A 56,788-nucleotide genomic window follows, 5' to 3' on the forward strand; every position below is an offset into this window, starting at 1 on the left:
CCGATCAAGCTCCTCCACGAACTCCTCGGCGTTTGTGGTCTGAATAACGCGTCGCAAGTCCTGTTCCATCTTGGTTTCCGCCGCACCGCCAGTGTACCGGCCAGTGATCACGCACATGAAGAACCATCGAGCAATGACCAGCCTCAACGTGCTGCGTTCAATGCCGTAGTCCCGCCACCCGATGAGGAACATGACATAGCAGTACAAGACATTGAACCGTGATGTGATCATCGATCCGCTGCGATACCCGGCCTGCCGAAGCGCGCCGAGAAACTCGTGCCAATTATCGAGATCCAGCGCCTCCTTCTGCGCGTCTCGCAGAAGTTCGAACTGCCGCGTCCTGACCTCCTCGGACATACGACCGGTGTCGATCTCCTTGCCGCGCAACACGGGATAGACCGCTTGTAGCCGAGCGCGCCGCAAGCCCAGCCCCACCGTAGCTCGAAGCAACTCGTCAGGGCTCGGCGTCAAGAAGTGGTTGAACGGGCTCTTCGCTCCTTGAGCGGGGAACCGCGCGGCGCGACAGAAGCCCTCCAGCTCGCGGCGACCGGCGTCCCAGTAGACCGACATCAGCGTGAGGATGAAGTCCGCCTGCTTGAGCTCGACCCCCTCCGAGTTGATGCGCACGAAGATGTCCGCGACTTCTCGCTCGGTCGCCGCCGCCGAGAGCTCGAGCGCGGTAAACGGATAGTCACGCAGGTCGTAGAGCCGATCGATCGCCTCGACGATCTCGTCCTCTTCGTCGTGACTGACCTCGCGACCGGCACGTAGACGATCGATGAACTCCGTCTGAAAGCGGTGCCGCGACTTCGGGCCGGACCACAGCTCCGAGATGTTCTTGATGTACTCCGGATCCTTCTCGATGGCGGCATCCGGAACGGCGAACCGCTTGTCTCGCGGCCGAAACGCGATGGCCAGATGCGCCTGGCGATACTCATCGTCCACTACCGGACGGTTCTTGATGACCGAGTAGAGCGAGGTGAGCCGCTGCTGACCGTCCACGATCAATCGGCGAGCCACCTGCTGCTTCTCATTTGTACCGATCTGCTTCGTACCTTTCGGATTCGTCGGGTTCTCCCAAAACAGGAAGTATCCGACAGGAAAGCCGCGGTACATCGAGTCAAAAAGATCACGTACCTTGGTTCGGGACCACACGAAGGGACGCTGAATCTCGGGAAGCCCGATGTCGCCGTCCTCGATCTCAGCCAATAGTTTCGAGAGCTGATAGTTTACTTCGCGAAACAGCGCTTTCACCGTCACCCCAGTCGTCGTGCTCGTCGTTCGTGTACACAACCTCGTACATGTTGTCACAAGATCAGCTCCGTGCGTGACCGCACCTACGCCGTACCAAAGTGGAAGACTGCGGCGAACGGGATCGTCATGCGACGGCTACTGTCAGACCTTATGGAAAGAGGTGTTCGAGGTCCGTGGCTCGGTTGACCGGTCGGTGGCGGATCGTGGAAATGAGCGGGTGGGGCCACGACGCGGTCGACCTCGTCGAACCCGGTTTCATCGAGTTCGCCAAGGACGGGACCGGCCAGTTCGGTTTCATCGCCGTCCGCGGCTGGCTGGACTGCCGCACTGTCGAGCGGGACGGTCGAACCGGTGTCGAGTTCACCTGGGAGGGCCTCGACGAGGGTGACCAGGTCAGCGGACGTGGCTGGGCGATTCTCGCTGATGACGAGACGGTCGAGGGGCATCTGTTCTTCCACATGGGAGACGACTCGAGTTTCCGGGCAGAACCCTTCACCCCTACCGATTGAGTGGATGGGTAGTGAGCGAGTACCAGTACTACGAATTCCTGGCGATCGACCGGCCGTTGGACGATGACGAGCAGGCCGAGGTTCGGTCGCTGTCCACCCGAGCCAGGATCACCGCCACGAGTTTCGTGAACGAGTATCACTGGGGCGACTTCCGCGGTGATCCGAACCGGTTGATGGAGCGCTATTACGACGCACACCTGTATGTGGCCAACTGGGGCACTCACCGCGTGATGCTCCGCCTACCCTGTTGTCTGCTCGATCCCAACGTCGTCGAGGATTACGTCGTCGACGACCAGGCGAGTGCCTGGGTCACGGACGAGTTCATCGTGCTCGACGTCACCTGCGAAGACGAGGCCGGTGAGTTCGCCTTCGACGACGATGTCGAGGTGTTGCTGGCTGCGATCGTTGGAGTTCGTGCCGAACTCGCCGCCGGTGATCTCCGCCCGCTTTACCTCGCCTGGCTGGCCGCCTACGGCGCCTGGGAGCGCGACGAGGACGTCTTCGACCGCGAAGCCAACGACGATCTCGAACCACCCGTTCCACCCGGACTGGGCACGCTCACCACGGCACAGCGGGCGCTGGCCGACTTCCTCCGCGTCGACGACGACCTGCTCGCGACCGCGGCCCAGACTTCTCCACCACTCGAGCAGATCGCCGACGATCCCGGCGACCTCGCCGCGCAGGTGGCCGGCCTACCCCTCGTCGAGAAGGATCGGCTCCTGGCGCGGGTCGTCCAGGGTGAGGCCGCGCGAGTGCGGATGGAGTTGGTACACCGTTTCCGCAGCGACACCACCCCGACCATCCCCGCTCCAGCCCGCCGAACCGTGGCCGACCTGCTCGATGACGCGGCACGTCGACGCAATGATCGACATCGCCGCCTGATCGCCGAACGCGCCGAAGAAGAGGCACGCCAGGAGCAGGCACGCGCCCTGACCCGCGACCGACGACTCGATGAGTTGGCCGACGACGAGGACGCCGCGTGGTCACGGGTCGACACACTGATCGCGACCCGGAAACCGGCCGAGTACGACACCGCCGTCACGCTGCTTACAGATCTCCGAGCACTCGCCGAACGCGAGGCCCGCTATGACACATTCACCTTGCGCACCATGGAGATCCGTCAAACACACGCACGCAAACCCAGCCTCATCGAGCGCCTCACCCGGGCAGGCCTCTGAGCACGGGCGGGCCGGGAGTTCGCCCAACCTCCAACGTGCCCACGAACGCGCACGGCGCCGTTCATAGGCGCCAACGCTGGAAGATGCCCCGGTAGGAACCTGGGGGTCTGGGGGCTGGGCCCCAGAAATGACGACGGGCGACGTGGTCTGCGCGTTCCGCAGACACACGTCGCCCGAGACCGTGGAGGTGCCGGGAATCGAACCCGGGTCCTCTGTCGCATTGCCAGGACTTCTCCGTGCGCAGTTCACTGTGCCTCTACTCGGCCCCGCCGGTCACGTGAACAAGCCGGTGTGACGGGCCCAGCCGCTGTAAGTGTCCCGTCGCGAGTCCGCGGCCAACTCGCGACGGCAAGCCCCCTAGCTGATGCCGGCGACCGGGTCGGGGGCGACCCCGGGCCGACAGACTCGCGCTCGCCTCAGGCGGCGAGGGCGAAGTCGCGCTGACTATTAGTCTTGGCGCTTATTGGTTTGCGGCGACGCTTGAGGTGGCCATCCGCCTGCACCTGCACGCTTCCCCTGACTCAACGTCCAGAGTCGAAACCGTTCACCCCCTTCGTGGGTATCCCAGTAAGGATAACGTCTCGCGGCCGCGGGATCATTCCAGTTCCACCGGTGGGGCTAGCTCCACCGCCGAGACGGCGGGTATCCCCATGGATCTCCGGCACTCACCGAGAGGATGATCGAGGTCAGTCGCACGAACGGGGAGATCGTGATCATGGCCGATGTCGAATCGCGCACGTTGCAGCCGGGGCCCATCAGGGCGACGGGGTTCCTGTTGTCCAACATCGTGTTCGGGGTGATCGGCTTCGGGCTGGTCATGACGACGATCCCGTTCGGCCTGCTCACGCTGGTCTTCTGGGTCGGCATCCTGGTGCTGTGCACCGGCCTGTTGCTGCTGCGCGGCGCGGCTCAGGTGCACCGCACGTGGCTGCACACCTGGCTCGGCGTGTACATCGCGCGGCCGTACCGGGTGATGCCGACAGGTGCGGCCGCCCGGCTGCGCACGCTGCTCACCGACGGCGCGACCTGGAAGGACACGATCTACCTGCTGCTGATGTTCCCGATCGGCATGGCCGAGCTAATCGGCGTGAGCATGCTGTGGGGCATCGGGCTGGGCATGTCCACGATGCCGCTGTACTACGGCCTGTTCGACAAGGGCGACGAGCCGCAGATCTTCCACCCCGACTTCGTGGTGGACACCTTCGGCGAGGCGATGATCTGCTCGGCGGTGGGCCTGCTGATCCTCTGCATGGCGATCATCGTGGTGCCGGCCGTCGCGAAGGCACACGCCAAGTTCGCGGTGTGGATGCTCGGCCCGAGCCGCAAGATCATGAACGGCGACCGGGAGAGCACGCCGCGGGCCGCCGCACTCGTCTAGTCGATACCTTTCGCGGCACGTCCGGCGGCGCGCACCATCTCCCGCCGGGCGTCCCGCTTGGCCAGGTCCTGCCGCTTGTCGTAGGACTTCTTGCCCTTCGCGAGCGCGATCTCGACCTTGACCTTGCCGTCGGAGAAATACAGCGACAGCGGCACCAGCGACAGGCCGCTCTCCTTGGTCTTGCCGATCAGCCGCAGGATCTCCTGCTTGTGCAGCAACAGTTTCCGGTGCCGGCGCGGCTCGTGGTTGGTCCACGTGCCCTGGTCGTACTCCGGGATGTGCAGGTTGCGCAGCCACACCTCGCCGTCGTCCACGGTGGCGAACGCGTCGGCCATGGAGGCGCGGCCGGCGCGCAGGCTCTTCACCTCGGTGCCGACGAGCACGATCCCGGCCTCGTAGGTGTCCAGGATCGTGTAGTCGTGCCGCGCCTTGCGGTTCGACACGATCACCTTCTGTCCACGTTCCCTGGGCATGGCGACACCCTACGTGTTCGCCGGCGGTGGGTGCGACACGATTCCGCTAACGCCGGACATAGAGCCGCAGTGTCACGTATCCGGTGACCGCGGAGATCAATATCGCGGTCAGCACCAGCCACGGTGTCACCGCGACCACGTCCACGCCTCGGATCGGACTGATGATGTTCGGATCGATCAGCTTGCCGTTGCCGATCACTTCGTCGAAGAACCACGACTTGACGCCGACCAGCAGACCGATCGCGGCGATCGCGCCGATCACGCCGGCGACCACCGCCTCGAGCAGGAACGGGAGCTGGGTGTACCAGCGGGTCGCGCCCACCAGTCGCATGATGCCGACCTCGGTCCGTCTGGTGTACGCGGACACCTGGACGGTATTGGAGATCAACAACAGCGCGGCGATGGCCTGCACGATCGCGGCGACGAACGCCAGCGCCTGGATACCGCCGAGCGCGTCGAAGAACTTGTCGAGGAAGTCGCTCTGGTCGACCACCTTGTCCACACCGGGCTGGGTGGCGTAGGTCTGCGCGATCACCTCGGGCCGGTCCGGATTCTTCAGTTTGACCTGCAGTGACGCGGGCAGCGCCTCTGGTCTGGCGACCTGCACCAGCTCCGGCTGCCCCTCGAAGATCCGCCTGAACCGCTCGTAGGCCTGCTCACGGCTTTCGAACACCACCTCGTCGATGACGTCGGTGTTGCTCTCCAGCTCGGCCTTGAGGCGCTTGCACGGGTCCTGCGTGCAGGTCTTGTCCTTATCCCCGACGTCGTTGGTGAGGAAGATGTGCACCTGGAGCTTGTCCTGGTACAGCTCCTGGGTGTTGTCGATCATGCGGACCACGAGCATGCCGCTGCCGAGCAGGGTGAGCGAGATCGCGGTCGTGATGATCATCGCGATGGTCATCGTGACGTTCCGGCGCAGGCCGGTGACGACCTCGCTGAACACGAAACTTGCGCGCATCGGTGCGGTTGTCCTCGGGGATCGGGGGCGGGGGCGGGTTGGTCAGCGGCCGACGCCGTAGACGCCGCGTGCGTCGTCGCGGATGACCTTGCCGAGGCTCAGCTCGACCACACGCCGCCGCATCGAGTCCACGATCGAATGGTCGTGGGTGGCCATCAGCACCGTGGTGCCCGTGCGGTTGATCCGCTCGAGCAGCAGCATGATGTCCTGGCTGGTGTCCGGGTCCAGGTTTCCGGTCGGCTCGTCGGCCAGCAGCATCAGCGGCCGGTTGACGAACGCGCGCGCGATCGCGACACGCTGCTGCTCGCCGCCGGACAGCTCGTTCGGCATCCGGTCGGCTTTTCCTTCCAGGCCAACGAGTTCGAGCACCTCGGGCACGACCTTCTTGATCGTGTGCTTCGGCTTGCCGATCACCTCGAGCGCGAACGCCACGTTCTCGGCGACCGTCTTGTTGGTCAGCAGGCGGAAGTCCTGGAACACGCAGCCGATGGACTGGCGCAGGCGGGGGACCCTGCGCCGGGCCATGCGGGCGACGTCGAAGTTGGCCACGTAGACCCGGCCCTTGGTGGGCACTTCCTCGCGCAGCAACAGGCGCAGGAAGGTCGACTTGCCCGAGCCCGACGGACCGATCAGGAAGACGAACTCGCCCTTGTCGATCTCGACGGAAACCTCGGCAAGCGCGGGACGCGCCGAGGTCTTGTAGTTCTTGGACACCTGCTCCAGCCGGATCACGAGGCGCGAGTCTACCTGTGTTCGTTACTGGACCGTTGCAACGCCCTGCGTCGGTGTTTCCGCAGGTAGATCAATTGGTCCGGCGCCAGCGGATGCCCGCCTCGATGAATCCGTCGATGTCGCCGTCGAGCACCGACGACGGGTTTCCGACCTCGTGCTCGGTGCGCAGGTCCTTGACCATCTGATACGGGTGCAGCACGTAGGAGCGCATCTGGTTGCCCCAGCTCGACCCGCCGTCGCCCTTGAGCTCGTCCATCCTGGCGCGCTCCTCCTCCTGCCGTTTGGCGAGGAGCCTGGCCTGCAGCACGCGCAGGGCGGCGGCACGGTTCTGGATCTGCGACTTCTCGTTCTGGCAGGAGACCACGATGCCGGTCGGGATGTGCGTGATCCGCACGGCGGAGTCGGTGGTGTTGACGCTCTGGCCGCCGGGCCCGGAGGAGCGGAACACGTCGACCCGCATGTCGTTCTCCGGAATGTCGATGTGGTCGGTCTGCTCGGTCACGGGCAGCACCTCGACGCCGGCGAAGGAGGTCTGCCGGCGGCCCTGGTTGTCGAACGGCGAGATCCGCACCAGCCGGTGGGTGCCCTGTTCGATGGACAGGGTGCCGTAGGCGTAGGGCGCGCCGACCTTGAAGGTGGCCGACTTGATGCCGGCCTCCTCGGCATAGGAGGTGTCGTAGACCTCGGTCGGGTAGCCGTGCCGCTCGGCCCAGCGCAGGTACATGCGCATGAGCATCTCGGCGAAGTCGGCGGCGTCGACCCCGCCGGCCTCGGAGCGGATGGTCACGAGTGCCTCGCGCTCGTCGTACTCGCCGGACAGCAGCGTGCGCACCTCGAGCTGGTCGATCTCCTTGTGCAGCTTGTCCCGCTCGGTGTCGGCCTCGGCGCGCGCGTCGGCGCTCTCGCCCTCGGCTTCCTCGGCAAGCTCGTAGAGCACCTCGAGGTCGTCGAGCCGCTGACGAAGATCTTCGACCTTGCGCAGCTCACCCTGCTTGTGCGAGAGCTGGCTGGTGACCTTCTGCGCGTTGTCCTGGTCGTCCCACAGGTCGGGCTTGGAGGCCTGCTCCTCCAGGTCGGCGACCTTCGCGCGCAGCGCCTCGAGGTCCATCACCGCCTCGACGCTGGCGAGGGTGTCGGAGAGGTTCTTGAGATCGGCCGCGACGTCGGGGTTCACAACGAAACAGGTTACGTCCTCGGGACACGCCCGTGTCGCACGGGCCTCAGCGTTGGCGTGGCCCGTGCGACGTGAGGGTATTCAGTCGGTCGGCAGCGAATCGAGCAGCTTGACCATGGCCTTGGCGCGCGCGGCGCCGAAGTCGGCGATGGCCTTGGCGTACGGGTCGTCGGCTGCCTTGGCGGCGTTCTTGGCGGCTTCCTGCTCCGCGTTGTACGTCTCCTTGGCGGAGGCGAACAGGGCGGCGCGCTGCTTGCCGGACAGCGTGCTCGCGTGCGCGATGCGGAGGATCAGCGGGCTGCGAAGGTGATCAGGGCCGGGCTCGGTGGTGAGCCAGGACTTGAAAGCCTTCTTGCCGGCGGCCGTCACCTGATACTGCTGGCTGGACCGCGGCCCCTGCTTGCCCAACCGCACCAGCCCGGCGTCGGCCAATGCCGGAAGCTCCCGGTAGACCTGGCTCCGCGTCACACTGAAGAACGCCCCGAACCTCTCCCGCGCGGCGGAAACGAGCTCCCCGCCCGTCTGCGGCCCATCGTGGAGCAATCCGAGCAGTGCTGCGGCAGTCGCGTTCAGTTCAGACACATTCCCCACCGTGCCACGACTCAGCGCGTCTGTCCACAGTGGCCACAAAACTGTCCACAATGGCCAGTCCCCCTACGCAAGAATCCCCTTACCCCCCAACCCATTCGGCCCACTCATCCCCCACACAGACCAATCCCCCATTCCCCACCGCAACCATCCACAGTGGACTGTCCACCCGACCGTCCACAAGCGACAGAGGCCTCCAACGCACCCCGATAGGAACCTGGGGGTTTGGGGGCTGGGCCCCCAAAATAATGCGAAAGAGGCCCTCATCTGCGCTTTCCGCAGATAAGGGCCTCTCGACTCTGTAGCGGGGACAGGATTTGAACCTGCGACCTCTGGGTTATGAGCCCAGCGAGCTACCGAACTGCTCCACCCCGCGGTGACAGAGCAAAGACTACTGGAGTGGTGATCAGCTGTTCGCGGCGGGTCGTCCTAGTTTGGCGAGCAGTGCGGTGAACGGGCTCGCACCTGCGGAAACGGGGACGGCGGGGTCGAACATGCCGTCCATGCCCGCGCCGCTGTCCGCGTTGAACTCGGCGACCGCGGCGATCACATCGGCGTCCGGTTCGTAGCCGATCTCGGCGCCGGTGGCGATGTCCCAGCCGTGCACCAGCGCCTCCTGCATGCTGATCGTCGCGATCACCAGGCCGGGCGTCGGGCCGAACGGGAAGGCGAACTCGGTGGTGAGCACGCCGGGCCGACCGAACGCGGCGAGGCACCGGGCGGCGGCGGTGTCGAAGGCGCCGGCCGGGTCGTCGCCGAGGTGATCGCGCTCCTCCGCGTCGAAGTCGACCTCCTGCCCCTCGGCGACCCTGGCGAACACGTCCAGCGCGCTCACGAGGTGGTTGGCCACGTCGGCGACGGTCCACCCGTCGCAGGGGCTGGGTGCGGCGAGCGCGCCGAGCGGGGCGATGGCGAGCACCTTGGCGGTGCCGGCGTAGGCGCGTTCGAGCAGGTCGACGGTGGACGTGGTCATGGCTGGCTCCTCGAGTTCCGGGTACCGGTCACCCCACCGACGAACGGCGTCCGCGCGAACAGACACACCTATTCGAATCGGGTGGTGTCGCCGGCTCCCCGGCGCACGATCTCCGGCTCACCCTGGGAGAAGTCGATCACCGTGGTCGGCACGGTGCCACACTCGCCGGAGTCGATCACGGCGTCCACGACGTGGTCGAGCCGTTCCTTGATCTCCCAGCCCTGGGTGAGCGGCTCGTCGAGGTCGGGCAGCAGCAGCGTGCTGGACAGCAGCGGCTCGCCGAGTTCGTCGAGCAGTGCCTGCACGACGATGTCGTCCGGGATGCGCGCGCCGACCGTGCGCTTCTTCGGGTGCATCATGCGGCGCGGCACCTCGTTGGTGGCGGGCAGGATGAACGTGTAGCTGCCCGGGGTGGACGCCTTGATCGCGCGGAACACCGTGTTGTCCACGTGCACGAACTGGCCGAGTTGGGCGAAGTCGCGGCACATCAGGGTGAAGTGGTGGCGGTCGTCGAGCCGGCGAATCTCCTTGATCCGCTCCAGCCCGTCCTTGTTGCCGAGCTGGCAGCCGAGCGCGTAGCACGAGTCGGTCGGGTAGGCGATCAGGCCGTCCTCGCGCAGCAGCGCCACCGCCTGCCCGATCGCGCGCCGCTGCGGGTTGACCGGGTGCACATCGAAGTACCTCGCCATGGACGAGCAGCCTAGGTGATCACACGTTCGGGATCGGCTGTCCCACGATCGAGTCTCCTGATGCCCACCAGGTGTGACGGCTCGATACATGGTCGGGTGAATGCCGTTCTCCCAGGTCACTCGATACGGGCGTTCCCCGGCTCGCCTACTGCCGAGGCCCCGCCGGTCGTGCCAGCCTGTAGCCGCACAGCACTGTGTGTGCACATTCCGACACCCCTGGCACAACGAGGCGAGCCGCATGGCAGACGATCGGGCGCGACGAGGCACGGCGCTGACGCGCTGGTGCTCGCGCCTGCTGCTGGTGCTCGGCGGGGCGGTGATCACGACCGTCGCCGCGTGGATGCTGTCCGAGGTGCCGGCCAGCGCCACCCCGATCGTGATCCAGGCGCCGGCGGACCCGATCAAGGCGACGGCCGAGCACATGAAGTCCACAGTGGACACCGCTGGGGACACCGCTGGCCAGTACGCGGCGGCGACCACCAAGGCCGTGCACGACACAGTCGCCCCCGTGGCCGAGCGCGCCGTCGCCACGGTCGAGCGGGTGGTCGAGCGCACCGGCGTGAAGCGCCTGGTCACCGGCGCGGCGCAGAAGCTCGACGCGCTGCGCCCCGCCACGCCGCCGCTTCCCGTGTCGCAGCTGCTGCCGACGCCCACCGTCGCCGAGCCGCCGACGCTCCAGCCCGCACCCGTGCCGCCGGCGGCCGTTCACCCGGCGCCGCTGCCGGTCGGCACGCCCGATGACCGACCCGTCCAGTTGTCCTCCGCCGCGCTCACGACCGACGAGCAGCACGAGGTCGAGATCAACGCACGGCGCATCGAACCCCGCCAGGCCGACCCGGCCGAGAACGAGCCCGGCTCGCCGCAGCGCCGCGGTGAGCCGAGCACACTGCCGAACCCGCACGCCCCCGCGCCCCACAACGGGAACACCGGCGGCACGGATCACTCCCAGTTCGCCATCGCCACACCGCCGGCGGTCGCGAGCGCTCCGGCCAAGGCCGGCTGGGCCCGCACGGGCACGCCGACCCGGCTGACACGCACCAACGTCCGTCCTGGCGTCACGCCCGACTGACCGGGCGCACGCCCACACCTCGAGAACCATCGCGCGTTCCGGCGCGCTTCGAAGCTGGAAAACCCTGGAATATCAAGGAGAATCATGCACATCTGGGCAAGGCGCGGTCTGCAGACCGCACTGGTAACCGGCGGCCTGTTGATGCTCGGCACGGGGATCGCCTCCGCCGACGAGCGGGTCGACCCGGACCGTCCGGCGAGCCCGCTGGACGGCGGGATCACCATCCCGGTCGACATCGGCGACAACGCGCTGGGCACCCCGCTCGGGCAGCTCGACCTGCCCGGCTACCAGGGCGAGATCAGCACCAAGCAGGTCACCGCACCGCTGAGCCAGGCGCTGCAGAGCAACGCCCCGGTCACCAAGCCGACCCCGAAGCCGAGCACGAAGCCGGCGCCGAAGCCGGCCGCGCTGCTCAACGGGCTGCCCACCGGGATGCCCGACGGTCAGTGCGGGCTGCCCGCGGCCAAGGGCGCCAAGGCCCCGGTCTGCGAGACCACCCCGCCGGTGCCGCGTCCGGACAAGCCGGTCGCGACGGCCGACGACGCCTTCCTGGGCAACCGGGTGAACGCCGACCTCGTGGTGCCGCTGCAGATCACCGGCAACGCGATCGCCGCGCCGCTGTCCTCGGCGACCGTCGCCGGCTCGAGCCACAGCCAGACCTACGACGGCCGGCAGGACATCGAGACGGGCGGCAACGGCTCCGCGCTCGGAGGGAACGTGGTTGACCTGGACTGGGCGGTGCCCGTACAGCTGTCCAACAACGCGGTCGCCTGGGCCGGCTCGGCGCAGTCGATCGGCGGCAACGCCGAGCAGGACGTCGTCACCGGCGGTGACACGACCACCGACGGCCGCAACGGCAGCCTGGCCGGCAACGTGCTCGCCGGTCACTGGGCCACCCCGGTCCAGGCCACCGGGAACGCGGTGAGCTGGGGCGGCAACGCCCAGGTCACCGACTCCACGGCGACCAACTACACGGAGAGCGGCGGCGCGGTGGACACCGCCGGCCGGGACGGCACGCTGTCCGGCAACGCCGGCGCGGCCCCGCTGGCGCTGCCGGTCGAGGTCAACGGCAACGCCCCCACCTGGGGTGGACGATCCGACGTGCAGTCGTCCACCACCACGGTCGACGCGATCGCCGGTGGCACGAAGACCGGGATCAACGACATCCCGACCTACGTGCAGACCGACGGCGACCAGGGCGCTGGATCCGGCAACATCGTGCAGCCGCAGGGCGCCGGCATCGCCAACGTGGCCAGCGTCGCCGCGGCCTGGACCGGCATCGCCACCACGGGCGGGGCGACCGCGCCGTCCACCACCCCGGTGCCGATCCCCAGCCCGGAGCCGGTCGCGCCGATGAGCCCGAACGCGTCGAACAGCAGCTCGAGGACCGACGTGACCTCCGGCGGGTTCTCCAGCACCTCGTCGGAGGGCGGCGTGCTGTCCGGCAACCTGGCCGACGCGCCGGTCGCGGTGCCGGCCGAGGTGTTCGGCATCGGCGGCACGTGGGGCGGCATCGCCCACGCGCTGCACGACAACGAGTCCACCACGGTCGTCGGCGGCGGCACGTACACCAACGGCGACAAGGGAACCCTGGCCGGCAACACCGCGTCCACGCCGGTCGCCAGCAGCCCGGACGTGTTCGCGGTCGGCGGCTCCTGGATCGGCATGGCGTCCGGTCAGGCGACCAACGACAAGGTCGTGCAGGCCGGCGGCTACAACGGCACCCGAGGCAACGAGGGCACCGGCTCCGGCAACCTGATCACCGGCCCGGTCGCGCTGCCGGCCGAGCTGTTCGGCGTGGGCGGCTCGTGGGTCGGCTCCGGTACCGGCATCGGCGAGGAGACGAAGGTCGTCAAGGCCGGCGGCGGCGGGAACACCGAGGACCCGTGCGGCGTCGCGTCGTCCAACCTGGTGGCCGCTCCGCTGTCCACCCCGGCCCAGGTGTTCGGCATCGGCGGCGCCTGGATCGGCCGCGGCGTCGGCGAGGCCACCAACGACACCGAGTCCACGGCCGGCGGCGACTACAAGACCACCGGCGGGTTCGGCACCATCACCGGCAACCTGGTGCAGGCACCGGGATCGCTGCCGGCGCAGGTGCACGGCATCGGCGCCGCGTGGGGCGGCTTCGGCCAGGGCGTGTCGGACAACGAGACCGACTCCACCGCCGGCGGCCACAACCTGGCCGACGGTGAGGGCGGTCAGCTCGCCGGCAACGTGGTGCAGGCTCCGGTCGGCTCCACCGCCGGTGTGTTCGCGCTGGCCCCGGTGTGGGTCGGCCGGGTCACCGGTGACGCCACCAACGAGGTCACCTCGACCGCCGGTGGCGACACCGAGACCAACGGCGACGCCGGCCAGATCTCCGGCAACGTGATCAGCGGGCAGGCCCTGCCGGTCGCCCAGGTCTTCGGCAACGCGGCGAGCTTCATCGGCGCGTCCGACGGCAGCGCGATCAACGAGACCGTGGCCGAGTCGGGTGGCGACATCACCACCTCCGGCCTGGGCGGCTCGCTGTCCGGCAACATCGCCGACGTCCCGGCCGCGGCCGTGGCGCAGGTGTTCGGCAACTCGGCGGCCGTGGCGGGCACCTCCTACGCGTGGGCGGCCAACGACCTGACCGGTCAGTCCGGCGGCACGACCACCACGACCGGCGGCCAGGATCTGCAGATCCCGGTCGGCGCGGTGGCGCAGGTGTTCGAGTTCAGCCCCGCACTGGTCGGCGAGGCCGAGGCGATGGCCACCAACATCACGTCGGTGACCGTCGACGAGACCCCGGCACAGGTCAACGTGCCGGTCGACGGTTCGGGTTTCTCGCTCTAACTCGCGAGTGATTGTTCTGCCGAGGGGGCACGCACCGCGTGCCCCCTCGGCTTTTCCTTGCGCAGCTTGGGAAGCACGCCCTCGGCGAACGAGTACGCCTCCTCCAGGTGCGGCGTGCCGGACAGCAGGAACTCCTCGACGCCGTGATCGCGGTAGTCCTCGATCCGCCTGGCCACCTCGGCGTGGCCGCCGACCAGGGTCAGCACATCGCCGCGCGCGAGCAGGTTCGGGTACACCTCCAGCTTGGACGCCGTGGGTTCGGCGAACAGCCGGCGCGCTCGCGCCCACGCCTCGCCCGAGGTGTCCCGGCTGATCACGTGCAGCCGCACGGCCCGCCCGATGATCTCGGGTGGCGAGGCGCTCTCGATCGCCGTGGCCAGCACCAGCCGCTCGCCGGCGTAGTGCCGGAACGTGGCGACCGCCTCGGGTGCGACATCCGCCGGCACGGTGAACCGCAGCCGCTCGGTCGTCGTCGCCAGCAGGGCGGCGATCACCAGCGGATCGCCTTCTCCTTCTGGCAGAACGACTCCGTCGAATCCGAGGTGCTCGGCGGTACGCGCGGCGTGGGTGAGGTATTTCAGCGTCGCGGGACGGTCCGGCAGCACCCAGTGCACGGCGGTCACGGCGTGGCCCCCGCGAACGGGATCGCCGCGCGCACCGGTTCGGCGCCGGCGTCCACCGGATGCCGCCACACACCCCGGTCGCGCAGCAGCGGCAGCACGCCCTCGCCGAACCAGTACGCCTCCTCCAGGTGCGGGTGCCCGGACAGCACGAACTCCGAGATGCCCAGCGCCGCGTACTCCTCGATCCGCTCGGCCACCTCGACGTGACTGCCGACCAGCGCGGTACCCGCTCCCCCGCGCACCAGACCGACGCCGGCCCACAGGTTCGGGTACACCTCGAGCGAGCCGGTGCGGCCGCCGTGCAGCGCGCGCATCCGGGCCTGCCCCTCCGAGCCGCTCCTCGACAGTCCACTTTGGACAGACGCGATCACGTCCGGGTCGAGCGCGGCCAGCAGCCGGTCGGCCTCGGCCCACGCCTGCGCCGAGGTGTCCCGGCTGATCACGTGCAGCCGGATGCCGAAGCGCGGCGGCGTCCGGCCCGCCTCGGCCGCCTCCTTGCGGATCCAGGCGATCTTGTCGGCGACCGCGTCCGGCGGCTCGCCCCAGGTCAGGTACACGTCCACGTGCCGCGCGGCCACCCGGCCGGCCGCGGGCGAGGAGCCGCCGAAATACACGTCCGGCACCGGATCGGGCACCCGGTCCAGCCGCGCGTCGTCCACCTTCACGTGCTCGCCGTGCAGCGACACCCGCTCGCCCCGCCACAGCGCGCGCACCACGGTGAGGAACTCGTCGGTGCGCTGATACCGCGCCTGCTTGCCGAGGTGATCGCCGTAGGCGCGCTGCTCGTGGTCCTCGCCGCCGGTGACCACGTTCAGCAGCAGCCGCCCCTCGGAGTGCCGCTGGAACGTGGCGGCCATCTGCGCGGCCAGCGTCGGTGACACGAGCCCGGGCCGGAACGCCACCAGGAATTTCAGCCGCTCCGACTCGCGGGCGAGCATCGCGGTGGTGAGCCACGCGTCCTCGCACCACGCGCCGGTCGGGGTGAGCGCGCCCTCGAAGCCGAGTTGCTCGGCGGCGCGGGCGATCTGCGACAGGTACGCGATCGTGGCCGGACGGTCGCCACCCGCCGTGGTGACCGCCGTGCCGTGCCCGCCGCCGACCAGGTAGCGGCTGTCGCCGTAGGTCGGCAGGAACCAGTGGAACCGCAGTGTCATGGTCAACTCCTAGGCCACGGCCAGCGCGTGCCGGCCGCGCACGACCTCGGAGAACGCGTCGACGATCGGGTACAGGTCCTCGGCGGCCCGCTGGTCCAGCCGCGCGTCGCCGGGCAACGGCTCCACGTGCCGGTCGAGCACGAACCAGCCGGGCACGATGTGGTCCGCGCCGAGCGAGGACAGCACCGGCCGCAGCGCGTAGTCGATCGCCAGCACGTGCGCCGGGGTGCCGCCGGTGACCACCGGCAGCACGACCTTGCCGGCCAAGGCGAACTGGGGCAGCAGGTCGAGCAGCAGCTTGAGCACCCCGCTGTAGGCCGCCTTGTACACCGGCGAGGCGACCACCACGCCGTGCGCGCCGGCGATCGCGTCGGCCACCTCGGCGATCTTCGGATGCGTCGAATCGGCGTGCAGCAGCGGCTCGGCCGGCAGGTCGCGCACCCGCACGACGCTCGCGGTGTGGCCGTCGCCGCGCAGACGCGTGGCGAGGTGATCGGACAGCGCGCCGGTGCGCGAGGTGACCGACGGGCTGCCGGACAGGATGATCAAGCTGGTCATGGGTGATCTCCTCAGATCAGGCCGTGCCGGGGCGGCGGCGAACCGGTCAGCGCGTATCGCCCGATGTGCTGGACCTTCCAGCGCACCGGGTCGTGCAGCGTGTGCGTGCGGGCGTTGCGCCAGTGCCGGTGCAGGTTCAGCGAGTCGAGCGCGGACCGGGTGCCGGACACCTCGAACAGCGCGTTGGTCACCTCGACGGCGGCCCGGTCGGCGAACGCCTTCGCGGCGGCCACGGCGATCGACGCGCTCGCCACGCCCGGCTCGTCGAGGGTCGCGCCGTCCACCGCCCGCCCCGCCTCGGCGAGCAGTGCCTCGGCCGCGCGCACGGTGATCTCCAGCTCGCCGAACCGCTGCACGGTCAACGGATCCTGGTCGGCGCGCTCGACTCCCGCCTCGAACCACGGCCGGCTGCGGGTGCGCACGAACTCGGCCGCCTCGGCCAGCGCGCCGCGCGCGATGCCGGCGTCGATCGCGGCGTGCAGGATCTGCGCCCGCGCGCCGTAGAGCTGCGGGCCGGTGAACGTGAGGTGGTGCGGCAACACGCGATCGGCCGGCACCCGCACGCCGTCCAGCCGCACGCTGCCGCTGGCCGTGGTGCGCTGGCCCATGCCGTCCCAGTCGTCGGTGACCGTCACACCGTCGGCGTCGGCCGGCACGTAGGCGACCACGATCTTGTCCTCGTCGTCCTTGGCCAGCACCGGAATCCAGTGCGCGAACAACGCGCCGGTCGAGTAGTGCTTCACGCCGTCCAGCACGTAGCCGTCAGCTGCCGCGCGCAGCCGGGTGCGGTAGTCCTGCACGTGCTTGGTGCCGGCCTCGGACTGCGCGTTGCCGAACCGCCTGCCGGCGAGCACCTCGGTGAAGAAGAACCCGCGCTGATCGGCGTTTCCGTTGTGCCGCAACGCGTTCACGTACACGAAGTGGCTCTGCGGGATCTGCGCGATGTTCGGATCGGCGGCGGCGAGCAACCGGAACACCTCGGCCACGGTCGCCGTGCCGACGTCCGCGCCGCCGTACTCGCGCGGCACGGTGATCGCGAGCAGCCCGCTGGCCGACAACTCGTCCAGCTCCGCCTCGGGGAGCCGGCGCACCGCGTCCCGCTCGGCCGCCCCCTCGGCGAAGGTGGCGGCGAGCCGCGCCGCGACCGCCAGCGCCTCGTCGGCATCGGCGATCACGTGCGCGACCCGCTCCATCAGACTCTTGCTCATAGTCCCGCCATTCCGTCCTCGCAGGGTGACCCACCGGGCGCGTCCAGGTGGATGAGCTGAGCTACATCGGGTCGTGTGATGGGAGCGACTCGTATTGGGCATACTCGAGCGGACGCCAACGCCGTAGATCGCCGCCTGGGCGTGCCCTAAGTGACCACCCACGCAAATTGGGAACAAGCCCTTGTCCGGTCATCACGTGTACCAGGTTGGTTCTGGCAGCTCACCCAGCAGCGCGTACCGCCCGACCTCGACCCGCTTGTAAGCGACCGGGTCGTGCAGGCTGTGCGTGCGGAGGTTGCGCCAGAAGATGTCCAGCCCGACCGCGTTCGCGCTCGCCCGCGCGCCGGTGACCTCGAAGATCCTGGTGCCGATCTCCAGGCCGACGTCGATCGCGCGCTGCTTGGCCGCCGCGATCACGACGGCCGCCTCGCCGCGCTCCTCCGGCGTCACGGTGTCGGCGTGCGCGTTGATCGCCTCGATCTTCGCCGCGGCCCGGTCGGCCAACGCCTCGGCCGCCCACAGCTTGGACTGCAGATCGCCGTAGGTGTCGAGGATGTAGAACTCCTCGCCGGCCGACTCCTTGTTGTCGCCGCCGTAGGGCCACGGGCGGGTGCGGTCACGCGTGTAGGCCGTCGCGGTGGTCAGCGCGCCGCGGGCGATGCCGAGGTAGAAGTTGGTGAACACCAACTGGATCAGCGGCACGTTGAGCGTGTTGTAGGTCCTCGGCTGGAACTCCTTGCCGACGTAGCCGGCGGCCAGCTCCCACGGCACCCGCACACCGTTGATCTCCACGCTGCCGCTCTCGGTCAGCCGCTGGCCGAGGTTGTCCCAGTCGTCGTTGAACACGATGGCGGGCTGGTCGGACGGCACGATCGCGAAGATGTGCTTGTCCGTTCCGTCCAGCACGCCCTCCAGCACGGTCACGTCGGAGACCTTGCTGCCGGTGGAGAACGACTTGCGGCCGGTGAAGACGATCTCGTCGCCCTCGTCGGTGATCGTCAGGTCGTTGTCGCGCGGGTTGATCGCGCCGCCGAAGAACCACTTCTCGCGGGTGGCCTGCTCCTCAACGGCGGCGATCTGCTCGGGTGTGGCGACCAGTCGCGCGGCCCACGCCCACAGGTAGTGGTAGCCGATGAGCTGGCCGATCGAGCCGTCGCCGCTGGCGATCTCGCGGATCACCCGGTACGCGGTGGTCCAGTTCTGGCCGCCGCCGCCATGCTCGACCGGACCGAGCAGGGTCACCAGGCCGGTGTCCTTGAGCAACTGGACCTCGGCGTGCGGGGTCCGGTTCGCCCGCTCCCGTTCGACGGCGTCGGAGGCCAGGATCCCGGCCACCTCGGCGGCCTTGGCGAGCCACTCCTGCGTGGTGGTCACTGTCGTCGTCCCTGTTGTCGTCCCTGTTGTCGTCACTGGGTCACCCCCGCCGGCTCGGGCGTGCCGGCACCGATCGGCAGGTCGGCCTCCAGCTCGCGCACGATCGGCAGCACATGCTTGCCGAAGTACTCGACTTCCTCGTGGTAGTGCAGGAATCCGAGGAGCAGCAGGTTCACCCCGCGCCGCTTGTACTCGACGATCCGGTGCGCGATCTGCTCCGGCGTGCCGATCAGCTTGCTGCGGAATCCGTCGTTGTACTGGATCAGGTCCTCGAAGTCGGAGTCGGCCCACATGCCCTTGCGGTCCGAGGTGGACCCGCCGGCCTGGCGGACGGCGTCGCGGAATCCGTGCACCGCGTCGACGTTCGCCTTGTCCACGATCTCGCGCAGCGTGTCGCGCGCCTCGGCCTCGGTGTCCCGGGCGATCAGGAACGCGTTGAGCCCGAACCGGACGGCGCGATCGTGCGCCTGGGCGGTCTCGCTGACCTCGGCGATCTGCTCGCTGATCCCGTCGAAGTCCTTGCCGTTGCTGAAATACCAGTCCGACACCCGCCCGGCCATCGCGCGCGCGGCCGTGGAGTTGCCACCCTGGAAGACCTCCGGGTGGGCGCGGCCGGGCACCTCAACCGGCTTCGGTTTCAGGTCGTAGCCGTGCAGCCGGTAGAAGTCGCCCTGGAACTCCGCGTCGTCCTGCGTCCAGCTCGCGCGCAGCACGCGGATGAACTCCTCGGACCGCCGGTAGCGCTCGTCGTGCTCCAGCCACGGCTCGCCGAGCGCGGTGAACTCGCCCTTGAACCAGCCGCTGACCACGTTCACCGCGGCGCGTCCACCCGACAGATGATCAGCGGTGGACAGCAGCTTCGCCAGCACGCCGGGATGCCACAGCCCCGGGTGCACCGCGGCGATCACCTTCAACCGCTCGGTGGCCAACAGCAGCGCGAGGCTGAAACTGGTGGACTCCTGCTGATAGGCGGCCCCGTAACTGGCCATGTAGCGCACCTGGGACAGCGCGTACTCGAACCCGTTGTTCTCGGCCAGAACCGCCAACTTCTTGTTGTACTCGTACCCCCAATCGGTGCGTTGTTCGATCGTGCTGGTGACGAGCCCACCACTGACGTTCGGCACCCAATAGGCGAACTTCAACGGCTGCTCAAGATTTTCCGCAGACACGGCAATACTCCAAAAAGTGGAAGAGGCACAAGGCAAAGCCCTACGTTTGACGCGGGCGACAATCGATCAACGAGCGGTCAGCTCGGACACCCTTGGCCGGCGATCCGCGCGAAATCGAGATGCCGCCGCCGGGTGAGATCCCATCGGTCAACGATTTCGGCGATCATGCCTGAAACCCTACGGAGAACAACGCCGATCGGTCTACCAGCCATTCACGAACCGCCGATAGGGTTTCCCTTCCAAGCCACCCCATGGCCTGCTCACGCCGCGCTCGCACCCATCGCGTTAGCCCGCCTGACCAGCACATCATGCAGGTTCCGAGCGGCCAGCGGAGGCGCCCCGGACCGACGCCGCTGCACCACCAGCAGCACGTCCACCATTCGGGAATCCAGCGGCCGCCACGTGATCGCCCCTGCCCGCTCCAACGGATCCCCCACCACACTGAATTCGGGAAGTACGGTCGCCCCAAGCCCCTCAGCCACCATGATCTTTCCCATCTCCGCCCCATCGGTCGAATAGGAAAATACCGGCTGCCGCCCATCCAACAACCGGTGCACGAACCGATGCATCACATACCCCGACCGCATGACGATCAAGGATTCCCTCAACAAATCCTCAACCCCCACCGCCGACAAACCCGCCAACCGACTGTCCGGCCGAACACACACCACCGCCCGCCCCCGAAGCAGTTCAGTCGTATCAAACTCCGGCGGCCAATCATCCCCCGCCAAATAATTGACCAACCCCAAATCAAACCCCCCATCCAACAACCCCCGATGAATCTCGGCCTGCTGCACATCCACAACCTCAACCTGCGTCCCCGAATGCGCCGCCCTGAACTCCCGAATCGCCGGAATCACCAGCGAAACAGTCGCCGCGTTCACCGTCCCCACCCGCACCATCCGACTCACCAGATGCTGCTCCCCCGCCGCCCTCCGCAGTTGATCAACCGCATCCAAAACCTGCCCGATATAAGGCAGCAGCTCCCGCCCCACCTCACTGATCCGAGCCCCCGACCTCCTCCGATCCAGAAGGTCAACCCCCAACTCCCGCTCCAAATTACGCAGCGTCTCACTCAGCGCAGGCTGCGAAACATGCAGTTCCTCGGCCACCCGGCGCAAAGACCCCAACCGAGTAACCGCTTGTATGTATTCGAGCTGCTCAACCCGCACCCCCAAACCGTACGAACCAACCCCCACCCCCACCACCACTCCCACCAAGCGGAACTCCCAGGTGCAGAACGCGGAACTCACCGGCGCACAGCGCGGAACTCACCGATGCACAGCGCGGAACTCGCGCCAAGAGGGCGCCCCGCGCCCGAATAGGCGCACCCCAAACGCGCCCACGAACGCGCGCAGCGCGTGAGTAGGGCGCACCCCGCTGAAAGGTGACCCGATAGGAACCTGGGGGTCTGGGGGCTGGGCCCCCAGAAATAATGCGAAAGAGGCCCTTGCCTGCGCTTTCCGCAGGCAAGGGCCTCTCGACTCTGTAGCGGGGACAGGATTTGAACCTGCGACCTCTGGGTTATGAGCCCAGCGAGCTACCGAACTGCTCCACCCCGCGTCGGTGACACCAACTGTACGTGTCGGTGACGAGTTGGGGCAAATCAGGCGACCGGTAGGTGACGGCCTTCACTCCCCTGGTCGGTCAGCCCGGTGGTCGCGGCGCTGTCGTGGTCGGCGGTGCCGGGGTCTGGCCGGCCGGAGGCGTGCCGTTGAGCCGCGCCTGGACCTGGTCGACCTTCAGTCCGGCCGCGTCCACGGCGGCCATCGCCTTGCCGAAGCCTTCCCAGTCGCCCTTGGTCACCTGGCGCAGCTTCTGCACGGCGGCCAGCAGCTCCGTCTTGGCCGCCTCCAACTCGGGCGAGGTCACCCCTGGCGGCGGTGGCTGCGAGGTGGGCGGCGTACCCGGAGGCGTGCCCGGTGGCGGCGTGGTCGGCGGTGTCGCGGCGGTGCCGAACACGCGGTTGAGCGCCTCATCGATGGTCGCGGCGAACCCGACGCGGCCGTTGTAGGACACCAGCACCCGCGCGAGCTGCGGGAACGACTTGTCGTTGCGCTGCTGGATGTACATCGGCTCGACGTAGAGCAGCGATCCCGAGACGGGCAGTGTCAGCAGGTTCCCGGACAGCACCATGGTGTTGGAGTTCTGGAAGAACGTCCGCTGCTGGGTGACCTCACTTGTCGAGTTGAACCGGTTCTGCACTTGGACAGGACCGTCCACCTGCAGACCGTTCGGTAGTCGGAGCACTCTGATCTTGCCGTAGTCCTCGGGTTCGGACGACACCGTCATCCAGGCCGCGAGGAACTCCCGGCGCAGCGACACGAGCGCGCTGGTGAGCTGGAACTTGGGCTCGTTCTGGCCCGGCGTCTGCGCGTACACGTAGTACGGCGGTTGCTTGGCCGCGTTGCTGCCGGCGACCGTGCCGCCTTCCTTGGTCGGGTCCGGCGGCACGTTCCAGAACTGCTCGTTGCCGAAGAACTCCTGCGGCTTGTCCACGTGGTACCGGGACAGCAGCTCACGCTGCACCTTGAACAGGTCCTCCGGGTACCGGAAGTGCTCTCGCAGCCCCGCCGGCGCCTCGGACAGCGGCTTCACCACGCCGGGGAACACCGAGGTCCACGCCTTGAGCACCGGGTCCTGTTCGTCGATACGGAACAGGTTCACGCTGCCGTCGTAGGCGTCGACCGTGGCCTTGACCGAGTTGCGGATGTAGCTGATCGGCCGGTCGGCCTGCCGCGCGACGCCGGACAGCGAGTCGCTGGTGGCCGAGCCGAGCGGGGTCTCTCGGGAGTACGGGTAGTGCTCCAGCGTGGTGTAGCCGTCGACGATCCACTGGATGCGCCCGTCGACCACGGCCGGGTACGGGTCGCCGTCGACGGTCAGCCACGGCGCCACCTTGCTGACGCGATCGCGCGGGTCGCGGTGGTACATGATCCGCGAGCCTTCGCCGACCGCGCTGTTGAACAGGATGTTCTGCTCGGTCTCGTAGGCGGCGAAGATCAGCTTGTCGAAGAACCCGTCGATCGGGATGCCGCCCTTGCCGTCGTACTTGAACGACTTGCCGGGCAGGTCGAACTCGCGGGCCTGGTCGCCGCCGACGATCGCGTAGCTGGTGGCCAGCTCGCCGTAGTAGATCCGCGGCTGGTTCACCGGGATGGGCATCGGCACGCCGCTGTTCTGCGCGTTGAGGTCGCTGACCGTGAACCGCGGATATCCGCCCTGCGCCTCGTTGTCCCGGTACGCGCCTTCGGTGGTGTTCGCCTGTGCGGCGACGAAACCGTTTCCGTGCGTGTACACGAGGTGCTGGTTGATCCAGGAGCGCTGGTTCTCGGCGAGGCCCGCGGTGTTGATTTCACGCGCGGCGACGATGTAATCCTGCTTCTTCCCGTTGACCGTGTACCGGTCGACGTCCAACTTGTCCGGGAATCCGTAGAAGTTCTCCTGCGCACGCAACTGCGTGAACGTGGTCTCCAGAATGCTCGGGTCGAGCAGGCGGATGTTGTCGAGCGTGCCCGGATTGGACGCCCTGACCTCCGACGGCTGCAGCGTCGAGTTGCCCGGATATTCGTCCATGGTGACTTTGTCCGGGCCGAGGCCGTACGCCTGTTTGGTGGCGTCCATCGCGCGTTGGATGGACTTCGCCTCTTTCTCGTTGGCGTTGGGCTTGACCGAGAACTGCTCGAGCACGAGCGGCCACGCGACACCGATGAGCACGCTGGACAGCACCAGCAGCACGGTGGCGATGGCGGGCAGCTGCAGGTTGCGCAGGAATCCGCCGACGAAGAAGGCGACCGCGCAGAACACGGCGATGAACGTCAGAATCAGTTTCGCCGGGAGTACCGCGTTCAGGTCGGTATAGGTCGCACCGTTGAACAGGTCTTCTCGTCGCTCGGAGAACAGCAACTCGTAGCGCTCGAAGAAATAGTCGATCGCGTACACCAGAACGAATACGCCGGCCGTGATGGAAAGCTGCATCCTGGCCGTGCCGGTGAGCTGGCCGCCCTTTCCGGCGAGCCTGATCCCGCCGAAGATGTAATGCGTGACCGCCGCACCGGCGAACGCCACCGCGATCGCGATGAACCCCCAGCTGATCAGCCAGGTGTAGAACGGCAGCTTGAACGCGTAGAACCCGATGTCGTTGCCGAACTCGGGGTCGGTCACCCCGAACGGCGTGGCGTTGAGCCACATCTGCACGATCTGCCAGTCGCCCTGGGCCGCGGCACCAGAGGCGACGCCGGCCAGCACCGGGATGCCGATGCCGAACAGCCGCACGCGCGCGACGATCGTGGACCGGTACCTGGCGAGCGGATCGTCGGCGCCGGCCACCGGCACGAACACCGGCCGCGTCCGGTAGGCGATGATCAAACTGATCGCGAGCAGGCCACCGACCAGTATGCCCACGCTGAAGAACAGCGCGATCCTGGTCCACAGGACGGTGGTGAACACACCCCGGAACCCGACCTCGCCGAACCACTGCCAGTCGACATAGGCGTCCAGCAGTCGCGCCCCGACCAGGAGGACGACCGCCACCGTCGCGGCGATGATCAGCAGTATCCGGCTGCGGCGGGACAGCCTCGGCATTCCGATCGGGGGCCGAGTGGCCACGGGGCACGCTCCTGGGTCGTACGTTGTCGTCGGCGGCTCTCACGAGCGCCGTTCCGATATGTCCAACTCTACGGACGGGGGCCTAGGTTCCCGTATCTGCCTCCTGCGTCACCATCCGGGTCCCCGGATGCGACGATGGCCGCGTGCCAGACGCATCAGTGGAGCCGCCCGCCATGCTGCCGTCCGTCGTCCGCGAGGTCGAGGAGTTCGTCGGCTCCGCCGGCTGGGATCAGCCGCCGCAGTTGTTCGCCCTGGTGCCGACGGCCGACCTGCTCGCGGCACAGCCGGAGTTGGCCGGGTCGCTGTCCGACGCGCCGGTGACGCCGGTGGCCCAGGACGCGCTGCCGGACGGCGATCTCGACCTGGCGCTGGCCCGGATCATGTGGCCGGACGCGGTGCGCGGGTGCGCGCTGGCGCAGGAGATCGTGGTGCTGCCGCCCGAGGCCGAGGAGACCATCGCCGACGAGGTGGGCTCCGACGAGTCGATGCTGCGCCGGATCGCCGCCGAACACCCGCGCAGGCGCGAGGCACGGCTGGTCGCGGCGGTGCTGCGGGACGGCACGGCGGCGTGTGTGATTCGCCTGCGCGCGACCGACGGCACCGAGGTCGACCAGTTGGTGGAGCACCCGGAGCTGGCGCCGAACCTCACCGACGCGCTGCTGCGAACCCTGCGCGACTGAGCAGGTACCTCTCGAACGGGATCCGCCCGCGGAGATCTCCCCCGCCGTCGACGGCTTCCAGAACGGCGGATGGCGCCTCGACGAGCGCTACGTGGAACTGCTGACCATCACCGACGAGGAGCGGGCGGGCGCGCTCTCCTGCGGCCGGCGATCGCGACCCGCCTGCGCGACCGGGGACACGAGGTCGCCGAGTTCGCGATGACGCTGGAGGAGCACGGCGTCTCGTTCACGGAAGTCTTCGTGACCGACGTGCCGCCGTGGAGCCCGGCACGTTCGACCCGGGGAGCCGGGACGCGATCACCGCCGTGACGCTCTCCGGCCCCGCGCGGCCGGACCTGGTGATCGACGGGCTGACCTTCCGCTTCGGCTAGCAGCCGGGGACGGGCCGGCCGGCTTTCATGTCCTCGAGCGCGGTCACGGCGCCGGCGAGCGTGTCGACCTTGATCAGCCGCAGACCGTCCGGCGCGCGGGACTTGGCCTCGGCGCAGTTGTCGGCTGGCACCAGGAAAGTGCTCGCGCCGGCCTCCTTGGCCGCCGTCATCTTGAACGGGATGCCGCCGATCGCGCCGACCTTGCCGGTCGCGTCGATCTCGCCGGTACCCGCGACCTGCTGGCCGGCGTTCTGCTCGCCTGCCTTGAGCTTGTCCACGATGGCCAGCGCGAAGATCAACCCGGCGGACGGGCCGCCGACGTCCTTGAGCTGGATCGTGGTCTTGAGCGGCACGTCGACGCGTTCCACGGCGGTCAGGCCGAGGAAGCCCTGCTTGCGATCGTTGCTCGCCTCGAGGGTCGCCTGCAGCGTCACGTCGCCCTGCCCGGGACGGGCGACCACGATCGGCACGGTGTTGCCAGGCTGCGTGTCGGTCAGTGCGGCCGCCACGTCGGCGGCGGTCCCGATCCGCTTGTCCTTCACCGTGCGCAGATGGTCGCCCGGGTGCAGCTGCGCCTTGTCCGCGGCGCCACCGGAGACGATTTGCCCGGCGACGACCTTGACCGGCCTGTCCGGGTAGACGTAGCGCAGGGCGGCCACCTCGGCGCTGCTCTGCGAGTCCTGGAACAGCTTGACGTTCTCCTTCTGCACCTGTTCCTTGGTCTCGCCCGGCTTGATGTAGTCCTCGCGCGGCGCGAGCGCGTACCGGCCGCTGATCCACAGTCCGAGCGCGCCGAACAGCGTCATGTCGTCGGACAGCGACACGGTGGTCATGCGCAGCTGACCGGCGGTGGGCTGGCTCGGCTGGCCGTCGATCATGACCACGGGCGCGCCGTCCACGTCGCCGAGCACGTCGTAGGTCGGCCCGGGGCCGAGCGCCACGTAGGGCACCGGCACGAACCCGCCGACGAGCCCCAGCGCCACCACGATGAGCATGCTGAACACGACCGTCCACCCTCGCCGGCTCAGCCCACGCCGCTGCGGGGGCGGAGTGGGCGCGGGTGGGTCCTGCGTCTCGCTGCTCGTGGTCTCCACGAGGGCACAGGGTACGGCCATCGTCCCAGGTGCGATCAGCGTGTCGTACCCGTGTCCGCGTACGGTGGGGATATGACCGACTTCCCGTTCGGATTCGGCCCGCAACCGAACGACGACGAGAGCAAGAAGCGCCACGGTGACGATCCGACCGCGGGCGGTCCCGGTTCGGGCGAACCCGGCAAGAACCCGTTCGACGCGTTCAGCCAGCTCGGCCAGATGTTGAGTCAACTCGGCCAGATGCTCAGCCAGGCCGGCACGTCGGACGGTCCGGTGAACTACGACCTGGCCAAGCAGATCGCCCTGCAGCGGCTCGGCGGCGAGCAGATCGGCCTCACGCCCCCGGCCGACTCGGACAAGGCCGTGGCGGACGCGGTGCACCTGGCCGAGATGTGGCTGGACCCGGTGACGATCCTGCCGGCCGGTGCCACCGAGACGAAGGTGTGGACCGCGCGCGACTGGGTGGACCACACGCTGCCGACCTGGCAGCGGCTGTGCGACCCGGTGGCGCGGCGGGTGTCCGGCGCGTGGGTGGAGGCGCTGCCGTCGGAGGCGAAGGAGGCGGCCGGTCCGCTGCTGTCGATGGTCGGCCAGATGGGTGGCATGGCGTTCGGCTCGCAGCTGGGTAACGCGCTGGCGCAGCTCGCCGGCGAGGTGCTGACCTCGACCGACGTCGGGCTGCCGCTCGGCCCGCCGGCGACGGCTGCTCTGCTTCCGGCGAACGTGGAGAAGTTCACCGAGGGCCTGGAGCGCCCGGCCAGCGAGGTGCTGGTGTTCCTGGCCGCGCGCGAGGCGGCGCACCAGCGGCTGTTCGCGCACGTGCCGTGGCTGCGGCAGCGGCTGCTGGCCACCGTCGAGGAGTTCGCCAGCGGCATCACCGTGGACACCGCGGCGCTGGAGCAGCTCGCCGGTCAGGTGGACCCGGCCAACCCCGAGTCGATCGAGCAGGCCATGCAGTCCGGGCTGCTCGAACCGCAGACCACGCCGGAGCAGAAGGCCGCGCTGACCAGGTTGGAGACGTTGCTGGCCCTGGTCGAGGGCTGGGTCGACGTGGTGGTCGGCGACGCGATCGGCGAGCGCCTTCCCGGTGGTGACGCGCTGCGCGAGACGCTGCGCCGGCGCCGGGCCAGCGGCGGGCCGGCCGAGCAGACGTTCGCCACGCTGGTCGGCCTCGAGCTGCGGCCCCGGCGGCTGCGCGCGGCGGCCGCGCTGTGGCGGCTGGTCGGCGACGAGCACGGCATCAAGGCGCGCGACGACATCTGGGCGCACCCGGACCTGGTGCCCACGGCCGAGGACCTGGACGACCCGATGGAGTTCTCCGAGCGGCTGGGCGCCACGCCGGAGATCGGGGACGACCCGATGGCCCAGTTGGAGAAGACCGTCCAGCAGGAGAAGGCCCAGGAGCAGGCCATGGACGAGGCCTCCGAGAACAAGCCCGACGAGCCCGAGGGCGACTCGCGCTGATCAGAGCGCGCCTGAGTACCACGCCGTAGCCGACCCGATCCGGCCAACAAGCCCACTTACCCGACTTCACGCAGCCGGGTGTGTTGACCGCACCGAGCGGCAGCCACGCTGGGGTCGGCCCGAAATGGCGAGGGCGACCGCCGCCACGCCGAAGGCGTCGAGACGACCACCCACGCCGCTCGCAGCCCACCAACCCCGGCAGTTGACCACCCACACAACCTGACCACAGGCCGTTTCGGCGAAGCCGAACGACGGCGGATTTTGCCCGAGCTAAACGATTCAGTCCTCGCCGGTGATCTCGAGACCGGCCGCGGCGGACACCCCCTCCAGGTAGCCGATCGCGCGCTCGGTCTTCGGGTACTGGCGCACCAGCTTCCAGAAGTCCGGCCCATGACCCGGCACGAGCAGGTGCGCCAGCTCGTGCACGAGCACGTAGTCGAGCACCCAGCCCGGCACGTCGCGCAGCCGTTCGCTGACCCGGATGCTGGCGTCGGACGGGGTGCACGACGCCCACCTGGTGCGCATCGCCGGAACCCAGCGCACGCTGGCCGGCGTCGTCTCGCCGTCGAAGTAGCGCCGGCCGAGCTCGTGGCAGCGGGCGAGCAGCGCGGCGTCGGACGCCCGTGCCGGAGAACGCCGCCGAGTCTCGCTGCGCTGCAGGCGCTGCTGCATCTCGGCGACCCAGTGCGCTTCTTCTTTTTTGGACATCCGCGCGGGCAACAACACCACGAGGGTGTCACCGTCCCGATACGCGGAGACCGTGCGGGTTCGCCGCTTGCTTCGGCGAACCTGGACGCGGGGTTCGGGCACGGGCTCACGGTACGGCGCCGCGCCGACATTTCGGGACACGCCATCAGTGTGATCTCGCGCGGCCAAGCGGCGGAACGCTCGGTATGAATCTGTGGATAACTCGTGCCTGTGGATAACCGTTTTGACGTCCGCGCCACGGTTGGCCGACGCTGCGCGCATGGACGTCGACACGCGAACCACCCTGCCCGTCCGGCCGAGGTCGCTGCCGGGACTGCCGGTGCTGCGCCGGCGCGCCGGCGAGATCCAGGTCGGGCTCGACCCGGCGCACGCCGTGGTGATCAGCGACCTGCCCGACGGGGTGGTCACCGTGGCCGGCGCGCTGGACGGCACCCGCTCGGTGGACGAGCTGCTCGACGAGGTCGGGCCGGCCGACTCGGACACGCTGCTCGCCCTGCTCGACGAGCTGGAGGTGCGCGGCCTGCTGGTCGACGCGGCGAGTACCGCCGTGCCGGCGCGGCTGACCGGCGACGTGACCATGTCGGTGCTGCGCACCCGGGGGCGCGACCGTCCGGTGCCGCCCGCCGTGCGCCCCGACCAGGTGGTGGTGCGCGGCGACGGACCGCTGGCGGTCGCGGTGGCCGCCACGCTGGCCGGCGCCGGGATGCGGCGGGTGCACGTGGCCGCGACCGGTGCCGTGCAACCGGAGGACGTCGGGTGCGGGTACCTCGACGCGCACATCGGGCTGCCGAGGCGGCGGGCCGCGCGGGATGTCGTGCGCGCGGTGGATCCGTCCGTGCTCACCGGTCCCCCGCGCCGCGGCTCGGCGTCGCTGGTGGTGCTGACCGACGCGGTGGTGCCCGACCCGGAGGCGGTCGCGGAACTGGTGCGGCACGGCGTCGCGCACCTGGTCGTGCGGGTCCGCGAGGGCACCGGCGTCATCGGGCCGCTGGTGGTGCCCGGCCGGTCGAGCTGCCTGCGGTGCGCCGATCTGGTGCGGGCCGGGCTGGATCCGTGCTGGCCCGCCGTGGCCACCCAACTGCTCGGTGCCACCCAGCCGGTCGACGTGCTGTCCGCCCAGGTCACGGCCGCACTCGCGGCGGCACAGGCGCTGCGCGCGCTGGACTGGTTCGCCGGAGCCGGGCCACGCCCGCCGACCTGGTGCGGCGCGGTGGAGATCGACCCGTTCACCGGGGTCAGTCGTCACAGACGGTGGCCGATTCACGCCGCGTGCACCTGCGGCGCCAAGACGCGTATGACGTGACCAGCCGAACGAGGCGCGTGCCACATGTCGTGGAAGTGTGCCTATTTCACTACACGTGCACGCCGGGACAGGAGAGAATCATGGTGTGACCGAGTTGCCCCGCAGAACCGCAGCGCGCACCGCCCGACTGGCCAGTCTCCCGATCGGCATGGCCGGCCGGGTCGTCGGCGGCTGGGGCAAGCGGCTGGCCGGCCAGAGCGCCAGTGACGTCAGCGCCGACGTGTCGGCCAAGACCGCCGAGCAGTTGTTCGCCGTGCTCGGGCAGCTCAAGGGCGGCGCGATGAAGTTCGGCCAGGCGCTGAGCGTGTTCGAGGCGGCGGTGCCGGACGAGATGGCCGCGCCCTACCGGGAGGCGCTGACCAAGCTGCAGACGGCCGCGCCGCCGATGACGGCCGCCACCACGCACCGGGTGCTCGCCGAGCAGCTCGGCCGCTCGTGGCGCGAACGGTTCGACGAGTTCGACGACGAGCCGGCGGCCTCGGCCAGCATCGGGCAGGTGCACAAGGCGGTGTGGCACGACGGTCGCGAGGTGGCCGTCAAGGTGCAGTACCCGGGCGCGGACGAGGCGCTGATGTCCGACCTGCGCCAATTGAGCCGGTTCTCCCGGCTGTTCCAGGCGCTGGTGCCGGGCGCGGAGGTCAAGCCGCTGCTGGCCGAGCTGACCGCGCGGATGTCCGAGGAGCTGGACTACCGCGCCGAGGCGGACAGCGAACGCGCGTTCGCCAAGGCCTACGACGGCGACGAGCACGTGCTGGTCCCGAAGGTGGTGGCCAGCGCGCCGAAGGTGATGGTCACCGAGTGGGTGGACGGCACCCCGCTGGCGGCGATCATCCGCGACGGCGACATCGACACCCGCAACCGCGCCGGCAAGCTGCTCTCCGAGTTCCACTTCTCCACCCCGGCCCGGGTCGGGCTGCTGCACGCCGACCCGCACCCCGGCAACTTCATGCTGCTGCCGGACGGCCGGCTGTGCGTGATCGACTTCGGCGCGGTCGCGCGGCTGCCCCAGGGCCTGCCGTCGCCGCTGGGCGCGATGACCCGGCTCGCCCTGGACGGGCACTCCGCCGAGCTGATGCGCCTGATGCGCGACGAGGGTTTCGTGCGCCCCGGTACCGAGGTGCACGAGGAGGACGTGCTCGCCTACCTCGCGCCGTTCACCGAGCCGGTCGCGAACGACACGTTCCACTTCACCCGCCGGTGGATGCAGAAGCAGGCCGAGCGGGTCGGCGACCTGCGCGGAAAGGACTTCCGCACGGGCCGCTCGCTCAACCTGCCTCCGCAGTACCTGCTGATCCACCGGGTGACCATGGGCTCGACCGGCATCCTGTGCCAGCTCGACGCCGAGTTCGGCGTGCGCGAGATCGTCCAGCGCTGGCAGCCCGGTTTCGCCGACCCTGACTAGGGCACGAGCACCAGTCGCCCGCGCAGCCCGCCCTTGGCGAACCGCTCGTGCGCCCGCGCGACCTCGTCCAGCGGGTAGGTCTCGGCGAGGCGCAGGCTGAGCCGGCCCGCCTCGACCTCGGCCACCAGTTCGGCGAGTTGCCCGCCGTCGGCCCGCACGCCGACCGCGGCGGTCCGGATCCCGCGCACCGGGTCGGGCACCTGGGGCGGCAGCACGGCCACGAACGCGCCGCCGTCGGCGACCGCGTCCAACGCAGGCTCGCCCACGGTCGCCGCGTCCAACGCCCCGTCCACGCCGGACGGTGCCACCGCGCGAACGGCCGAGGCGAGGTCGGCCGACCGCGGCAGGAACTCCGCCCCGCGCGCGGTGATCCACTCCTCGTCGTCCGCACCGGCCACGGCGATCACCTTGAGACCCCGGCCGGCGGCCAGTTCCACGGCGTACCCGCCGACGCCGCCGGCGGCACCGGTGATCAGCAGCGTCCGCCCCTCGCGCAGGTCGAGCAGATCCAGCGCCTGACGCGCGGTGAGCCCGTTCAGCGGCAGCGTGGCCGCCTCGGCCGCGGTGTGACCGGCCGGCGCGGCGGCCACGGCGTCCTCGCCGAGCACCACGTACTCGGCGTAGGTGCCCAACGGCACGATCGGCTGGTCCTGCAGACCGATCACGCGATCGCCCTCGGCGAACCGGGTCACGTCCTCGCCGGTCCGCTCGATCACGCCCGCCACGTCCCAGCCGAGCCCGATCGGCGCACTCGGCGCCGTCGCCCCCGGGTCGAACACGCCCATCCGGGTACCGAGGTCCACCGGGTTCACCGTGGCGGCCTCCACCCGCACGAGTACCTCCCGCTCCCCCGGCTCCGGGCGCGGCCGGTCGGCCGACTCCAGCACCTCGGGTCCGCCGTAGGAGGACAACACAACAGCACGCATCGAAGATCTCCCTCTGATGGACGAGAACCAACGAGACGAACCGTAGGAGTGCTACTCTCCATCGGGAAGTACGTACTTCGAAGTGCCTAACGAACAGGATGGTTCTCCATGGCGACCAAGACGGCGGCCGCCCAGCGCGACGAGCAGCGCGCGGCCTACGACGCGTTCCTCGCCGGATGCCCGACGCACCAGCTCGTCGCGCGGATCAGCGACAAGTGGGTGACGCTGATCCTCTGCGCGCTCACCGACGGCCCGAAGCGCTACAGCGACATCGGCCGCAGGATCGCCGGCGTGAGCCAGAAGATGCTCACCCAGACGCTGCGTTCACTCGAGCGGGACGGCCTGATCGAGCGGACCGTGACGCCGAGCGTGCCGGTGCGCGTCGACTACGAGCTGACGGCGCTCGGCGAGAGCCTGCTCTCCGTTGTGGCCGCGATCAAGGACTGGGCGGAGAGCCACATCGAGCACGTCAACGACGCCCGGGCGCGCTACGACGCCACCTGAGGCTTGACAACCCGACAACCCCGCCTCCGCGTACTTTAGCCCGCTAAAGTCCTCCCAGAGCCGCAAAAGACCAGGTCAGACATGATCAACAAGTGGCGGGGAATGTGAAGGTGGTCCGCGTCCGGGGGTGCGCGGCGAGCGGGTCACCCTCACGGGTGCTCCGCTAGGACCAGTATTCCGAGGGAAGCTTGCCCTCGATGTCGCGCACGTGTTGGCGCGCGCAGCCGGCGCACAGCCAGCGCGTGACACCGCGTTCCCGCTCGGCGACCCAGGCCAGCGCCTCGCCCGGCGGCACGGTCGAGCGCAGCCGGCCGCAGCGGGAGCAGGTGGCGTCCTCTGCCATGGGCCCGACGGTACGCCACCGCCAGGTGTCACGCGGATCCCTTGCGCCCCAAGTAGATCGTGAGCGCGCTGAGCATGAACACGTCGTCCCGGTCGCCGACGTAGGCGCCACCGTCCGGGTCGGTGAGCACGGCGAGCGCCTTGCGATCGTCCTCGCCGAGCCACTCCTCGGCGCCCTCGGCCATCCAGCGCAGCCACGCGCCGGCCCAGCCGCGCACCTCGGGCGGGGCCGGCGCCGGGAGGTCGATCAGGTAGCTGAACGAGGACACGTCGCGCAGGCCGGTCTCGGCGAGCGCGGTGTTCCACCCGACCGGCAGCCGGACCACGCCGTCCATGTCCGCGCGCATGCGGGCGAACCACTGCTCGCGCGCGGCCAGCAGCCGGTCCTGCAGGCCGGGTTCGCCGACGCCGACGTCCCACGGCAGGCAGCGGCTCGGCATCCCGCCCTCGCCGAGCGCCAGCCAGCCGCCGTCGTTGAGCAGCGCGTACAGGTCGGCGAGCCCTCGGCGCTGGTCCGGCAGGTGGTGCACGACGCCCGAGGCCCACACCAGGTCGGCCGGACCGACGACCTCGGCGATACCGCCGGCGGCGACGTCGGCCAGCACGGTGTTCACCTCGATCGCGCCGCCGAGCGCGGACCGCACGTGCGAGGCGGCCGCCTCGAGCATCTGCGGCACGGCGTCCACGAGCACGATCCGGCCGCCGCCCTTGGCCACCAGTGCGCGGCCGAGCGCCGCGCTGATCCCGCCGGCGCCCGATCCGATGTCCACGACCGTCGCGCCCGGCTCGACGAGCCCGATCACTCGTTCGGCCACCGGCGTGACGAACGGCGCGTGGATCGCGTCCATGCGCCGCATGTCGGAGATGCGTTCGACCCAGTCGATTCCGTCGTGTGTATGCGTGTGCCCGCTCATGACGACAACGGTAACCACGGCGCGCCGCGAACCGGGAATCCGTTTGCCGAAACGGCAAACCAGACTTGACACTCCAAAGTTAAGTCAGCAATCATTGAGTCAATGAACGCTGAGCTTTCTACGACCGAGGCGCTGGCGCACCGCGCGCGGGTGCACGCGGCGCTGGGCGAGCCCGCCCGGTTGGCGATCGTGGATCGACTGGTGCTCGGGGACGCGGCGCCGGGCGAGGTCGGCGCCGAGCTTGGGCTGCCGAGCAACCTGTTGGCGCACCACCTGAAGACGCTGGAGCGCGCCGGGGTGGTCGAGCGACTCCGGTCGGAGGGTGACCGGCGGCGAACGTACCTGCGGCTGGTGCCCGCGGTGCTGAGCGACCTGGTGCCGGTCGGACAGCGGAGCGCGCCGAGGGTGGTGTTCGTGTGCACGCGCAACTCGGCGCGGTCCCAGTTGGCGGCGGCGTTGTGGAGGCGGCGCAGCGACGTGCCGGTGGCGTCGGCGGGGACGGAGCCGGCCGACCGGGTGCATCCGCTGGCGGTGGCCACCGCGAAGGCGCATCGGTTGCCGCTGGCGCGCGCTCGCACGAGCCGCGTCGAGGACGTGCTGCGGGCCGACGACCTGGTCGTTGCCGTGTGCGACAACGCGCACGAGGACCTGGACGCGGCCGTTGAGCGCCTGCACTGGTCGATCCCCGATCCGGCCATGGCGGGCACCCGCCTCGCGTTCGACAAGGCGTTTCGCGAACTCGTCGATCGAGTCGACCGGCTGGCCCCAGCCGTCACGAGGACAGGAGAACCACGATGACCGAGCCCGACACCGAAGACCGGCGGACGCTGCCGCTGGACCAGCATTACGCGCTGCGAGTCGCGGCCCTTCAGCTGCGCGACGAGTTCGCCGGGGTGTTCGGCCCCGAGACGATCGAGCGGTTCCTGCACGCCAGCTACGACCAGTTCGCCTCGCGCAGCACGGTGTCGAACTTCCTGCCGCTGCTGGCCGAGCGGTTCGCCCGGCAGCGGCTGCGCGCGCTCGCCCGGGTCGAGGGCCGTCACCAGGACGGCAAGCCGACCGTGTTGTTCCTTTGCGTGCACAACGCCGGCCGCTCGCAGATGGCGCTCGGGTTCCTCCAGCACCTCGCGGGCGATCGGGCGGTGGCGTGGTCGGGCGGCTCGGAGCCGGGCCACGAGATCAACCCTTCGGCGATCGCGGCGATGGCCGAGCGGGGCATCGACATCTCCGGCGAGTTCCCCAAGCCGTGGACTGACGAGATCGTCCGCGCGGCCGACGTGGTGGTCAGCATGGGCTGCGGCGACGCGTGCCCGGTCTTTCCCGGCAAGCGCTACCTGGACTGGACGCTGGACGACCCGGCCGGCAAGACCGTCGAGGACGTCCGCCCGGTACGGGACGAGATCGAGCGGCGGGTGCGCGAACTCCTCGCCGAACTCGGCGTCCCGGCCGCGATCTGATGGAACCGTTGTCCCGCAAGCTGATCGCGGAGTTGTTGGGCAGCGCGATGCTGGCCGCGGTGGTGGTCGGATCCGGCATCGCGGCCCAGCGCCTGTCACCCGGCGATGTCGGGCTGCAGCTGCTGGAGAACGCGGCGGCCACCGCGGTCGGCCTGTACGCGATCATCCTGATCTTCGGCCCGGTCAGCGGCGGGCACTTCAACCCGGTGGTCTCGCTCGTGGACGCCGCGCTCGGCGGCCTGTCGTGGAAACACGCGGCGGCCTACGTGCCCGTCCAGGTGCTCGGGTGCGTCGGCGGAGCGGTGCTGGCCAACATCATGTTCGCCGCCCCGGTCGTCAGCATCAGCACCACCGAGCGGATCACCGTCCCGCACGGCGTGGCCGAGGTGGTCGCGACGGCCGGACTGGTGCTGGTGATCTTCTCCCTGGCTCGCACCGGCCGCCTCGACCGCGCGCCGGCCGCGGTCGGCGCGTACATCGGCGCGGCGTACTGGTTCACCAGTTCCACCAGCTTCGCCAACCCGGCGATCACGGTCGGCCGCGTGTTCAGCGATACCTTCGCCGGCATCGCCCCCGCCTCGGTCGTGCCGTTCATCGCCTGCCAGCTCCTCGGCGGCCTGGCGGCGATCGCGATCGTGCGGGTGCTCTACCCGGCCCGCCAGGCCGACCCGGTCAGTTCACCGGCGAGCGGCGCTCGATGAGCACGGTGTCGTGCCAGACGCCGTCCCGCTGGGCGACGCGTTCGCGGATGCCGACGGTGCGGTAGCCGGCGGCGTGGTGCAGGGCGACGCTCGCCCGGTTCTCGGTGAAGATCGAGGTCTGCAGCGTCCACAACCCGGCCGCGTCGGCGGCGGTGACCTGCTTGTGCAGCAACGCCTTTCCCACCCCGCGCCCCCGGAATCCGTCGGCGACGTAGACGGACGTCTCGGCCACCCCGGCGTAGCAGTCGCGACCGGAGACCGGCGTCGCCGCGGTCCACCCCACGACCTCGCCGTCGATCTCGGCGACCCACCGGTGATCGGGTAGCCACCGCGCGTCCAGTGCCGACTTGCTCGGCACGGTGGTCTCGAACGTGGCGATCCCGGTCGCGAGGCCCTCGCCGTAGATTCGCCGCACCGCCGCCCAGTCCCCGGCCTCCAGGGCGCGCACGGTGACACCGGCCGGCAGGTCCTCCGGGCAGCACGGCCGGGGTGCGAGCAGGCCCATCACCGCGTCCGCCGCGTGCGGCAACCCCACGCAACACGCCTCGTTCACGGTCACGATCGTCGCCGTGCCCTCCTTGCGCAGCCGCACGAACCCCACGTCGGCCAGCTTGCGCAGATGGTGCGAGCAGGTGGACTGGCTGGTGCCGATCACCTCGGTCAACGCGCCGACGGTGATCCCCTTCGGGCTCGTCGCCACCGCGTGCAGCAGCCGCACCCGCACCGGTTCCGCCAGGCAGGCGAACCACTCCGCGTACGTGGCCGCCTCACTCGACGGCAGCACCTCGGCCTGCCGCAACACGATCGCCATGCCGCCACTATATCTACTCGAATCGATGGTTGTATTCATCGAGGCACGTCGATAGAGTCACCATGGATCGACCACAATCGATGAACAAGGAGCACGCGATGTCTGAGCAGACCGTCGACCTGCGCGAGACCGTCCGCGCCCGCTACGCCGCCGCCGCGACCGCGGTCACCGCCGGCCCCGGCTGTTGTGGCCCGCAGGCGGTCGAGGTGGACGAGAGTTTCGGCGCCGGCCTGTACGACACGACCGAGCGCGACGAGTTGCCCGCCGAGGCGGTCGCCGCGTCACTGGGCTGCGGCAACCCGACCGCGGTGGCCGAACTGCGCGCCGGTGAGCGCGTGTTGGACCTCGGCTCCGGCGGCGGGATCGACGTGCTGCTGTCCGCCCGCCGCGTCGGCGAGACCGGCAAGGCCTACGGCCTGGACATGACCGAGGAAATGCTGGCACTCGCCCGCGCGAACGCGGCCAAGGCCGGCGCCACCAACGTCGAGTTCCTCAAGGGCACCATCGAGACCATTCCGCTGCCCGCCGACTCGATCGACGTGGTGATCTCCAACTGCGTGATCAACCTGTCGGTCGACAAGCCGGCCGTGTTCGCCGAGACCTTCCGGGTCCTGCGCCCCGGCGGGCGGATCGGCGTCACCGACGTCGTCGCAGAGGATCACCTCACGCCAGCGCAGCGCGCCGAACGCGGCGGCTACGTCGAGTGCATCGCCGGAGCACTGTCGTTCACCGAGTACCGCGACGGGCTCGCCGCGGCCGGGTTCACCGACGTCGAGGTCACCCCCACCCACCAGGTCGCCGACGGCCTGCAGTCCGCGATCGTCCGCGCGATCAAGCCCGAGAACCACTGACCATCCGCAAAAGCCACGCCGAGGTCGGCCTGAAAGTCGAGGGCGACCGCCGCCACGCCGAAGGCGTCTCTGCCAACCACCCACGCAACACGCAGCCCACCAACCCCGGCAGGTAACCACCAACGCAACCTGACCACAGGCCTTTCGGCGAAGCCGAACCAGCGGCGGCCTTGCCCTCGATAGACAACACGGGCGCGACCCGGGATTTCCGGATCGCGCCCGCGTCAACTCGGCTCTGTCGGTTCGGTTGTCGAATCAGTCGGTCAGGCCGATTCCTCCGCGGCTCTCGCGGCACGCCGGGATGCCCAGCAGGACACCCGCCGCCACCGCTTGGCGGAGTTCAACCGGCGGAGGTGGCGACGCTGGCGCGCCTCCTCCTCCGCCCCGCGCATTCGTGCACGAGACAGATCTTCGTAGAGCAATAGTGTGTTGGCCCCCAACGGGAGCGCCGACACTCGCACGGTGTCGTCGGTCAAGATGCTCATGCCGCTACCTCCTGCTGCCCGGCGGCCAGGGCCGCCGTCTCACGTGCCTTGTCCGTTTTCGTGCCTCCTTCGCCGGCGGGCGCGGCTTTGCGCGGACGACCACGGGGACGCTTGCGGGCGATGACGTTTCCTCGCTCGAAGATCTCGCCACCCCACACGCCCCACGGCTCGTGCCTGGCGAGCGCACCCGCGAGACACTCCGCCCGAACCGGACAGTCGGCACACATGCCCTTTGCCCGCTCCAGGTCGGCCGGGGTGTCGGCGAACCACAGGTCCGCGTCGCCCGACCGGCAGGGAAGGTCCAGACCAGCCGCCGGCGCGGCATCGAGCAGGTCGCCCATGCCGAAACCGTCGGGTAGATCCGTCAACGCCTCGCCAAGTGGCGAGACGGTCACCGTTGACACTCGAATCACTTCCTCATCAGTTGGGTTTCAGTGCTGCTACCGCAAAAAACACGAAGGCCGCGGATCCGTTTCCGGGTCCGCGGCCTTCGTGAGCCTGAGAGTCCTGACACCTAGGTCAGAGACTTCGCTCCGTTCAGGAAGCGGACATTCCGGGACTGGACATCGCCATCGGCGAACACCGGCATCACGGTGTCGACGGTCAGGAAGCGCTCACGCTCAATGCGGGCGCTCGGCTTGGAAACAATGCCGACCGTGGACAGGGCGGTACCCTCAGACACGAGGTAGCCGTGATTGCCGATGATCGTCAGGTTCTTCACCGGGGGCCACCTCCTGTCTCTGCTCGAGGACGAGATTCTTCGGGCACTCCGTGCCCGGCTCCTGCAGGTTATTAGGCCCGCCGGGAGCCATGCAACAGGTTTTTCGAAAGAGTTCGTGACCGCTGTCACGAAGTACCGGCGCCGGACCCTTCGCGCACCAGCGAAAGGACCGCTTCGCCGTATTTGTCCAACTTCGCCGCCCCGATGCCCGGGATCGCGACCAGTCCGGCCGAGTCGCCGGGCCGCTGTTCGGCGATGGCGATCAGCGTGGCGTCGGTGAACACGACGTAGGCCGGCACCTTCTGCTCGCGCGACTGCTCGGTGCGCCACTCCTTGAGCCGGCCGAGCAAATCCTCGTCCACATCGGACGGGCAGGAGTCGCACCGGCCGAGCTTCACCGCCATCGAGTCGACCAGCGCGGTGTTGCAGATCCGGCAGCGCTGCTTGGCCGGCTTCTTGTCCCGCGACTTGGCGATCCGCGCGGCCGGGTGGTCCTCGGGGATCACGCCGTACAGGAACCGGCTGCGGCGCCGCCCGCGTCGCCCGCCCGGCTGCCGGGACAGCGCCCAGGACAGCCACAGGTGCTCGCGCGCGCGGGTCGCGCCGACGTAGAACAGCCGGCGCTCCTCCTCCACCCGCGCGTCGTCGTCGGCGTGCTGGATCGGCAACGTTCCGTCGACCAGGCCGACCAGGAACACCGCGTCCCACTCCAGGCCCTTCGCCGAGTGCAGGGACGCGAGCGTCACGCCCTCCACGGTCGGCGGGTGCTGGGCGTCGGCGCGCTGGTCCAACTCGGCGACGAAGTGCGCCAGATCCGCACCGTCCACAGTGGACACCAGCTCCTCGGCCAGCTCCACCAGCGACAGCAGCGCCTCCCACCGGTCGCGCGCGGTCCCGCCGGGCGGCGGCTCGTCGGTCAGCCCGACCGGCACCAGCAGCTCCCGCACAACCTTCGGCAGCTCGCCGGCCGGCGGGTCGGCCGTGGCCACCCGCAGCGCGGCCATCGCCTGGCGCACCTCGCGACGGTCGAAGAACCGCTGGCCGCCGCGCACCAGATACGGAATGTCCACTTCGGACAGTGCCTGCTCGTACACCTCGGACTGCGCGTTCACCCGGAACAGCACGGCGCACTCGCTGGCCGGGACACCGGAATCGATGAGCTGCTTGATCCGCGCGGCGACCGCGGCGGCCTCGGCCGGCTCGTCGTCGTACTCGGCGAAGCTCGGCGCCGGGCCCGGCCGGCGCTGGCCGATCAGCCGCAGCCGGGAGCCGGCCGGACGGTCGCGCGCCGCGGAGATCACCCGGTTGGCCAGCGACACCACCTCGGGTGTCGACCGGTAGTCACGCTCCAGGCGCACCACGGACGCCTCGGGGAACCGCCGGGAGAACGCCAGCAGCGGGCGCGGCGAGGCGCCGGCGAAGGAGTAGATCGTCTGGTTCGGGTCGCCGACCACGGTCAGGTCGTCCCGCTCGCCGAGCCACGCGTCGAGCACGCGCTGCTGCAGCGGCGTGACGTCCTGGTACTCGTCGACCACGAAGCAGCGGTACCGGTCGCGGAACTCCTCGGCCACCTGCGCGTGCTCCTCCAGCGCTGCCGCGGTGTGCAGGAGCAGGTCGTCGAAGTCGAGCTTGGCCTCGCGGTTCTTCAACTTCTCGTAGCCGGTGTACACGGCCACCATCTGCTCGACCGGCACCGGCGGGTCGCGACGCGCCTTTGCCGCCGCCTCCGGGTAGGACTCCGGCGAGATCAGCGACGCCTTGGACCACTCGATCTCGCTGGCCATGTCGCGCAGCGCCTCGCCGTCGGTCGGCGCGCCGAGCTTGTGCGCCGCCTGGCCGACGAACCGGATCTTCCCTTCGAGCACGTCCCACTGGCGCTCGTCGACGACCCTCGGCCAGAAGTAGCGCAACTGGCGCAGCGCCGCCGAGTGGAACGTGCGGGCCTGCGCGCCCGCGACGCCGAGCGCGCGCAGCCGGGTGCGCATCTCCCCCGCGGCGCGGGTGGTGAAGGTGACCGCGAGGACCTGGCCGGGGGCGACGTGCCCGCCGCGGACCAGGTTGGCGATCCGGTGGGTGATCGTGCGCGTCTTGCCGGTGCCCGCGCCGGCCAGCACGCACACCGGGCCTCTCGGCGCGATCACCGCGGCCCGCTGCTCGGGATCCAGTCCGGACAGCAATTCCCCACTAGACATGCCGGCCATCCTCGCAGACATCGCCGACACCGACCGCGAACCATCCACAGGGTCGGCTCCCCGTATCCTGATACGCATGGCAAAGCAGGACAAAGAGGCCGCCAAGGAGGCCAAGCGCGCCAAGAAGGCGGCGTCGAAGGCCAGGCGTGGGCAGATCTTCGAGGCGTTCAAGCTGCAGCGCCGCGAGGACAAGTGGCTGCTCCCGTGGATGCTGGGCGCCTTCCTCGTCGTGACCGGCGTGGTGTTCCTGCTTGGCGTGTGGTGGGGCATCCCGTGGTTCATGTTGCCGCTGGGCATCGCGTTCGGCCTGCTCGCGGCCATGATCGTGTTCGGGCGGCGGGTGCAGAAGAACGTGTACGCCAAGGCGGACGGGCAGCCGGGTGCGGCGGCGTGGGCGCTGGAGAACTTGAAGGGCGGCTGGCGGGTGACGCCGACCGTGGCCGGCACCACGCAGCTCGACGCGGTGCACCGGGTGCTCGGCAAGCCGGGCGTCATCCTGGTCGCCGAGGGCGCGCCGCACCGGGTGAAGAGCCTGCTCGCGCAGGAGAAGAAGAAGGTCGCCCGGCTCGTCGGCGAGACGCCGATCTACGACGTGATCGTGGGCAACGAGGAGGGCCAGGTGCCGCTGCGCCGGCTCGGCCCGCACCTGACCAAGCTGCCGCGCAACCTCCGCGGCCCGCAGATCGACGCGCTGGAGAAGAAGCTGTCGGCGCTGGCCACCCGCCGCGCGGCCGGCGCCGCCCTGCCGAAGGGTCCGCTGCCGCAGGGCGCCAAGCTGCGCAACGTCCAACGCACCATGCGCCGCAGCAAGTAACCGTCCACAGTGGACGGGAACCTGCTCACCGTCGCGGAATACGCCGACCTCGGCGAGACGGAGACGGGTTATACCGAGCTGATCGACGGCCGCGTGCTCCTGTCGCCGAATCCGTCGCCGGATCACAACCACGCCTCGCTGAACCTGGCTTTCCAGCTTCACGATCAATTGCCTGAGCGGCACGAGGTGCTGCTGAGTCTGGACGTGGACCTCGGCCTGGCACCGCCGGACGAACCGGGGTTCTCGCGGCGGCCTGACGTGCTCGTCGTCGAGCGCGGCGCGCGACAGCGGGTTCGCGAGCAGGGCGGGATGCTTCGCGCCGAGGAGGTGCTGATCGCGGTGGAAGTCGTCTCGCCGAGTTCGCGGCGCACCGACAACGTGCACAAGCGCGACGACTACGCCGATGCCGGGATTCCCTACTACTGGATCATCGACATCGATGAGCCGATCTCCGCGGTGCTGCTGCGTCTGACCGAGGAGTTCGGCTACACCGAAAGCCAGACGGCGACCGAGACCGTCGAGATCACCGAGCCGTTCGGAGCGACGATCGACCTGAAACGTCTGCGGTAATCCGTTGGCGCGTCACGGGATCGCGCGCGTAGCGTCGCGGCTCGTGCCTGATTCCCTCGACGCCGTCGTGCGTATCGCCGCCGCCCAGTTGATCGGCGTCGGCAAGGACCGCGACGTCGTGCCGGCCGGCCCGTTCACCGGGTTGCTCGTGCGCGACCGGCCCGCGTTCCTGTCCTACGCCGTCGCGGCCTCGCCCGGCGCCCCGGTCGACGGCGACGTCACCGAGTCGCTGGCCACGCTGACCGCCGCGTTCTCCCCCGCGCCCGTGCGCTTCGAGCTGATCGACGAGGCGTCCCCCGGCGCGGTCGACGTGCTGACCTCGGCCGGCGCACGTGTCGTCGGCCGCTACCCGTTGCTCACCCTTGACGTCGCGGAGATGGTCGAACCCGTTGTGCCGCAAGGGGTCGACGTGCACAGAGCGACCACGAAGCAGCACGCGATCGACGGGCAGACCGTGGTCAACGCCGCCTACGGCGCGACCATGGACGAGAACCCGGATGCCCCAGGCGACCCGGTGGACGGCGGCTGCGTACTTGCCACGGTCGACGGCCGGCCGGCGGCGACCGCGTTCTGGACCCCGGTGGTCGACGGTGTCACCGAGGTCGCCGGCGTGGGGACCGTGCCGGAGTTCCGCAACCGCGGCCTCGGCACCCTGGTCAGCGCGCACGCCGTACGGGAAGCCGCGACGGCCGGCGCCACCCTCGTCTGGCTGACCCCCGGCGACGACGGCGCGGACCGGATCTACCGGCGAATCGGCTTCTCCCCCACCGCCAACGCCGTGCACCTGGAGTCGAACTGACGATCAGGTGTCCTCTCGCGCGCTGCGACCTTCCTCCAGCCCGCGAACCACGGCAGCGCCGTACTCGACCACGAGCGCGCAGTACTTCGATACCTGGTCGTGGCACTTCCGCCAGCGGCGATCACGCCCGGCACGGCGCGCACGTTCGAGTTCCTCCAGGAAGTAGTGCCGGTAGTTCACAACCTTGCGCAGGTTGTTCTTGAGCCCCCAACGCCCGTGATCACGGAGAAAGTCGCGCAGCAGCGACTCCGCGCTGTGCATCGTCTCGACGAGATCCTTCAGATCCGGTGGAATCGGGTATCCGACGCGCCTGCGCGCACGTTTACCCGCATTGCTCACCACGACCGCGAGGACGCACAACGCGATCGCGCCGGCGAATCCGTAGCCGATGAGCGGCCGATCACCGGTGTCGTCCTCGACCACCATGGCCAGTGCCGGGACGATCGCCAGCAACAGGATGATCTTGCCCAACACATGCAGCCGGCGCGGTCCGCGCCCGTCGTACTCGAGGTTCTCCTCCAATGCCGGCACGACGAGCGTGGCCTCTTCGGTCCACGGCTCACCGGCTCGCCACAACAAAGGTGTAGTACCCGGCCCGGACGGCGGGCCATCATTCTCCCCAGTCATGGGGAAATCGTCCCAGGCGGCAGTACAACTAGCGCAGGTGCACCACGATCGTGCCGGCGGCGCGGTCGTGCCACCCTCGGCCGTCCCAGTTGATCAGCACCGCGGGCACGATCAGCGCGCTGAGCACCGTGCGCGGAATCGCGCGCACCAGGCCCACCATCGCGGCGCCGTCCATTCTGATCACCCGAATGCCGAGCAGCCCCATGCCCGGGGTGAACCCGAACGTGGCCACCATGCCGACGGTGATCACCGACCAGGTGAGCACGCTCCACCAGTTGTGCGCGGTCATGCTCGCCGGGTCGCCGAAGTTCGGGTGGGTGACGATCCCGGTCAGCAGGGACGCGACGATCAGGTCGACGATCAGCGCGCCGCCGCGCCGGGCGACCGAGGCGACCGCACCCGGCCCGTCCTGGGGAAGGCCGAGCCGCTCGCCGGGCCACTTCTGCTTGTCGGGATCGCCGGCGTCCTCGTTCAGCGCCGCCCGCGGCCCGGACAGCCACGACCCAGTCACTCTGCTCACCCCTCCAGAGTAAGGGCGCTCACGCTGCGGCCGGTACACAGCCGCCGAATGTCCGATTCGGGCGCTCGTTAACACCGGCGAAACATTCGGGTGATGGTCGGGCAACACCGCACTCATAGCTTCATGACGCATCGCGGAGCGACGGGTGGCGGAAGCCGTGTGGCGGAAGCCGTCTGACTGGGGCAGTGTCCCACCTGTCCCCACAGCGACACCACGACGGCCACCGACCCGAGAAAAGGAGCCTACGAGCGTGTTCAACTCTCCCGACGAGGTACTGAAGTTCATCTCCGACGAAGAGGTGAAGTTCGTCGACGTCCGGTTCTGCGACCTGCCGGGCATCATGCAGCACTTCACCGTGCCGGCGGAGGCCTTCGACGGCAGCGTGTTCGAGGACGGCCTGGCGTTCGACGGCTCCTCGGTGCGCGGCTTCCAGGAGATCCACGAGTCGGACATGCTGCTGCTGCCCGACCCGTACACCGCGCGCCTCGACCCGTTCCGGATCGAGCGGACGCTGATCCTCAACTTCTTCGTGCACGACCCGTTCACCCGCGAGCCGTACAGCCGCGACCCGCGCAACATCGCGCGCAAGGCCGAGCAGTACATCACCGAGTCGGGCATCGCCGATCTGGCGTACTTCGGCCCCGAGGCGGAGTTCTACACGTTCGACTCGGTGCGCTTCGACTCCGCGGAGAACGGCTCCTTCCACGAGATCGACTCCGTCGAGGGCTGGTGGAACACCGGCACCGACGAAGAGGGCGGCAACCGCGGCTACAAGACGAAGTTCAAGGGCGGCTACTTCCCCGTGCCGCCGGTGGACCACTTCGCCGACCTGCGCGACCAGATGGTGCTGAACCTGCAGGGCTCCGGGTTCACCGTGGAGCGCGCGCACCACGAGGTCGGCACCGCGGGCCAGGCCGAGATCAACTACCGGTTCAACACGCTGCTGCACGCCGCCGACGACCTGCAGCTGTTCAAGTACATCGTGAAGAACACCGCGTGGCAGGCCGGCAAGACCGCGACCTTCATGCCGAAGCCGCTGTTCGGCGACAACGGTTCCGGCATGCACTGCCACCAGTCGCTGTGGAAGGACGGCGCGCCGCTGTTCTACGACGAGTCGGGCTACGCCGGGCTGAGCGACACCGCGCGGCACTACATCGGCGGCATCCTGGCGCACGCGCCGTCGCTGCTCGCCTTCACCAACCCGACGGTCAACTCGTACCACCGCCTGGTGCCGGGCTTCGAGGCGCCGGTGTCGCTGGTCTACTCGCAGCGCAACCGGTCGGCGTGCGTGCGCATCCCGATCACCGGCGACAACCCGAAGGCCAAGCGGGTCGAGTTCCGCTGCCCGGACAGCTCGGGCAACCCGTACCTGGCGTTCTCGGCGATGCTGATGGCCGGCCTCGACGGCGTGAAGAACAAGATCGAGCCGCCGACGCCGATCGACAAGGACCTCTACGAGCTGCCGCCCGAGGAGCTCAAGGACGTGCAGCAGGTCCCCGCGTCGCTGCCGGAGGTGCTGACCAGCCTGGAGGAGGACCACGACTTCCTGCTCGAGGGCGGCGTGTTCACCTCGGACGTGATCGAGACCTGGGTCGACTTCAAGCGCGAGCACGAGATCGACCCGCTGCGCCTGCGCCCGCACCCGTTCGAGTTCGCGCTGTACTACGACGTCTGATCCGACAGCGGGTCTGACAGGGCCGGTTCCGCCACGTGCGGGACCGGCCCTGTCATGTCACGAAGAGCCGGTCGAGGTGGTAGTCGAGGACGGCGTGGGTGGCCTCGGTCGTGCGCCGGCCGTGCAGGAGATCGCTGCCGAGGCCGACGGCGCACGACATCAGCATCTCGGCTTCGCGTTCCGGGTCGGCCGCGCTCCCGTCGTGTTGGGCGCGTTCGATCAAGGTGGCCACGAACCGTTCGAGGTCGCGGTCGTTCTGCTGGAACACCTTCGCGAGTTCGGGGTCCACCAGGCTGTAGGCGTAGTAGGCGGCCAGCACCCGCCACGCGACACGGCGGGGCTCGTCCAGCGGAAGGAATTCCTCGAGGATTCCGCGCAGCACGGCACGCGGGTCGGTCAGGTCGGTGGTGATCCGGGTCTGCGCGCGCTGCTCGTTGTCCGCGTGCAGCAGCCGAAGCGCTTCGACCAGCAGGGCGTGCTTGCCGCCGAAGTGGTACTGCACGACGCGGACCGAGACGCCGGCCTCGGTGGCGACCTCGCGCATGCTGGCCGCGTGCAGACCGCGCGTCGCGGCGATCCGCCACACCGCCTCGGCGATCTGCCGGCGGCGTGCCCGGGCGGCGGTTATCGCCGACCCGCGAGGCGGGCGAGCCGGCCGCGATCGCGTCGATTCGCGGCGGTGGCGGTACGCCTTGGCCTGGCAGGCACGCGAGCAGTAGACGCGGCGCCGCCCACGCCCGGCGGCGGGCAGTCGGGCGCCACAGAGCCGGCAGGCGGTCCCCGTTTCGTCACGCACGATCGTCAGTGTATCCCTGCCCAGTCGTGACGTAATGGTGTTAACCGTTGCGGCTCAAGGCAAAAAGGGCCGACGTCGTTGATACGTTCGTGGCGTGACGATTCGATTGGCGACGCTCGCGCTGTCGGTGTTCCTCCTGGTGGGCGGGAGCGTCCACGCCACGGCGAAACAGGACGGGCCGGTCGCCCGCACCTCCGCGGGGCTGGTCCGAGGCACGGACGACGGTCCGGTGCGGCGGTTCGAGGGCATTCCGTACGCGGCCGCGCCGGTCGGCGCCCTGCGCTGGGCCGCACCCGCACCGCCCACCCCGTGGTCGGGCGTGCGCGACGCACGCCGACCCGGCGCGATCTGCCAGCAGCCGGCCGAGGGAAACCCGCCGGGAACGGCGATCAACGAGGACTGTCTGTTTCTCAACGTGACGGCTCCGGCCCGCGCGCACCGATTGCCCGTCCTGGTCTGGATTCACGGTGGCGGGTTCATCGGCGGCTCCGGCAGCGAATACGGAATCACCCGGCCGGCGACGGTCGGAAACATGGTCGTGGTGACGATCAACTACCGCCTGGGCATTTTCGGCACCTTTCCGCATCCGCGACTCGGCAATTCGGGCGCTTTCGGTCTCCAGGACCAACAAGCGGCGTTGCGGTGGGTGCGACACAACGCCGCCGCGTTCGGTGGTGATCCACGAAATGTCACGGTGGCCGGGGAATCCGCGGGTGGCATGAGCATCTGCTCGCAGTTGACCTCGCCGTCGGCGGTCGGCCTGTTCGACCGGGCGATCATCGCCAGCGGCTCGTGCGCGATGACCCATCCGCGCAACGCTTTCGCGCCCGGCTCGGCACCGGTGGGGACCTGGCAGCCGGTGGACAAGCTCAGGCCGGCGGTCGCGGACGCCGGCGCCAGGCTCGGCTGTCCCGATCCGCGCACCGCCTTGTCCTGCCTCCGGGACAAGCGGCCCGAGGCGGTCATGAAAGAGAACGGGCCGCTTTTTCAATTCGTCACCTACGGGACCGATGTCCTGCCGATCGAACCGGCGGTCGCACTCCGAGAGGGGTGGCACCTCCGGGTACCGGTCATGCAGGGAAACACACGCGACGAGCACGCCCGGATTGTCGTCGACGGTTATACCGACCAGCCCATGGACGATCGCCGGTACAAAGAACTGCTGGTCTCCAGTTTCGGAATCGACAAGGGCGGAAAGGCGCACGAGGCCTACCCGTTGAAAGCGTTCACGACACCATTGTCCGCCCTCAATCGGGTCTTCACCGACAACGACTGGATCTGCCCGTCGGTGACCAGCAACCGGCACTACGCCCGATTCCGGCCGACCTACGGCTTCGTGTTCGACGATCCCACCGCACCGATCATGGACGGCGGCGCGCCACTGCCTCCCTCGGTCACTCCGGCGACCGTGCACGGCTCGGACGTGCCGTACACCTTCGACTGGCCGACCGCCACGCCGTCCCAACGGCGACTCAGCGATCACATGATCCGCTACTGGGCGAACTTCGCCCGCACCGGCGATCCCAACGGCCCCGGCCTGTCCTACTGGCCTCCGGTCACCGCCGGCCGCGGCACCCGGGCGCAACTCCTGGCCCCCGACGCCATCCGGCCGATCGACATGAACACGTCCCACCACTGCGACCTCTGGTCACCGTGAACCAATTCGGTGTCTCCGCGAACCCCCGTAACATGATCACCAGGCGGGGTGCGCTGAGAGGAATCACCGAACAATGGCTGATCAGAAGACTCGACGACGGGCGCGCGCCTGGCTCGCCGTCGGTGTCGTACTCGGCATCGGGGTGACCACGGCGGGGGCGATCGGCGCCTCCGCGGAGTCGACGCCGAACGCCGTGCCGTCGATCGACTGGACCCCGTGTGGCGACGCGATCGAGTGCGCCACCGTCCAGGCCCCGCTGGACTACACCCGCCCGTTCGGCGAAACGGTGTCGCTCAAGGTGACCCGCAGGAAGGCGACCGACCCGGCGCGTCGGATCGGCACGCTGTTCGTCAACCCCGGCGGTCCGGGCGGCTCGGCCTCCGGCCTGGTGAACGCCGTGGCCAAACGGGACACCACCGGTGAGACCGGTGCGCGGTTCGACATCATCGGCATGGACCCGCGCGGCGTCGGCGGCAGTACGCCCACTATCCGCTGCGTGGCCACGAACGACTACGCGGCACAGTGGGCCGAGGCCACCGCGGTGGCGGCGGACGGGCAGTTCAAGCGCGCCGTCTCGCAGGCGCGCTCCTACGACAAGGCGTGCGCGGACAACACCGGCCGGCTGCTGCCGCACCTCGGTACCGCCAATGTCGCCAGGGACATGGACCTGGTGCGCGCGGCACTCGGCGAGGAGAAGATCTCCTACCTCGGCCTGTCCTACGGCACCTACATCGGCACGGTCTACGCCAACATGTTCCCGCATCGGGTGCGTGCCGCGATGCTCGACGGCGGCTACGACCCGCGGCGCTACGCCAGCGACCCGTATCCCAACGACATGGTGCAGTACCACGCCGTCGAGAAGTCGCTGAACCGGTTCCTGGACTGGTGCGCCTCCGACGCGGCCAAGTGCGGGTTCGGCGCCGGCCGCCCCGCCGAGGCGTTCCGCGCGCTGCAGGCCGACCTCGACGCGAACCCGTTGCGGGATCCGTCCGGTGGCGTGATCGCCAACGGCGCGACCACGACCTTCGCCGTGGTCAGCTACGTCAACCGGGGCACCTCCGGCTGGGTCCCGCTCGGCGCGGCGCTGGCGAAGGCGCAGGCCAGGGACGGCAGCAGTGATCTGCTCGCGCCGATCGGCGACGGCGACACGAACTTCTACGCCGCCAACGTCGCGGTGGAGTGCAACGACCGCGTGTTCCCCGGCAGCCTCGCCGACGCCGAGGGCACACTGGCCGAGGAGGCGAAGGCCGGGCCGCTGCTCGGCAACACGATCGCCTACGGACCGCCGAACTACGACCACGGTCACGCGCTGGCGTGCCTGCAGTGGCCGGCCGAGCGCAAGAGCCGCTACGACGGGCGGTACGACGCGCGCACCGAGACGCCGATCCTGGTGGTGGGCACGACGCACGACCCGGACACTCCGTACCAGGACTCGGTGGCCCTGTCGAAGTCGCTGGGCAACGCGCGGCTGCTGACCTTCGACGGTGACGGGCACACCGGATTCGGGCGCAGCAAGTGCGCACTGAGCGCGGAGTTCACGTACCTGCTCGAGCTCAAACTGCCCGACGTCGAGGTCTGCAAGGACAATCCCCCGCCCGCCTGACGATCAGCACCACGCCGCGGCGGGGAGCCCAGCCAAGGGCCTCCCCGCCGTCACGTGTCCGCACTGACCGGCGGTGTGCCGATGCCGGAGTTCGTGCGTTTCCTGGCGCTGCGATAGGTGATGCGGATCGTTCCGGTGGTCGGTTCGTGATCGATGAGGGCGTCGACGTCGTACACGGTCCTCACCAGGTCCGGGGTGAGGACCACGGACGGTCGTCCCGCCGCGGCGACGCGTCCGTGGTCGAGAACCACGAGATGGTCGCAGTACTGGGCTGCGAGGTTGAGGTCGTGTAGTGCGATGACGCAGGTGACGCCGAGAGAACGCAGCAGTTCGAGCAAGTCGAGCTGGTGACGGATGTCGAGATGATTCGTGGGCTCGTCCAACAGAATCTCGCGTGGTTGCTGAGCCAGGGCGCGGGCCAGCTGGGCGCGTTGTTTCTCGCCGCCGGAGAGCGTGTGCCAGCTCCGGTGCTGTTTGTCCGCGACGTCGGCCTGTTCCAGCGCGGAGTCGATGATCTGCTCGTCGGCGTCGGTGAGTGCGTCGAATCGGCCGCGGAAAGGGGTACGGCCGAGTTCGACAACCTGGCGAACGGTGAGGGTGTCGCTGGTGGAGATGTCCTGTTCGACCACGGCGAGCCGCCGGGCGAGGGTGCGGCGGGCGAAGTCGCGCAGATCCGTGTCGTCGTAGTGGACGGTGCCGGCATCGGGTCGGCGCAACCCCGCCAGCAGTCGCAGCAGGGTGGTCTTGCCCGAACCGTTGGGGCCGAGCAGGCCGACGACCTGCCCGTCGTGGGCATCCAGGTCGACGCTGTCGAGCAGGCGGCTTTGTTTGACAGACCACGAGATCCCGACCGCCGCGATGTGCCCCATCAGGAGTTCACTCGCCGCAGGACCAGTGCGAACGCGGGGGCGCCGAGGAGCGCGGTGATCACTCCCACGGGCAACTCGTTCGGCGCGAAGGCGGTACGAGCGAACGTGTCGATCCAGATGAGGAAGACGGCGCCGACGAGGGCGGTGACGGGAAGCAGGGTGCGGTGCATGGAGCCGGCCACGATGCGTACCGCATGGGGAACGAGCAGGCCGATGAAGCCGATCGCACCGGATGCGGCCACGGCGGCGGCGGTGATCGCGGCGGTGAGGACCAGCAGCCAGACACGTGCGGCACGAACGTTGATGCCGAGCGCGGCCGCCGAGTCCCATCCGAACGTGAACGCGTCAAGCGCGGGGGCGAAGAACTGGATCGCGACGACGCCGACCAGGATGAGCACGGCCGTGACCCCGACCAGCTGCCAGCGGGCCCCGGCGAGGGATCCGAGAAGCCAGTAGGTGAAACCGCGGGTGGAGTTCGCATCACCGTTGATCATGAGGATGACCGAGGTGATCGCGGCGAAGAACTGGGAGACGAGCACGCCGGTGAGGACGACGCGTGCGGGGTTGGCGACGCGACCGCCGCCGATCAGCACGAGCAACACCCCGAAGGAGATCAGCGCGCCCGCGAACGCACCGGTCGACAGCGAGAGGCTGCCCCCGCCGATGCCCAGCAGGAGCACGGCGACGGCGCCGGTCGACGCGCCGGAGGACACGCCGAGCAGGTAAGGATCCGCCAACGGGTTCCGGGTGACCGACTGCAGGACGGCGCCCGCGACGGTCAGCGCCATTCCGACCGCGCCCGCCAGCAGGACACGCGGCACACGCGACTCCCAGATCAGGGCGTCCAGCAGCCTCGGCAACGGCTCGGTCGGGGCGATCGCACCCAATCCGACATGTCGCAGAATCGTGGAAATGACGTCGAGCGGGCCGATGTTCGCGGTTCCGAACAACGTCGCGGAAACGATCGTCACGAACAACGCGGCGGTGGCCAGAGCGCCAAGAGCCATCGGTGGAATACGCCAGGGCCGTCTCGCTCCCGATCCGAGACTCGCGGGCGGTCCCGCGGCCCGCTCGGTGGGCGGGATCTGTGCGGTCACGGCGCCGCTGGACCGCTCATTCGAGGTCAACGAAGCCCTCGCTGAACGAGTTCGACGAGCCCTTTGGCGAGTGCGGGAACCGCGTAGGCGCTGCCATAGCTCGGATCCATGTAGCGCCCAGGAATAATGACGAACCGATCATTCGCCACGGCTTCGAGCTTGCTGGTGAGCGGATCTTTCTTGAGAAGGTCGATTTTCTCCTTCGCCGTGTCACCAGGCTCTCCTCGGGTGAGATCGGCGATGACGATGACGTCCGGGTCACGGGCCGCGACGCTGTCCCAACTCACCTCGGGCCACTTTGTCGACGCGTCGTCGAAGACGTTCTTCACCCCGACCATCTCGGACACGTGCTGGGGCAACCCGCCGGTACCGGCGGCCCAGGGCTTACCGCCGAATGTGGAGTAAAACCACATCACGGTCAGCGGGTCCTTGGCCGCCTTGATTCCTTTCGCCGTCTCAAGGCCGCTGTTGATCACGGCCTGCTGCTCGGCGATCAGCTTGTTGCCGGCGGCGGGAACGTCGAAAATCCTGGCCAGGTTGCGGTATTCGTCGAAGAGCAATTCGAACCGGGCACCTGCCACGGACTGGTGATAGACGCAGTCGAACTCGGTGAGATAGGTCGGGACGCCCAAGCCGTGCAGGACATCGCGCTCCCCGGACTGAGCCGGGGTGAAGAAGCTCGCGAAGGAAGCGTAGGCGAAATCGGGCTGCGCCTGCAACAGGGCCTCGTGCTTGATTTCCTGCCCGTGCGCGGAAAGTTTCGGGATCTTCTGGTACTCGCCGGCGATCTCGGGCGGAATCTGGTCTATCTCATACCCAGTCCCGACGATCCTGCCGCCCACCCCGAGATGGATGAGGATCTCCGCCGCGGCCTGGTTCATCGTCACCACTCGTCGAGGGGTGGCCCCGTAAGTCACCTTTTTGCCGCAGTTCTCCACTGTAAGCGGGTACTTCGTCACCCCCTCACCAGCCGATACCGGCCGCGCTCCGGCGTCGTTCGACGCGGCACCGCATCCAGCCAGGACCGCACCCACGGACAGCGCCGCGAGCACGGCGGCGATCTTGCGCAAGGTCATGGCCATACCCCTCGATCTCGTCTAACGAGAATGACAATCATTACTATCTTAGAGAGGGACGCAGCCGAGGCAAGGGGCAGGCGCGGTCAGCCCAGCCGCTGAAGACCGTCCTTGATCTCCCGGAGCGCGTTCACGCTGCCCACGGTGGGATCGAGTTCGAGCCCCGGCACCGTGATGAAGCGGTTCTCGCGGACGGCCGTCAGTTGCGATATCACGGGATGCTCGCGCAAGATCTCGATCTTCTGGGCCGCCTTGTCACCGCGGAGACCGCGATCGGGCAGGTCCGCCAGCACGATGACCGATGGATTGCGTGCGGCGATCTCCTCCCAACCGACCTCCGCCCAGTCTCCGCCGAGGTCCTCGAAAGCGTTGGGCGCCCGCAGAATTCGGCTCATGTCCTGGGGCATCCCGCTGTTGCCGGCCACATACGGCAGCCCGTCGTTGTACACCGAGTAGAGGTATACGACGCGCGGCTGGGTTCGCCGCGCCGCACTGGCGGACTGCGCGTCCGCGATGACCTTCCGCTGTCGACGGGTCAGCTCCGCCGCACGGTCCGCGACGCCGAAGATCTTCCCGTAGTTGTCGTAATCGACGAGGAGCCGGTCGAACGGCGTGGTGTCGGGCAAGAATTGTGGGCAGTCCACCGCACTCGCGTACGACGCGACGCCCAACTCCGCCAGTTCCTGCCGAGTCCCCACACCGTCTCGGCTGAAGTCCGAGGTCACCGCGCTGGCCACGAAATCGGGATTCGCCGCGCGCAGTTGCTCGGCGGTGAGGTTCTTCGGGTTGAGCAGCCGGAGTCGTTCGTAGTCGGCCCGAAACTCCGGTGCGACCGGCCCTATCTGCAACGCGGTTCCCGCGATTCGATCTCGCAAACCGAGCGCCAGCAGGATCTCCGTGGTCTCCTGATCCGCGGCGACCGCGCGCGCCGGCGGGTGTTCGACACGAATACTCGTCCCGCAATTCTCGATGAGCACGCCGCCGCGCGCTTCCGCCTGATTGGTATCCACGCAGCCGGCCGTCGCGACGACCAGAGCGAGCACGGGCACCAGGGCGAAACCGCGACGGGACACTGCGACTCCCCTTTGGCTAGGCGATCGACCGTGAAAACGCTTCGAGTCGCCGCGCGAGATCATCCACGGCATCCCGGTCGCAATTGCCGACGCTCACCCGGATCATGTTGTGGTCGCACGGCAGGAACGCGGTTCCCGGCATGACGATGGCGTCGAATCGAATCGCCAGCTCGCGGACGACCTGCGCGGTCGGCCGGTCGGCGAAAGGGTGCCGAATCCACGCGAAGAAGCCACCACAGGACAGCGCCTCGAATCCGCCCGGCCGCTGGGCCATGACCTGCCTGAACCAGGATCGGCGCGACGCGATGTCCCGAGATCTCTCGATCCGCCATTCCCGTGCGTGGCGCAACCCCGCCAACACCGCTTCCTGACCTATTCGCGGAGCGCACACGGCGACACAATCGAGCAGCTTCGCGATCTCCTGGTTGAGCTCCGGCGAACCGACGACCGCCCCCACCCGATAACCGGGCAACGCCAGCTCCTTGGAGAACGAATGCAGACTAACCACCGTGTCGAGCCATCCCGGCTCACGGAAGAGCCGGTGGGCCGGATCATCGACGTCCCGAAAGGACCGGTACGTCTCGTCCAGCACGAGTGCGATTCCCCGTTTCCTCGCGGCCATGGCGAACAGCCGGATCTCCTCGGGCGGCACCGTGATTCCCGTGGGATTGCCCGGCGTCACCAGGACGACGGCCCTGGTCCGATCGGTGACCAGCGCCTCGATCGCCTCCGCACGCGGCACCAGGTTTTCGTCGGGCTCCAGGTACACCGGGGTGATTCCGTTGAGCTTGAGCCACATGTCGTGGTTGAAGTAGTACGGCAACGGCACGATGACCTCGCTCCCCGGCTCGGCCAACGCGCTGATCGTCAGACAGAAAGCCTGGTTGCATCCCGCCGTGATGACGACATTGTCAGGGGTGACCGCTCCGCCGTAGTCGCGATTGATCTCGGCGGCGTAGGCCGCCCGCAGCGACGGCATACCCGGCACCTCGGTGTACGCACTCCCCTCCGTACTCCGTGCCGTGCGAACGATGTGCTCGCGCACCACGGGCGCGGGCGGATACGACGGTGCCGCCTGAGCGAGATCGAGTTGGGCTCTTCGGGGTCGGTGACCCCGAAGAGCCGCATACACCGCCGTAATGGGCGAGCCCTCGACCTCGAGCGTGTGTGAACGGAATCGCAACGGTCTTTCCGCTCCTCACTCGATGGACCGGCGAGCCGGACGGCTACGCCAATTCTGCGAAAGTACTGGCCAGCGTGCGAGCCGCGGCCTCGACCGCGTCGGACGGCCGGGCGAGCGACACCCGAATCAATCGCAGGCCCTCCTCCGGATTCGCCCAGTGGAACGGTGGGCACGGGAGCACGTGCACTCCCCTGCCGACCATCTCTCGATACAACTTCGCCGAGTCCGGGCCGCCCGCCGGGAGCTGAATACGCGCGACACTGATCTCCGACTTCGGGTCGGCCAATTCGAGGCCGACCCTGCCGATCTCGTCGGAGACGATTCGCCGATTCCGTTCGACGAGCGCGCGAGCGCTCTCGAATCCGCCAGCCGCCCAGTCTCGCGCGAGTTCTCGCACCAGCAGCAGAACGGCCGGCGACGCCGACAACAGCGACTCGGCGAAAGCCGCTTCGATCGCCGCCGCGTGCCTCTCGGAGAACACGAGCATGCCGATCTTCATCTCGTGCATCGGCCACAACTTGCCGGTGTCCTCGAAGGTGATCCAATCGACCCCGGCGGCGTCGAGGATCGCGTACGTGTCGTACTGCGCCGATCGCACCTGCCCGCGGAACGCCGCGTCGACGATCACGGTCTGTCCCGCACGGGCGGCGTGTTCGGCCAGTGAGCGGAGATGATCCGGCGGCGTGACCAGGCCGGTCGGATTGTTCGGATGGGTAATCGCGATGACGTCGACCGCCGACGGCCACCGCTGCTCCATCAGGTCGGCCTCGGACAGCGCCGTCAACGACAGCCCGCGGGTCCGGAACAGATCCGCGATGTTGTCGAACGTCGGATGCAGCAGCGCGACCTTCGTACCGACCGGCAGTGCCCTGGCGACGATGTCCGTTGCCAGCGTCGACGAGTAACAGCTCAGGATCCGCCCGGTGCCGACCGGCGCCGTGTGCTGGCCGATCGTGTCGAAGAAAACACGATGAGCCTCGGTCTCGATGTCCGCGAACCGGCGCCGGGACGCTTCGTGGA

Annotated in this window: 56 protein-coding genes, 2 tRNA genes and 1 other RNA gene (2 of these 59 only partly in view); 20 read left to right on the forward strand and 39 right to left on the reverse strand. The window is 69.1% G+C overall.

All coding sequences use genetic code 11. The features are described from left to right. Window positions 1-1,260: the 5' portion of a GmrSD restriction endonuclease domain-containing protein gene (locus EV193_RS28495; RefSeq protein ID WP_130348026.1), read on the reverse strand. It extends 1,047 nt beyond the left edge of the window; the window shows 1,260 of its 2,307 coding nt (coding positions 1-1,260); the start codon lies at window positions 1,258-1,260; the stop codon falls past the left edge of the window. A gap of 167 nt (window positions 1,261-1,427) precedes the next feature. On the opposite strand from EV193_RS28495, the gene EV193_RS28500 reads away from it, so the two are divergent. Next, on the forward strand, window positions 1,428-1,763 hold the full coding sequence (locus EV193_RS28500) for a hypothetical protein (protein WP_242613740.1): 336 nt from the start codon (window positions 1,428-1,430) through the stop codon (window positions 1,761-1,763). 11 nt (window positions 1,764-1,774) lie between these two features. Then, the gene (locus EV193_RS28505; RefSeq protein ID WP_130348027.1) at window positions 1,775-2,941 is read left to right on the forward strand and encodes a hypothetical protein; all 1,167 of its coding nucleotides are present in this window, start codon (window positions 1,775-1,777) and stop codon (window positions 2,939-2,941) included. 179 nt (window positions 2,942-3,120) lie between these two features. Here EV193_RS28505 and ssrA read toward each other — a convergent pair. After that, window positions 3,121-3,493: a transfer-messenger RNA gene (gene ssrA, locus EV193_RS28510) on the reverse strand. Window positions 3,494-3,617: 124 nt separating this feature from the next. Between ssrA and EV193_RS28515 the strand changes: the two genes are divergently transcribed. Continuing rightward, the gene (locus tag EV193_RS28515) at window positions 3,618-4,319 is read left to right on the forward strand and encodes a sensor domain-containing protein (RefSeq protein WP_130348028.1); all 702 of its coding nucleotides are present in this window, start codon (window positions 3,618-3,620) and stop codon (window positions 4,317-4,319) included. On the opposite strand, the gene smpB is transcribed toward EV193_RS28515, so the two are convergent. From smpB to EV193_RS28555, 8 genes are all read right to left on the reverse strand, one after another. After that, the gene (smpB, locus tag EV193_RS28520; RefSeq protein WP_130348029.1) at window positions 4,316-4,792 is read right to left on the reverse strand and encodes an SsrA-binding protein SmpB; all 477 of its coding nucleotides are present in this window, start codon (window positions 4,790-4,792) and stop codon (window positions 4,316-4,318) included. The genes EV193_RS28515 and smpB overlap by 4 nt on opposite strands. A 46-nt stretch (window positions 4,793-4,838) precedes the next feature. Continuing rightward, a complete protein-coding gene (gene ftsX, locus EV193_RS28525; protein ID WP_130348030.1) occupies window positions 4,839-5,750 on the reverse strand; it encodes a permease-like cell division protein FtsX in 912 nt (303 codons plus the stop codon). 42 nt (window positions 5,751-5,792) lie between these two features. Next, window positions 5,793-6,482: a cell division ATP-binding protein FtsE gene (ftsE, locus tag EV193_RS28530; protein ID WP_130348031.1), complete on the reverse strand. Its 690-nt coding sequence runs from the start codon at window positions 6,480-6,482 to the stop codon at window positions 5,793-5,795. A 70-nt stretch (window positions 6,483-6,552) separates the two neighbouring features. Further along, window positions 6,553-7,656, reverse strand: a complete 1,104-nt coding sequence (gene prfB / locus EV193_RS28535; RefSeq protein ID WP_130348032.1) for a peptide chain release factor 2 — start codon at window positions 7,654-7,656, stop codon at window positions 6,553-6,555. Window positions 7,657-7,737: 81 nt separating this feature from the next. Then, window positions 7,738-8,238: a PadR family transcriptional regulator gene (locus EV193_RS28540; RefSeq protein ID WP_130348033.1), complete on the reverse strand. Its 501-nt coding sequence runs from the start codon at window positions 8,236-8,238 to the stop codon at window positions 7,738-7,740. Window positions 8,239-8,546: 308 nt separating this feature from the next. Further along, window positions 8,547-8,620 (reverse strand) — tRNA-Met (locus tag EV193_RS28545). A gap of 30 nt (window positions 8,621-8,650) precedes the next feature. Further along, the gene (locus EV193_RS28550) at window positions 8,651-9,217 is read right to left on the reverse strand and encodes a TIGR03086 family metal-binding protein (RefSeq protein ID WP_130348034.1); all 567 of its coding nucleotides are present in this window, start codon (window positions 9,215-9,217) and stop codon (window positions 8,651-8,653) included. Between the two features lie 68 nt (window positions 9,218-9,285). Beyond that, on the reverse strand, window positions 9,286-9,906 hold the full coding sequence (locus EV193_RS28555) for an L-threonylcarbamoyladenylate synthase (RefSeq protein ID WP_130348035.1): 621 nt from the start codon (window positions 9,904-9,906) through the stop codon (window positions 9,286-9,288). A gap of 238 nt (window positions 9,907-10,144) precedes the next feature. Between EV193_RS28555 and EV193_RS28560 the strand changes: the two genes are divergently transcribed. Then, entirely contained in the window at window positions 10,145-10,975 is an 831-nt protein-coding gene (locus tag EV193_RS28560) for a hypothetical protein (RefSeq protein WP_130348036.1), read from the forward strand. Window positions 10,976-11,059: 84 nt separating this feature from the next. Next, a complete protein-coding gene (locus EV193_RS28565) occupies window positions 11,060-13,792 on the forward strand; it encodes a chaplin family protein (protein ID WP_130348037.1) in 2,733 nt (910 codons plus the stop codon). Here EV193_RS28565 and EV193_RS28570 read toward each other — a convergent pair. From EV193_RS28570 to EV193_RS28610, 9 genes are all read right to left on the reverse strand, one after another. Continuing rightward, the gene (locus tag EV193_RS28570) at window positions 13,789-14,415 is read right to left on the reverse strand and encodes an LLM class flavin-dependent oxidoreductase (RefSeq protein ID WP_130348038.1); all 627 of its coding nucleotides are present in this window, start codon (window positions 14,413-14,415) and stop codon (window positions 13,789-13,791) included. The genes EV193_RS28565 and EV193_RS28570 overlap by 4 nt on opposite strands. Next, complete coding sequence (locus EV193_RS28575; protein ID WP_130348039.1) at window positions 14,412-15,569, reverse strand: LLM class flavin-dependent oxidoreductase; 1,158 nt, start codon at window positions 15,567-15,569, stop codon at window positions 14,412-14,414. The genes EV193_RS28570 and EV193_RS28575 overlap by 4 nt, the downstream gene beginning before the upstream one ends. Before the next feature lie 9 nt (window positions 15,570-15,578). After that, window positions 15,579-16,127: an NADPH-dependent FMN reductase gene (ssuE, locus tag EV193_RS28580; protein WP_130348040.1), complete on the reverse strand. Its 549-nt coding sequence runs from the start codon at window positions 16,125-16,127 to the stop codon at window positions 15,579-15,581. 11 nt (window positions 16,128-16,138) lie between these two features. Next, entirely contained in the window at window positions 16,139-17,335 is a 1,197-nt protein-coding gene (locus tag EV193_RS28585; protein WP_207222846.1) for an SfnB family sulfur acquisition oxidoreductase, read from the reverse strand. A 192-nt stretch (window positions 17,336-17,527) separates the two neighbouring features. Continuing rightward, window positions 17,528-18,709 (reverse strand): acyl-CoA dehydrogenase family protein, encoded by a 1,182-nt coding sequence (locus EV193_RS28590; RefSeq protein WP_242613741.1) that lies wholly within the window; start codon window positions 18,707-18,709, stop codon window positions 17,528-17,530. A gap of 32 nt (window positions 18,710-18,741) precedes the next feature. Further along, complete coding sequence (sfnG, locus tag EV193_RS28595; protein ID WP_242613742.1) at window positions 18,742-19,878, reverse strand: dimethylsulfone monooxygenase SfnG; 1,137 nt, start codon at window positions 19,876-19,878, stop codon at window positions 18,742-18,744. A gap of 260 nt (window positions 19,879-20,138) precedes the next feature. Continuing rightward, window positions 20,139-21,050: a LysR family transcriptional regulator gene (locus tag EV193_RS28600; RefSeq protein ID WP_130348042.1), complete on the reverse strand. Its 912-nt coding sequence runs from the start codon at window positions 21,048-21,050 to the stop codon at window positions 20,139-20,141. Window positions 21,051-21,367: 317 nt separating this feature from the next. Continuing rightward, window positions 21,368-21,441, reverse strand: a tRNA-Met gene (locus tag EV193_RS28605). An 84-nt stretch (window positions 21,442-21,525) separates the two neighbouring features. Continuing rightward, complete coding sequence (locus EV193_RS28610) at window positions 21,526-24,486, reverse strand: UPF0182 family protein (RefSeq protein WP_130348043.1); 2,961 nt, start codon at window positions 24,484-24,486, stop codon at window positions 21,526-21,528. Window positions 24,487-24,659: 173 nt separating this feature from the next. Here EV193_RS28610 and EV193_RS28615 point away from each other — a divergent pair, with 173 nt between their 5' ends. Further along, a complete protein-coding gene (locus EV193_RS28615; protein ID WP_130348118.1) occupies window positions 24,660-25,166 on the forward strand; it encodes a PPA1309 family protein in 507 nt (168 codons plus the stop codon). Between the two features lie 87 nt (window positions 25,167-25,253). On the opposite strand, the gene EV193_RS34510 is transcribed toward EV193_RS28615, so the two are convergent. Both EV193_RS34510 and EV193_RS28620 read right to left on the reverse strand, forming a co-directional pair. Continuing rightward, entirely contained in the window at window positions 25,254-25,382 is a 129-nt protein-coding gene (locus EV193_RS34510) for a hypothetical protein (protein ID WP_278044226.1), read from the reverse strand. Between the two features lie 151 nt (window positions 25,383-25,533). Then, window positions 25,534-26,532, reverse strand: coding sequence for a YlbL family protein (locus EV193_RS28620; RefSeq protein ID WP_242613753.1), 999 nt, complete (start codon window positions 26,530-26,532; stop codon window positions 25,534-25,536). A 171-nt stretch (window positions 26,533-26,703) separates the two neighbouring features. On the opposite strand from EV193_RS28620, the gene EV193_RS28625 reads away from it, so the two are divergent. Then, a complete protein-coding gene (locus EV193_RS28625) occupies window positions 26,704-28,092 on the forward strand; it encodes a zinc-dependent metalloprotease (RefSeq protein WP_130348045.1) in 1,389 nt (462 codons plus the stop codon). A gap of 279 nt (window positions 28,093-28,371) precedes the next feature. Here EV193_RS28625 and EV193_RS28630 read toward each other — a convergent pair whose 3' ends face one another. Then, complete coding sequence (locus EV193_RS28630; RefSeq protein WP_130348046.1) at window positions 28,372-28,902, reverse strand: M48 metallopeptidase family protein; 531 nt, start codon at window positions 28,900-28,902, stop codon at window positions 28,372-28,374. Window positions 28,903-29,059: 157 nt separating this feature from the next. Between EV193_RS28630 and EV193_RS28635 the strand changes: the two genes are divergently transcribed. Further along, on the forward strand, window positions 29,060-30,103 hold the full coding sequence (locus EV193_RS28635; RefSeq protein WP_130348047.1) for a hypothetical protein: 1,044 nt from the start codon (window positions 29,060-29,062) through the stop codon (window positions 30,101-30,103). Between the two features lie 85 nt (window positions 30,104-30,188). Next, entirely contained in the window at window positions 30,189-31,505 is a 1,317-nt protein-coding gene (locus EV193_RS28640) for an ABC1 kinase family protein (protein WP_242613743.1), read from the forward strand. Here the strand turns inward: EV193_RS28640 and EV193_RS28645 are convergent. After that, complete coding sequence (locus EV193_RS28645; RefSeq protein WP_130348048.1) at window positions 31,502-32,431, reverse strand: NADP-dependent oxidoreductase; 930 nt, start codon at window positions 32,429-32,431, stop codon at window positions 31,502-31,504. The genes EV193_RS28640 and EV193_RS28645 overlap by 4 nt on opposite strands. Window positions 32,432-32,539: 108 nt before the next feature. Here EV193_RS28645 and EV193_RS28650 point away from each other — a divergent pair, with 108 nt between their 5' ends. Beyond that, complete coding sequence (locus tag EV193_RS28650) at window positions 32,540-32,935, forward strand: winged helix-turn-helix transcriptional regulator (protein ID WP_130348049.1); 396 nt, start codon at window positions 32,540-32,542, stop codon at window positions 32,933-32,935. A 163-nt stretch (window positions 32,936-33,098) separates the two neighbouring features. Here the strand turns inward: EV193_RS28650 and EV193_RS28655 are convergent, their stop codons facing one another. Both EV193_RS28655 and EV193_RS28660 read right to left on the reverse strand, forming a co-directional pair. Continuing rightward, window positions 33,099-33,278: a hypothetical protein gene (locus EV193_RS28655; RefSeq protein ID WP_130348050.1), complete on the reverse strand. Its 180-nt coding sequence runs from the start codon at window positions 33,276-33,278 to the stop codon at window positions 33,099-33,101. A 28-nt stretch (window positions 33,279-33,306) separates the two neighbouring features. Continuing rightward, window positions 33,307-34,191: a class I SAM-dependent methyltransferase gene (locus EV193_RS28660; protein ID WP_130348051.1), complete on the reverse strand. Its 885-nt coding sequence runs from the start codon at window positions 34,189-34,191 to the stop codon at window positions 33,307-33,309. 102 nt (window positions 34,192-34,293) lie between these two features. Between EV193_RS28660 and EV193_RS28665 the strand changes: the two genes are divergently transcribed. Genes EV193_RS28665 through EV193_RS28675 form a run of 3 tightly spaced genes read left to right on the forward strand, consistent with a single transcriptional unit; the run spans window position 34,294 to window position 36,349 of the window. After that, complete coding sequence (locus EV193_RS28665) at window positions 34,294-34,989, forward strand: arsenate reductase/protein-tyrosine-phosphatase family protein (RefSeq protein ID WP_130348052.1); 696 nt, start codon at window positions 34,294-34,296, stop codon at window positions 34,987-34,989. Continuing rightward, window positions 34,986-35,648 (forward strand): arsenate reductase ArsC, encoded by a 663-nt coding sequence (locus EV193_RS28670; protein WP_130348053.1) that lies wholly within the window; start codon window positions 34,986-34,988, stop codon window positions 35,646-35,648. Before EV193_RS28665 ends, EV193_RS28670 begins: the two co-directional genes overlap by 4 nt. Continuing rightward, window positions 35,648-36,349, forward strand: coding sequence for an aquaporin (locus EV193_RS28675; protein ID WP_130348054.1), 702 nt, complete (start codon window positions 35,648-35,650; stop codon window positions 36,347-36,349). The genes EV193_RS28670 and EV193_RS28675 overlap by 1 nt, the downstream gene beginning before the upstream one ends. Here EV193_RS28675 and EV193_RS28680 read toward each other — a convergent pair. Next, window positions 36,321-37,160: a helix-turn-helix domain-containing GNAT family N-acetyltransferase gene (locus tag EV193_RS28680; protein WP_242613744.1), complete on the reverse strand. Its 840-nt coding sequence runs from the start codon at window positions 37,158-37,160 to the stop codon at window positions 36,321-36,323. The genes EV193_RS28675 and EV193_RS28680 overlap by 29 nt on opposite strands. Window positions 37,161-37,258: 98 nt before the next feature. On the opposite strand from EV193_RS28680, the gene arsM reads away from it, so the two are divergent. After that, complete coding sequence (gene arsM / locus EV193_RS28685) at window positions 37,259-38,011, forward strand: arsenite methyltransferase (RefSeq protein WP_130348056.1); 753 nt, start codon at window positions 37,259-37,261, stop codon at window positions 38,009-38,011. A gap of 263 nt (window positions 38,012-38,274) precedes the next feature. Here the strand turns inward: arsM and EV193_RS28690 are convergent, their stop codons facing one another. The 4 genes from EV193_RS28690 to EV193_RS28705 all read right to left on the reverse strand — a co-directional run bounded on the left by EV193_RS28690 (window position 38,275) and on the right by EV193_RS28705 (window position 41,430). Next, window positions 38,275-38,496 (reverse strand): hypothetical protein, encoded by a 222-nt coding sequence (locus tag EV193_RS28690; protein WP_130348057.1) that lies wholly within the window; start codon window positions 38,494-38,496, stop codon window positions 38,275-38,277. Beyond that, the gene (locus EV193_RS28695) at window positions 38,493-38,900 is read right to left on the reverse strand and encodes a WhiB family transcriptional regulator (RefSeq protein ID WP_423202241.1); all 408 of its coding nucleotides are present in this window, start codon (window positions 38,898-38,900) and stop codon (window positions 38,493-38,495) included. Before EV193_RS28695 ends, EV193_RS28690 begins: the two co-directional genes overlap by 4 nt. A gap of 110 nt (window positions 38,901-39,010) precedes the next feature. After that, window positions 39,011-39,217, reverse strand: coding sequence for a hypothetical protein (locus EV193_RS28700; protein ID WP_130348058.1), 207 nt, complete (start codon window positions 39,215-39,217; stop codon window positions 39,011-39,013). 125 nt (window positions 39,218-39,342) lie between these two features. Then, window positions 39,343-41,430 carry an ATP-dependent DNA helicase UvrD2 gene (locus EV193_RS28705; protein ID WP_423202242.1) on the reverse strand — a complete coding sequence of 696 codons (2,088 nt, stop codon included), beginning with the start codon at window positions 41,428-41,430 and terminating at the stop codon, window positions 39,343-39,345. Between the two features lie 55 nt (window positions 41,431-41,485). Between EV193_RS28705 and EV193_RS28710 the strand changes: the two genes are divergently transcribed. Genes EV193_RS28710 through EV193_RS28720 form a run of 3 tightly spaced genes read left to right on the forward strand, consistent with a single transcriptional unit; the run spans window position 41,486 to window position 43,592 of the window. After that, on the forward strand, window positions 41,486-42,223 hold the full coding sequence (locus tag EV193_RS28710; protein WP_130348059.1) for a DUF4191 domain-containing protein: 738 nt from the start codon (window positions 41,486-41,488) through the stop codon (window positions 42,221-42,223). Between the two features lie 9 nt (window positions 42,224-42,232). Further along, on the forward strand, window positions 42,233-42,793 hold the full coding sequence (locus tag EV193_RS28715) for a Uma2 family endonuclease (RefSeq protein ID WP_130348060.1): 561 nt from the start codon (window positions 42,233-42,235) through the stop codon (window positions 42,791-42,793). A 43-nt stretch (window positions 42,794-42,836) separates the two neighbouring features. Next, the gene (locus tag EV193_RS28720) at window positions 42,837-43,592 is read left to right on the forward strand and encodes a GNAT family N-acetyltransferase (RefSeq protein WP_130348061.1); all 756 of its coding nucleotides are present in this window, start codon (window positions 42,837-42,839) and stop codon (window positions 43,590-43,592) included. Window positions 43,593-43,595: 3 nt separating this feature from the next. On the opposite strand, the gene EV193_RS28725 is transcribed toward EV193_RS28720, so the two are convergent. Both EV193_RS28725 and EV193_RS28730 read right to left on the reverse strand, forming a co-directional pair. After that, window positions 43,596-44,219: a hypothetical protein gene (locus tag EV193_RS28725; protein ID WP_130348062.1), complete on the reverse strand. Its 624-nt coding sequence runs from the start codon at window positions 44,217-44,219 to the stop codon at window positions 43,596-43,598. A gap of 28 nt (window positions 44,220-44,247) precedes the next feature. Then, window positions 44,248-44,739: an RDD family protein gene (locus tag EV193_RS28730; protein WP_242613745.1), complete on the reverse strand. Its 492-nt coding sequence runs from the start codon at window positions 44,737-44,739 to the stop codon at window positions 44,248-44,250. 250 nt (window positions 44,740-44,989) lie between these two features. Here EV193_RS28730 and glnA point away from each other — a divergent pair, with 250 nt between their 5' ends. Next, window positions 44,990-46,414 carry a type I glutamate--ammonia ligase gene (glnA, locus tag EV193_RS28735; protein WP_130348064.1) on the forward strand — a complete coding sequence of 475 codons (1,425 nt, stop codon included), beginning with the start codon at window positions 44,990-44,992 and terminating at the stop codon, window positions 46,412-46,414. A 52-nt stretch (window positions 46,415-46,466) separates the two neighbouring features. On the opposite strand, the gene EV193_RS28740 is transcribed toward glnA, so the two are convergent. After that, window positions 46,467-47,210: a TetR/AcrR family transcriptional regulator gene (locus tag EV193_RS28740; RefSeq protein WP_130348065.1), complete on the reverse strand. Its 744-nt coding sequence runs from the start codon at window positions 47,208-47,210 to the stop codon at window positions 46,467-46,469. Window positions 47,211-47,304: 94 nt separating this feature from the next. Between EV193_RS28740 and EV193_RS28745 the strand changes: the two genes are divergently transcribed. Next, window positions 47,305-48,867, forward strand: a complete 1,563-nt coding sequence (locus tag EV193_RS28745) for a carboxylesterase/lipase family protein (protein WP_130348066.1) — start codon at window positions 47,305-47,307, stop codon at window positions 48,865-48,867. Window positions 48,868-48,940: 73 nt separating this feature from the next. Then, on the forward strand, window positions 48,941-50,470 hold the full coding sequence (locus tag EV193_RS28750) for an alpha/beta hydrolase (RefSeq protein WP_130348067.1): 1,530 nt from the start codon (window positions 48,941-48,943) through the stop codon (window positions 50,468-50,470). A gap of 50 nt (window positions 50,471-50,520) precedes the next feature. On the opposite strand, the gene EV193_RS28755 is transcribed toward EV193_RS28750, so the two are convergent. The 6 genes from EV193_RS28755 to EV193_RS28780 all read right to left on the reverse strand — a co-directional run. After that, complete coding sequence (locus tag EV193_RS28755; RefSeq protein WP_130348068.1) at window positions 50,521-51,339, reverse strand: ABC transporter ATP-binding protein; 819 nt, start codon at window positions 51,337-51,339, stop codon at window positions 50,521-50,523. Beyond that, complete coding sequence (locus EV193_RS28760; RefSeq protein ID WP_242613754.1) at window positions 51,339-52,310, reverse strand: FecCD family ABC transporter permease; 972 nt, start codon at window positions 52,308-52,310, stop codon at window positions 51,339-51,341. Before EV193_RS28760 ends, EV193_RS28755 begins: the two co-directional genes overlap by 1 nt. Window positions 52,311-52,462: 152 nt before the next feature. Beyond that, window positions 52,463-53,512 (reverse strand): ABC transporter substrate-binding protein, encoded by a 1,050-nt coding sequence (locus tag EV193_RS28765; protein WP_207222847.1) that lies wholly within the window; start codon window positions 53,510-53,512, stop codon window positions 52,463-52,465. 86 nt (window positions 53,513-53,598) lie between these two features. Then, window positions 53,599-54,585 carry an ABC transporter substrate-binding protein gene (locus tag EV193_RS28770; RefSeq protein WP_165401539.1) on the reverse strand — a complete coding sequence of 329 codons (987 nt, stop codon included), beginning with the start codon at window positions 54,583-54,585 and terminating at the stop codon, window positions 53,599-53,601. Window positions 54,586-54,601: 16 nt separating this feature from the next. Continuing rightward, window positions 54,602-55,768 (reverse strand): aminotransferase, encoded by a 1,167-nt coding sequence (locus EV193_RS28775; protein ID WP_130348071.1) that lies wholly within the window; start codon window positions 55,766-55,768, stop codon window positions 54,602-54,604. Window positions 55,769-55,811: 43 nt separating this feature from the next. Beyond that, window positions 55,812-56,788, reverse strand: the 3' portion of a protein-coding gene (locus EV193_RS28780) for an aminotransferase class I/II-fold pyridoxal phosphate-dependent enzyme (RefSeq protein WP_207222848.1). It continues 115 nt past the right edge of the window; only the last 977 of its 1,092 coding nucleotides appear in the window; the start codon falls outside the window, past its right edge — the gene reads right to left on this strand; the stop codon is at window positions 55,812-55,814.

Origin of the sequence: Herbihabitans rhizosphaerae, assembly GCF_004216555.1 — a bacterium.
GTDB classification, from domain to species: Bacteria; Actinomycetota; Actinomycetes; order Mycobacteriales; family Pseudonocardiaceae; genus Herbihabitans; species Herbihabitans rhizosphaerae.

Coding starts and splice junctions, on each gene's coding strand:
- EV193_RS28515 (WP_130348028.1), top strand. CDS start 3,618: ATGATCGAGGTCAGTCGCACGAACGGGGAGATCGTGATCATGGCCGAT.
- smpB (WP_130348029.1), bottom strand. CDS start 4,792: ATGCCCAGGGAACGTGGACAGAAGGTGATCGTGTCGAACCGCAAGGCG.
- ftsX (WP_130348030.1), bottom strand. CDS start 5,750: ATGCGCGCAAGTTTCGTGTTCAGCGAGGTCGTCACCGGCCTGCGCCGG.
- EV193_RS28550 (WP_130348034.1), bottom strand. CDS start 9,217: ATGACCACGTCCACCGTCGACCTGCTCGAACGCGCCTACGCCGGCACC.
- EV193_RS28555 (WP_130348035.1), bottom strand. CDS start 9,906: ATGGCGAGGTACTTCGATGTGCACCCGGTCAACCCGCAGCGGCGCGCG.
- EV193_RS28560 (WP_130348036.1), top strand. CDS start 10,145: ATGGCAGACGATCGGGCGCGACGAGGCACGGCGCTGACGCGCTGGTGC.
- EV193_RS28565 (WP_130348037.1), top strand. CDS start 11,060: ATGCACATCTGGGCAAGGCGCGGTCTGCAGACCGCACTGGTAACCGGC.
- EV193_RS28575 (WP_130348039.1), bottom strand. CDS start 15,569: ATGACACTGCGGTTCCACTGGTTCCTGCCGACCTACGGCGACAGCCGC.
- ssuE (WP_130348040.1), bottom strand. CDS start 16,127: ATGACCAGCTTGATCATCCTGTCCGGCAGCCCGTCGGTCACCTCGCGC.
- EV193_RS28585 (WP_207222846.1), bottom strand. CDS start 17,335: ATGAGCAAGAGTCTGATGGAGCGGGTCGCGCACGTGATCGCCGATGCC.
- EV193_RS28615 (WP_130348118.1), top strand. CDS start 24,660: ATGCTGCCGTCCGTCGTCCGCGAGGTCGAGGAGTTCGTCGGCTCCGCC.
- EV193_RS28620 (WP_242613753.1), bottom strand. CDS start 26,532: ATGCTCATCGTGGTGGCGCTGGGGCTCGTCGGCGGGTTCGTGCCGGTG.
- EV193_RS28625 (WP_130348045.1), top strand. CDS start 26,704: ATGACCGACTTCCCGTTCGGATTCGGCCCGCAACCGAACGACGACGAG.
- EV193_RS28635 (WP_130348047.1), top strand. CDS start 29,060: ATGGACGTCGACACGCGAACCACCCTGCCCGTCCGGCCGAGGTCGCTG.
- EV193_RS28645 (WP_130348048.1), bottom strand. CDS start 32,431: ATGCGTGCTGTTGTGTTGTCCTCCTACGGCGGACCCGAGGTGCTGGAG.
- EV193_RS28650 (WP_130348049.1), top strand. CDS start 32,540: ATGGCGACCAAGACGGCGGCCGCCCAGCGCGACGAGCAGCGCGCGGCC.
- EV193_RS28655 (WP_130348050.1), bottom strand. CDS start 33,278: ATGGCAGAGGACGCCACCTGCTCCCGCTGCGGCCGGCTGCGCTCGACC.
- EV193_RS28660 (WP_130348051.1), bottom strand. CDS start 34,191: ATGAGCGGGCACACGCATACACACGACGGAATCGACTGGGTCGAACGC.
- EV193_RS28665 (WP_130348052.1), top strand. CDS start 34,294: ATGAACGCTGAGCTTTCTACGACCGAGGCGCTGGCGCACCGCGCGCGG.
- EV193_RS28670 (WP_130348053.1), top strand. CDS start 34,986: ATGACCGAGCCCGACACCGAAGACCGGCGGACGCTGCCGCTGGACCAG.
- EV193_RS28675 (WP_130348054.1), top strand. CDS start 35,648: ATGGAACCGTTGTCCCGCAAGCTGATCGCGGAGTTGTTGGGCAGCGCG.
- EV193_RS28680 (WP_242613744.1), bottom strand. CDS start 37,160: ATGGCGATCGTGTTGCGGCAGGCCGAGGTGCTGCCGTCGAGTGAGGCG.
- arsM (WP_130348056.1), top strand. CDS start 37,259: ATGTCTGAGCAGACCGTCGACCTGCGCGAGACCGTCCGCGCCCGCTAC.
- EV193_RS28690 (WP_130348057.1), bottom strand. CDS start 38,496: ATGAGCATCTTGACCGACGACACCGTGCGAGTGTCGGCGCTCCCGTTG.
- EV193_RS28705 (WP_423202242.1), bottom strand. CDS start 41,430: ATGTCTGCGAGGATGGCCGGCATGTCTAGTGGGGAATTGCTGTCCGGA.
- EV193_RS28710 (WP_130348059.1), top strand. CDS start 41,486: ATGGCAAAGCAGGACAAAGAGGCCGCCAAGGAGGCCAAGCGCGCCAAG.
- EV193_RS28725 (WP_130348062.1), bottom strand. CDS start 44,219: ATGACTGGGGAGAATGATGGCCCGCCGTCCGGGCCGGGTACTACACCT.
- EV193_RS28750 (WP_130348067.1), top strand. CDS start 48,941: ATGGCTGATCAGAAGACTCGACGACGGGCGCGCGCCTGGCTCGCCGTC.
- EV193_RS28755 (WP_130348068.1), bottom strand. CDS start 51,339: ATGGGGCACATCGCGGCGGTCGGGATCTCGTGGTCTGTCAAACAAAGC.
- EV193_RS28765 (WP_207222847.1), bottom strand. CDS start 53,512: ATGACCTTGCGCAAGATCGCCGCCGTGCTCGCGGCGCTGTCCGTGGGT.